The organism is Affinirhizobium straminoryzae, from assembly GCF_007004135.1.
In the GTDB taxonomy this organism is placed as follows: domain Bacteria; phylum Pseudomonadota; class Alphaproteobacteria; order Rhizobiales; family Rhizobiaceae; genus Neorhizobium; species Neorhizobium straminoryzae.
Genome location: NZ_VJMG01000047.1, coordinates 109803 through 167473, shown reverse-complemented (window position 1 = coordinate 167473; position 57671 = coordinate 109803). Strand labels below are relative to the sequence as shown.

Annotated in this window: 42 protein-coding genes and 1 riboswitch (2 of these 43 cut by a window edge); of the genes, 18 read left to right on the top strand and 24 right to left on the bottom strand. The window is 65.9% G+C overall.

The features are described from left to right. The 4 genes from FNA46_RS16700 to FNA46_RS16685 all read right to left on the bottom strand — a co-directional run. Window positions 1-142, bottom strand: partial view of an amidohydrolase family protein gene (locus FNA46_RS16700; protein WP_143126335.1) — the 5' end (the start) only. It extends 740 nt beyond the left edge of the window; only the first 142 of its 882 coding nucleotides appear in the window; the start codon lies at window positions 140-142; its stop codon lies beyond the left edge, outside the window. Continuing rightward, window positions 142-1278, bottom strand: coding sequence for a mandelate racemase/muconate lactonizing enzyme family protein (locus tag FNA46_RS16695; protein WP_143126334.1), 1137 nt, complete (start codon window positions 1276-1278; stop codon window positions 142-144). The genes FNA46_RS16700 and FNA46_RS16695 overlap by 1 nt, the downstream gene beginning before the upstream one ends. 13 nt (window positions 1279-1291) lie before the next feature. Next, a complete protein-coding gene (gene kdgD / locus FNA46_RS16690) occupies window positions 1292-2200 on the bottom strand; it encodes a 5-dehydro-4-deoxyglucarate dehydratase (RefSeq protein ID WP_143126333.1) in 909 nt (302 codons plus the stop codon). Between the two features lie 70 nt (window positions 2201-2270). Further along, complete coding sequence (locus FNA46_RS16685) at window positions 2271-3023, bottom strand: FadR/GntR family transcriptional regulator (RefSeq protein WP_143126332.1); 753 nt, start codon at window positions 3021-3023, stop codon at window positions 2271-2273. A 155-nt stretch (window positions 3024-3178) separates the two neighbouring features. Between FNA46_RS16685 and FNA46_RS16680 the strand changes: the two genes are divergently transcribed. Then, the gene (locus FNA46_RS16680) at window positions 3179-3976 is read left to right on the top strand and encodes an NAD-dependent epimerase/dehydratase family protein (RefSeq protein WP_143126331.1); all 798 of its coding nucleotides are present in this window, start codon (window positions 3179-3181) and stop codon (window positions 3974-3976) included. 96 nt (window positions 3977-4072) lie between these two features. On the opposite strand, the gene FNA46_RS16675 is transcribed toward FNA46_RS16680, so the two are convergent. Next, the gene (locus FNA46_RS16675; RefSeq protein WP_143126330.1) at window positions 4073-4738 is read right to left on the bottom strand and encodes a sulfite oxidase-like oxidoreductase; all 666 of its coding nucleotides are present in this window, start codon (window positions 4736-4738) and stop codon (window positions 4073-4075) included. A 194-nt stretch (window positions 4739-4932) separates the two neighbouring features. Here FNA46_RS16675 and modA point away from each other — a divergent pair, with 194 nt between their 5' ends. The 4 genes from modA (at window position 4933) to FNA46_RS16655 (ending at window position 8326) form a co-directional block, all read left to right on the top strand. Next, window positions 4933-5721 carry a molybdate ABC transporter substrate-binding protein gene (gene modA / locus FNA46_RS16670; RefSeq protein ID WP_143126329.1) on the top strand — a complete coding sequence of 263 codons (789 nt, stop codon included), beginning with the start codon at window positions 4933-4935 and terminating at the stop codon, window positions 5719-5721. Window positions 5722-5776: 55 nt separating this feature from the next. Continuing rightward, complete coding sequence (gene modB, locus FNA46_RS16665) at window positions 5777-6478, top strand: molybdate ABC transporter permease subunit (RefSeq protein ID WP_246103138.1); 702 nt, start codon at window positions 5777-5779, stop codon at window positions 6476-6478. Further along, complete coding sequence (modC, locus tag FNA46_RS16660; RefSeq protein WP_143126327.1) at window positions 6475-7554, top strand: molybdenum ABC transporter ATP-binding protein; 1080 nt, start codon at window positions 6475-6477, stop codon at window positions 7552-7554. The genes modB and modC overlap by 4 nt, the downstream gene beginning before the upstream one ends. A 289-nt stretch (window positions 7555-7843) precedes the next feature. Next, the gene (locus FNA46_RS16655; RefSeq protein WP_143126326.1) at window positions 7844-8326 is read left to right on the top strand and encodes a DUF1003 domain-containing protein; all 483 of its coding nucleotides are present in this window, start codon (window positions 7844-7846) and stop codon (window positions 8324-8326) included. A gap of 18 nt (window positions 8327-8344) precedes the next feature. On the opposite strand, the gene FNA46_RS16650 is transcribed toward FNA46_RS16655, so the two are convergent. After that, complete coding sequence (locus FNA46_RS16650) at window positions 8345-8746, bottom strand: winged helix-turn-helix domain-containing protein (RefSeq protein WP_143126325.1); 402 nt, start codon at window positions 8744-8746, stop codon at window positions 8345-8347. 154 nt (window positions 8747-8900) lie between these two features. On the opposite strand from FNA46_RS16650, the gene FNA46_RS16645 reads away from it, so the two are divergent. Then, window positions 8901-14357, top strand: a complete 5457-nt coding sequence (locus tag FNA46_RS16645) for an alpha-2-macroglobulin family protein (protein ID WP_143126324.1) — start codon at window positions 8901-8903, stop codon at window positions 14355-14357. A 6-nt stretch (window positions 14358-14363) separates the two neighbouring features. Next, a complete protein-coding gene (pbpC, locus tag FNA46_RS16640; RefSeq protein ID WP_143126323.1) occupies window positions 14364-16448 on the top strand; it encodes a penicillin-binding protein 1C in 2085 nt (694 codons plus the stop codon). Here the strand turns inward: pbpC and FNA46_RS16635 are convergent, their stop codons facing one another. Together FNA46_RS16635 and cobA are read right to left on the bottom strand one after the other, a co-directional pair. Continuing rightward, the gene (locus FNA46_RS16635; protein ID WP_143126322.1) at window positions 16449-17765 is read right to left on the bottom strand and encodes a cobyrinic acid a,c-diamide synthase CobB; all 1317 of its coding nucleotides are present in this window, start codon (window positions 17763-17765) and stop codon (window positions 16449-16451) included. Further along, window positions 17762-18553: a uroporphyrinogen-III C-methyltransferase gene (gene cobA / locus FNA46_RS16630; RefSeq protein WP_143126321.1), complete on the bottom strand. Its 792-nt coding sequence runs from the start codon at window positions 18551-18553 to the stop codon at window positions 17762-17764. The genes FNA46_RS16635 and cobA overlap by 4 nt, the downstream gene beginning before the upstream one ends. A gap of 53 nt (window positions 18554-18606) precedes the next feature. Here cobA and FNA46_RS16625 point away from each other — a divergent pair, with 53 nt between their 5' ends. Continuing rightward, window positions 18607-19752: a cobalt-precorrin-5B (C(1))-methyltransferase gene (locus FNA46_RS16625; RefSeq protein WP_143126320.1), complete on the top strand. Its 1146-nt coding sequence runs from the start codon at window positions 18607-18609 to the stop codon at window positions 19750-19752. On the opposite strand, the gene cobM is transcribed toward FNA46_RS16625, so the two are convergent. Genes cobM through cbiE form a run of 3 tightly spaced genes read right to left on the bottom strand, consistent with a single transcriptional unit; the run spans window position 19707 to window position 22148 of the window. After that, complete coding sequence (cobM, locus tag FNA46_RS16620) at window positions 19707-20480, bottom strand: precorrin-4 C(11)-methyltransferase (protein WP_143126319.1); 774 nt, start codon at window positions 20478-20480, stop codon at window positions 19707-19709. The genes FNA46_RS16625 and cobM overlap by 46 nt on opposite strands. Beyond that, complete coding sequence (locus FNA46_RS16615) at window positions 20477-20875, bottom strand: cobalamin biosynthesis protein (protein ID WP_143126318.1); 399 nt, start codon at window positions 20873-20875, stop codon at window positions 20477-20479. The genes cobM and FNA46_RS16615 overlap by 4 nt, the downstream gene beginning before the upstream one ends. A 10-nt stretch (window positions 20876-20885) precedes the next feature. Next, window positions 20886-22148, bottom strand: a complete 1263-nt coding sequence (cbiE, locus tag FNA46_RS16610) for a precorrin-6y C5,15-methyltransferase (decarboxylating) subunit CbiE (RefSeq protein ID WP_143126317.1) — start codon at window positions 22146-22148, stop codon at window positions 20886-20888. Between cbiE and FNA46_RS16605 the strand changes: the two genes are divergently transcribed. Next, complete coding sequence (locus FNA46_RS16605; protein ID WP_143126316.1) at window positions 22129-22905, top strand: cobalt-precorrin-6A reductase; 777 nt, start codon at window positions 22129-22131, stop codon at window positions 22903-22905. The two genes, cbiE and FNA46_RS16605, sit on opposite strands and share 20 nt — an antisense overlap. On the opposite strand, the gene FNA46_RS16600 is transcribed toward FNA46_RS16605, so the two are convergent. The 7 genes from FNA46_RS16600 to FNA46_RS16570 are packed head-to-tail and all read right to left on the bottom strand — an operon-like array spanning window position 22860 to window position 31243. After that, entirely contained in the window at window positions 22860-23633 is a 774-nt protein-coding gene (locus tag FNA46_RS16600; RefSeq protein WP_143126315.1) for a precorrin-3B C(17)-methyltransferase, read from the bottom strand. The genes FNA46_RS16605 and FNA46_RS16600 overlap by 46 nt on opposite strands. Further along, entirely contained in the window at window positions 23630-24382 is a 753-nt protein-coding gene (locus FNA46_RS16595) for a precorrin-2 C(20)-methyltransferase (RefSeq protein WP_143126314.1), read from the bottom strand. Before FNA46_RS16595 ends, FNA46_RS16600 begins: the two co-directional genes overlap by 4 nt. An 8-nt stretch (window positions 24383-24390) precedes the next feature. Continuing rightward, window positions 24391-25023, bottom strand: coding sequence for a precorrin-8X methylmutase (locus tag FNA46_RS16590; protein WP_143126380.1), 633 nt, complete (start codon window positions 25021-25023; stop codon window positions 24391-24393). 9 nt (window positions 25024-25032) lie between these two features. Next, window positions 25033-26355 carry a precorrin-3B synthase gene (gene cobG / locus FNA46_RS16585; RefSeq protein ID WP_143126313.1) on the bottom strand — a complete coding sequence of 441 codons (1323 nt, stop codon included), beginning with the start codon at window positions 26353-26355 and terminating at the stop codon, window positions 25033-25035. Continuing rightward, the gene (gene cobN / locus FNA46_RS16580; protein ID WP_143126312.1) at window positions 26352-29711 is read right to left on the bottom strand and encodes a cobaltochelatase subunit CobN; all 3360 of its coding nucleotides are present in this window, start codon (window positions 29709-29711) and stop codon (window positions 26352-26354) included. Before cobN ends, cobG begins: the two co-directional genes overlap by 4 nt. Then, the gene (gene cobW / locus FNA46_RS16575) at window positions 29711-30748 is read right to left on the bottom strand and encodes a cobalamin biosynthesis protein CobW (RefSeq protein ID WP_143126311.1); all 1038 of its coding nucleotides are present in this window, start codon (window positions 30746-30748) and stop codon (window positions 29711-29713) included. The genes cobN and cobW overlap by 1 nt, the downstream gene beginning before the upstream one ends. A 12-nt stretch (window positions 30749-30760) precedes the next feature. Beyond that, the gene (locus FNA46_RS16570; RefSeq protein WP_246103134.1) at window positions 30761-31243 is read right to left on the bottom strand and encodes a DUF1636 family protein; all 483 of its coding nucleotides are present in this window, start codon (window positions 31241-31243) and stop codon (window positions 30761-30763) included. 39 nt (window positions 31244-31282) lie between these two features. Then, window positions 31283-31508: riboswitch (cobalamin riboswitch) on the bottom strand. A 107-nt stretch (window positions 31509-31615) separates the two neighbouring features. Between FNA46_RS16570 and cobO the strand changes: the two genes are divergently transcribed. Both cobO and FNA46_RS16560 read left to right on the top strand, forming a co-directional pair. Then, window positions 31616-32230 (top strand): cob(I)yrinic acid a,c-diamide adenosyltransferase, encoded by a 615-nt coding sequence (gene cobO, locus FNA46_RS16565; protein WP_143126310.1) that lies wholly within the window; start codon window positions 31616-31618, stop codon window positions 32228-32230. Further along, window positions 32230-33702 (top strand): cobyric acid synthase, encoded by a 1473-nt coding sequence (locus FNA46_RS16560; protein WP_143126309.1) that lies wholly within the window; start codon window positions 32230-32232, stop codon window positions 33700-33702. The genes cobO and FNA46_RS16560 overlap by 1 nt, the downstream gene beginning before the upstream one ends. Here the strand turns inward: FNA46_RS16560 and cbiB are convergent. Further along, window positions 33686-34657, bottom strand: coding sequence for an adenosylcobinamide-phosphate synthase CbiB (cbiB, locus tag FNA46_RS16555; protein ID WP_143126308.1), 972 nt, complete (start codon window positions 34655-34657; stop codon window positions 33686-33688). The genes FNA46_RS16560 and cbiB overlap by 17 nt on opposite strands. A gap of 31 nt (window positions 34658-34688) precedes the next feature. Here cbiB and cobD point away from each other — a divergent pair, with 31 nt between their 5' ends. Both cobD and FNA46_RS16545 read left to right on the top strand, forming a co-directional pair. Continuing rightward, window positions 34689-35720, top strand: coding sequence for a threonine-phosphate decarboxylase CobD (cobD, locus tag FNA46_RS16550; protein WP_143126307.1), 1032 nt, complete (start codon window positions 34689-34691; stop codon window positions 35718-35720). A gap of 82 nt (window positions 35721-35802) precedes the next feature. Next, a complete protein-coding gene (locus FNA46_RS16545; RefSeq protein WP_143126306.1) occupies window positions 35803-37245 on the top strand; it encodes a M20 family metallopeptidase in 1443 nt (480 codons plus the stop codon). A gap of 45 nt (window positions 37246-37290) precedes the next feature. On the opposite strand, the gene FNA46_RS26555 is transcribed toward FNA46_RS16545, so the two are convergent. Further along, window positions 37291-38409 (bottom strand): methyl-accepting chemotaxis protein, encoded by a 1119-nt coding sequence (locus FNA46_RS26555; protein WP_143126305.1) that lies wholly within the window; start codon window positions 38407-38409, stop codon window positions 37291-37293. Between the two features lie 208 nt (window positions 38410-38617). Here FNA46_RS26555 and FNA46_RS16535 point away from each other — a divergent pair, with 208 nt between their 5' ends. The 3 genes from FNA46_RS16535 to FNA46_RS16525 all read left to right on the top strand — a co-directional run bounded on the left by FNA46_RS16535 (window position 38618) and on the right by FNA46_RS16525 (window position 42395). Beyond that, window positions 38618-39976 carry an aspartate aminotransferase family protein gene (locus FNA46_RS16535; protein ID WP_143126304.1) on the top strand — a complete coding sequence of 453 codons (1359 nt, stop codon included), beginning with the start codon at window positions 38618-38620 and terminating at the stop codon, window positions 39974-39976. Window positions 39977-40040: 64 nt separating this feature from the next. Continuing rightward, window positions 40041-41501: a cardiolipin synthase gene (gene cls, locus FNA46_RS16530; RefSeq protein WP_143126303.1), complete on the top strand. Its 1461-nt coding sequence runs from the start codon at window positions 40041-40043 to the stop codon at window positions 41499-41501. 75 nt (window positions 41502-41576) lie between these two features. Continuing rightward, window positions 41577-42395 (top strand): endonuclease/exonuclease/phosphatase family protein, encoded by an 819-nt coding sequence (locus tag FNA46_RS16525; RefSeq protein ID WP_143126302.1) that lies wholly within the window; start codon window positions 41577-41579, stop codon window positions 42393-42395. A 5-nt stretch (window positions 42396-42400) separates the two neighbouring features. Here FNA46_RS16525 and FNA46_RS16520 read toward each other — a convergent pair whose 3' ends face one another. Next, window positions 42401-43525 carry an NAD(P)/FAD-dependent oxidoreductase gene (locus FNA46_RS16520; protein WP_143126301.1) on the bottom strand — a complete coding sequence of 375 codons (1125 nt, stop codon included), beginning with the start codon at window positions 43523-43525 and terminating at the stop codon, window positions 42401-42403. Between the two features lie 58 nt (window positions 43526-43583). Continuing rightward, window positions 43584-44747 (bottom strand): M20 aminoacylase family protein, encoded by a 1164-nt coding sequence (locus FNA46_RS16515; RefSeq protein WP_143126378.1) that lies wholly within the window; start codon window positions 44745-44747, stop codon window positions 43584-43586. A 522-nt stretch (window positions 44748-45269) separates the two neighbouring features. On the opposite strand from FNA46_RS16515, the gene FNA46_RS16510 reads away from it, so the two are divergent. After that, entirely contained in the window at window positions 45270-53744 is an 8475-nt protein-coding gene (locus FNA46_RS16510) for a GH36-type glycosyl hydrolase domain-containing protein (protein ID WP_143126300.1), read from the top strand. Window positions 53745-53835: 91 nt separating this feature from the next. Here FNA46_RS16510 and FNA46_RS16505 read toward each other — a convergent pair whose 3' ends face one another. Next, the gene (locus FNA46_RS16505; RefSeq protein ID WP_143126299.1) at window positions 53836-54804 is read right to left on the bottom strand and encodes a CE1 family esterase; all 969 of its coding nucleotides are present in this window, start codon (window positions 54802-54804) and stop codon (window positions 53836-53838) included. A 164-nt stretch (window positions 54805-54968) separates the two neighbouring features. Beyond that, complete coding sequence (locus FNA46_RS16500) at window positions 54969-56741, bottom strand: glucan ABC transporter ATP-binding protein/ permease (protein ID WP_143126298.1); 1773 nt, start codon at window positions 56739-56741, stop codon at window positions 54969-54971. A gap of 284 nt (window positions 56742-57025) precedes the next feature. On the opposite strand from FNA46_RS16500, the gene FNA46_RS16495 reads away from it, so the two are divergent. Next, window positions 57026-57671, top strand: the 5' portion of a protein-coding gene (locus tag FNA46_RS16495) for a helix-turn-helix transcriptional regulator (RefSeq protein ID WP_143126297.1). 95 nt of this gene lie beyond the right edge of the window; only the first 646 of its 741 coding nucleotides appear in the window; its start codon is at window positions 57026-57028; the stop codon falls past the right edge of the window.

Here is a 57671-nt window from a genome sequence, read left to right as displayed (position 1 = left end):
GGATCGGCAGGTCGCCGGCCGGCAGGCCGGGCCCGCCGGGCAGGGCGGGAAAACCCGGCAGATACATGTGCATCTGCGTGTCCACGCTGCCCTTTGGCAGTGCGATCCTCGGCTTGTCCCCGGAAAGCCGACGCACCAGCATCAGGCGTCTCCCATCCGGAATTCGGCCAGCGCCTCGCGGTTGATCTCGATGCCGAGGCCGGGACCGTTCGGGATCGCCACCACGCCGTTGACGTGCTCGATCGGCGTCTTGACGATCGCCTGCCGGAAGGGATTGTGCGTCCGGTCGAATTCGAGGATCGGCTCGATCGGGTTGACGCGCACCGGGCTCGGAATCATCGCGGCCATGAACTGCAGCGCAGCGGCGATGTGCACCGCCGTGCCCCAGACATGCGGTACGACGCGCACGCCATGCAGGGCGGCAAGATCGGCGACCCGCTTGGCTTCGGTGAAACCGCCGACGCCGGCCAGATCCGGCTGCAGGATATCGACGCAGCGGCTCTCGATCGGCTCGCGCATGCCCCAGCGGGAATGCCAGGTTTCGCCGCCGGCGACCGGGATCGGCTGGCGGGCGCGCACCTCGCGATAGGCAGCAAGCTGTTCCGGTACCACCGGCTCCTCGAACCAGTCGAGATCAAGTTCTGCGGCCGCCTGGCCGAAGCGGACGGCCTCCACCACGTCGTAACCGTGATTGGCATCGACCATGATGCGCATCTCCGGTCCCACCGCCTCGCGGGCAGCGCGCACGACGCGCAGGTCTTCCGCCACACCGAAGCCGATCTTGATCTTGGTGGCGTGGAAACCTTCCTTCCAGTAGCGGGCAACGTCGGTGGCATTGTCTTCCACGCGATCGACGCCGTCGCGCTTGAAGCTGCCGGTGGCATAGGCCTTCACGCTGTCGCGGAAGCGGCCGCCGAGCAGGAGGGAGACGGGCACGCCGAAATGCTTGCCCTTGATGTCCCACAGCGCAATGTCGATGCCCGAAAGCGCCGTCACAGCCAGTCCGCGCTGGCCCTGGTCACGCAGCGCGTTATAGAGCCTGGCCCATATCTTCTCGTTTTCGAGCGGGTTCTCGCCGATCAGCCAGTTGGCATAGGCGGCGACGACGGCGGCATTGGGCCTGGCCGGGCCGAGGCATTCGCCCCAGCCGACCGTGCCATCGTCACACTCGATTTCCACCAGAACATGGGCGCGGCGATCGAAGCGCATGGACGCGCTTTCGAAGGCGACGTCGAGCCGGTGTTCCAGAAGATGGGTGCGGACTGCGGTGATCTTCATCGTCAGCCGTTCCTCAGCCGCGCTTCCAGGGGCCGATGAGGTCGAGCAGCATGCCCTCCTCCTCGCGCGTCAGGTCATCGAGCGGCGGGCGAACCTTGCCGGCATCGAAGCCTTGCAGGCGCACACCCGCCTTGATGGCGGCGACCGCATAACCCTTGCGCCGGTTGCGGATGGCCATGAAGGGATAGAAGAAATCCCGGAGGATCTTCTCGCAATGGGCACGCTCGCCGGCGCGCAGCGCCTTGTAGAATTCCACCGCAAGGCCCGGAACGAAGTTGAACACGGCCGAGGAATAGGTGGTGAAGCCGGCGCCGAGATAGGCTTCGGCAAACAGTTCGGCCGTCGGCATGCCGCCGAGATACATCAGGCGGTCGCCCATGGTGGCGGTGATCTGGCGCACGGTGCCGATGTCGCCGGTGCCGTCCTTGAATCCGATCAGGTTCGGGCACTCGTCACACAGGCGCTTCAGCGTGTCGACCGAGAGAACGGAATTGTCGCGGTTATAGACCATCACGCCGATGCCGACCGACTGGCAGATTTTCTTGACGTGCTGATAGAGGCCTTCCTGCGGTGCATCGATCAGGTAATGCGGCAGAAGCAGGATGCCGTCGGCACCGGCCTTTTCGACCGATTTCGCCAGTTCGACGCCCACATGGCTGCCGAAACCGCAGCCGGACACGATGGCCGTCTTGCCGGCCGCTTCCTTGGCGGCCTTGACGATGCCCGGAATTTCGTCGGGCGACAGCGAGAAGAACTCGCCGGTGCCGCCGGCCGCAAACAGAACGGGCGCTTCGAAACCCGACAGCCATTCGACATGGCGACGATAGCTTTCCGGCTGGAACTGGCCTTCACCATCGAAATGGGTCACGGGAAAGGACAGAAGGCCAGCGCCGAGCGCCGCCTTGATCTCTTCTGGCGTCATAGTCTCACTTCCTTTTCAGAGGCTTCCTCCGTTGCTTGTGGTATATATTCGCCATACAAGTGTCAACAACTTATCTTACAAATTGTCGCTGCTCGCGCAGCAGGGCGCGGTAGCGCGACTGGCTGCCGCGCAGATGCCGGCGCATCGCCTCGCGTGCGGCCTCTTCATTGCCGGCCGAGATCGCCACGATGATGGCGTTGTGCTCTTCCATGATGAGGTTGATGTAGGTTGCCTGGTCCGCCTCGCTGTCCTCGTTGCGCAGGGCGGCGCGGGGAATGACGCTTTTGCCGATCATCGACAGGAAATCGCGGAATCGGGAATTGTTGGTGGCCTCGGCAATGGCGAGATGCAGCGCAAAATCCGCCTCGCTGGTCGGCTGTCCCGCTTCCAGGCAGGCGCGCACCGCATAGTGACAGTCGAAGATCACCTCTTCCTGGGCGGGTGAGCGGCGCACGGCGGCAAGCCCCGCCGCCTCCACCTCGACGGCGGTGCGCAGTTCGAGGAATTCGATCACCGAGGAAACGCGGGCGTGGTCGATATTGTCGACGGAGAAAGGGGCCGGCGCCATCGGGGATGGAGGCTCGAGCACGAAGACGCCGGCGCCCTGGCGTGCCTCCACCAGCCTGTCGGCCCTCAGCGCTGCGATTGCCTCGCGCACCACGGTGCGGCTCACGCCGTGCGTTTCGCCCAGTTGCGCCTCGCTCGGCAGCTTGCTGCCGGGCGGAAACTGTCCGGCGCCGATGGCCTGGCGCAGGGTGTCGCTCAACCGTGCGGCCAGCGTGATCGCGGCACCCCCCGTTCTCTCCTTGGTGGCAATCGCCATGTCTGTCCCCTTCCTGGTCCGGTCCGATGAGGACGGTCTCGTCTCTCTGTCATGCCTAGGTGTACCGTGTTGACGCCCGCCTGCCAACATGTATGATAAATTTACCGTGGCGGGCAGACGAGTCCCGCTTCTCGCCTGCCCGCATGGAGGATCCCTTGAAAAGACTGCTGATTACCGGTGCCGCCGGCGCGCTGGGGCGTGCCATGCGCACGCGCCTTGCGTCGCATGCCGACATTCTTCGCCTCTCCGACATCAGCGACCTCGGCGAGGCGCAGCCCAACGAGGAACTGGTGCGCTGCGATCTCGGCGATGCCGAGGCCGTCCATCGCCTGGTCGAAGGCTGCGATGGCATCGTGCATCTGGGCGGCATCTCGGTCGAGGATAAGTTTTCCAAGATCATGAACGCCAACCTGCTTGGCCTCTACAATCTCTACGAGGCAGCGCGCGCCCATGGCCAGCCGCGCATCGTGTTTGCCAGTTCCAACCACACGGTCGGCTTCTACCGGCAGGACCAGCATATCGACGTGACGGCCCCGATGCGTCCCGACGGGCTCTACGGGGTCTCCAAATGCTTCGGCGAGGCGCTGGCACGCCTGTATTTCGAAAAGTTCGGACAGGAAACGGCGCTGGTGCGCATCGGCAGCTGCATGGAAAAGCCGACCAACCACCGCATGCTGTCCAGCTGGATGTCCTATCGCGATTTCACGCAGTTGATCGCCTGCGTCTTTCGCGCGCCGATGCTGGGCTGCCCGGTGATCTGGGGCATTTCGGACAATGATTCAAAGTGGTGGGACAATTCGCACGCCGCCTATCTCGGCTGGAAGCCGCAGGACAATGCGGAAGGTTTTCGCGCCGAACTCGATGCGAGCCTCGGCAGGCCTGACCCGAAGGCGGCGCTGCACGTCTATCAGGGCGGCAATTTCGTCAACGATCCGATTTTTCCGGAGAGCTGACCCGTCCGTCTTGGAGGGAAGGAGATCGCCTGATCCGTCTCCCCATTATCCATTGACCTCCGGCTTTGCCGGAGGCGTGCCTTCAGGGGGGGCGGTTCAGTCGTCGGAATAACGCTGCTCCTGCCACGGGTCGCCCCGCATATGGTACCCGTTCTTCTCCCAGAAGCCCGGGCGGTCCTGCCGGGTGAATTCGATGCGCGTCAGCCACTTGGCGCTTTTCCAGAAATAGAGATGCGGCACCACCAGACGCATCGGCCCGCCGTGTTCGCGGCTGATCGGCTGGCCTTCCCAGTGGGTGGCAAGGATCGCATCCTCGGCAGCGAAATCGGACAGCAGCAGGTTGGTGGTATAGCCGTCGAAGCTCGTCAGCATCACCGCATCGGCCTCGGCTGTCGGGTGCACGAGATCGAGAAGATCGCGCACCATCACCCCCTGCCAGCCATTGTCGTAGCGCGACCAGGTGGTCACGCAGTGGATATCGGAGATCACCGTCGTCTGCGGCAGGGCGAGAAAACTCTTCCAGTCCAAGGTGATCGCCTGTTCCACCGCGCCGCGGACATCGAGACGCCATTGCATCTCGGAAATCTGCGGCTGCTGGCCGAGATCGAGCACCGGCCAGTTCTTGACCAGGTGCTGCCCTGGCGGCAGGCGATCCGTGTCCGGCCTGCTGATGCGGCCGGTCAGAAACCGCCCCTCGGCTGCCCATTTCCGCTTGGTGGCGGTCAGCTTGCTGTCTTCAGGCTCTGTCGGTGTGTCCGTCATGGAAAACATCCCTTCCGGCGCAGGCCCTCTGGCCAAAGGACGTGCACTGCCGGTCCATTAGGTGTGCGTGTCCTGGCTTTCGTCAAGTGCATGTTTGCGCGGCTTGTAATGGATGTATCTCTCAAAACATAACGCTGGCCATTCCGTTCGAAGTCGATATATTCCAGCCGATACGTCGATTTCCGGGGAGAGCCATGTTCCTTCGTCGCCATTGCCTGATGCTGTTTGCCGCCCTGTCGGCCTCGATCCTGTCCTCCACCCTGGCGCCTGCCCAGGCCAAGGCGGAGGGCAGGATCACCGTTTTTGCCGCCGCCAGCATGAAGACGGCGCTGGATGCCGCCAATGCCGCCTTCACGAAGGAGAAGGGCGTCGAGGTCACGGTCTCCTACGCGGCGAGTTCGGCGCTCGCCAAGCAGATCGAATCCGGCGCGCCGGCCGATCTCTTCATCTCTGCCGATCAGGACTGGATGAACGAGGTGGCCGGCAAGAAGCTGATCAGGCCGGAAACCCGCACCGATTTGCTCGGCAACCGCATCGTGCTGGTCGCCGCCAAGGCTGCCGCGCATCCGGTGGAGATCAAGCCCGGCTTCGATCTCAAGGGTCTGCTGGGCGATGGGCGGCTGGCCATGGGCGCCGTCGAGAGCGTGCCGGCCGGCAAATATGGCAAGGCGGCGCTGCAAAAGCTCGGCGTGTGGGACAGCGTTTCGTCCCGCGTGGCCGGCGCTGAAAACGTGCGCGCGGCGCTTGCCCTCGTTTCGCGCGGTGAGGCGCCCTACGGCATCGTCTATGCCACCGATGCGGCGGCCGAGCCGGGTGTCGCGGTTGTCGGCACCTTTCCGGAAGACACGCATCCGCCGATCATCTATCCGGTGGCGCTCCTCACCGATTCGAAGAATGCCGCGGCGGCCGATTATCTCGCCTTCCTGAAATCGCCGGCTGCGGCGTCCTTTTTCCAGTCGCAAGGCTTTACGGTTCTGAAGTAGGCTGGACGACAGGTGGCGCGGCGTCCGCGCCGCGCCCGTCTGCATGGTGTGTCTCGTGTCGAGTTTCTGGTCCCTGAGTGCGGAGGAATGGACGGCGATTGCGCTTAGCCTGCGGGTGTCGATTGTCGCCACGCTGCTGAGCCTGCCTGTCGGCATCCTCGTCGGCTATCTTCTGGCGCGCGGGCGCTTCTGGGGCAAGTCGCTGCTCAACGGTCTCGTGCACCTGCCGCTGATCCTGCCGCCGGTCGTGACCGGCTATATCCTGCTGATCCTGTTCGGTCGGCGCGGCCCGGTCGGCGCGTTTCTCGATCAGGCGTTCGGTCTTGTTCTCTCCTTCCGCTGGACGGGTGCGGCGCTTGCCGCCGCCGTCATGGGTTTTCCGCTGATGGTGCGCTCGATCCGGCTCTCCATCGAAGCGGTGGATGTGAAACTGGAGGAGGCAGCCGGTACGCTCGGTGCCTCGCCCGTCTTCGTCTTCCTCACCGTCACCCTGCCGCTGATGCTACCGGGCGTGATTGCCGGCCTGATCCTCGCCTTTGCCAAGGCGATGGGTGAGTTTGGCGCGACCATCACCTTCGTCTCCAATATTCCGGGCGAGACGCAGACCCTTTCTGCCGCGATCTACACGTTCACCCAGGTGCCGGGCGGCGATGCGGGCGCTCTGCGGCTGACGCTGATTGCGGTAGCGCTATCCATGACGGCCCTGCTGGCCTCGGAACTGCTCGCCCGTCTGGTGGCGAAAAGGGTCGCGGCATGACGCTTTCGGTTGCCATCCGTCACCGCCAGGGCGAATTTTTGCTTGATGTCTCCTTCGCATCGGAGCGCGGCGTGACGGCGCTGTTCGGCCGTTCCGGATCCGGCAAGACATCGGTGCTGCGCATCGTCGGCGGCCTCGTGCGACCGGACGAGGGGCGTGTCACGCTTGATGGCGACATACTGGTCGATACGCTGCGCGGTCCCGGTCGCCGGATCGATGTTCCCGCCCATCGCCGCCGCTTCGGCTATGTGTTTCAGGAGCCACGGCTTTTTCCGCATCTGACCGTCCGCCAGAACCTGGCCTACGGTCGCTGGTTTTCCGGCCGCGCCACGTCGCGCGCCGACGCTGCCCGGATTGTCGAGATGCTGGGGATCGGCCATCTGCTCGACCGCCGGCCTGCCACGCTGTCGGGCGGGGAAAAGCAGCGCGTGTCGATCGGCCGGGCCCTGCTCTCCAGCCCGCGCATGCTGTTGATGGACGAGCCGCTCTCGGCGCTTGACGAGGCCCGCAAGGCAGAAATCCTGCCCTATCTGGAGCGGCTGCGCGATGAACTGGACCTGCCCATTCTCTATGTCAGCCATGCCGTGGCGGAGGTGGCCCGGCTTGCCGATCGCGTCGTGGTGATGGCCGATGGCAAGGTGGACGGGATCGGCAGCCCGAGCGAGATGCTGGGCGGTCTTGCCGAGGCGAGCGGGCGCGAGGCGGGCAGCGTGCTGACCGGAACCGTCTCCGACCTCGATCGTGACGCCGGCCTTGCGGTGATTTCACTCTCGTCGTCCCGGCTGATGATTCCGCAGGCGGGGCTGGTGGAAGGCCAGAGCGTGCGGCTTCACATTCCGGCGCGCGATGTGCTGGTGGCAACCGTGCGGCCGGAGGGCATCAGCGCGCTGAACATTCTGGAGGGACGGGTGGCGGCGCTCGAGCCGCGCGGCGCCGGCACGGTGGATGTGGCGATCCGTTGCGGCCTCGACATCATCCACGCCCGCATCACGGAATTTTCCATGCACCGGCTGGCGCTTGTTGAGGGCATGCGCGTCCATGCGATCGTCAAGACGGTGGCGCTTGATCGCGGTTGAAAAGGCCTGCCGAGCCCTGTGATCGCGATCGCGGAAATGTGATTTTGCGATATCTCTGGCTGTCCGCCGTGCGGCGATTTTCCATTTGACGTGCGCAGCGAGCGGGTCTACCTCAGGAAGGCGCGACGTTCCGTGCGCACTTTCCCGAAACCGACCCCCGAGGGGATCATGCCATCCAACGACCATAGTCGATTGACCGTGCCGTTTGCGGCCGCCGCGCTGAGCTGATCTTCTCTTCGGCTCCCTCGCGACGGGCCGCAGACGGCCGGTCGTTCGCAGGAGGTGAGCCATGAACGCAACCATCCGCTTTTTTGCCGATCAACTGCGCCGCACCACGGCCCGCAGGGATCCGAACGAAATCTTCGCCGAACGCCTGACCTTCGGCGACCGGCTGGCTGACCGCATTGCTGTGGTCGGTGGCTCCTGGAGCTTCATCATCGGTTTCACCGTCTTCCTGGTCGCCTGGGCGATCCTGAACACGGTGGTGCTGGCCGCCAATGCCTTCGACCCCTTTCCGTTTATCTTCCTGAACCTGATGCTGTCGATGCTGGCTGCCCTGCAGGCTCCGATCATCATGATGAGCCAGAACCGGCAGGCTGCAAAGGATCGGCTGGCAGCACGGCTGGACTATGAAACGAACCTGCGCTCTGAAGCGGAAATTGCCAACCTGCATGCCAAGGTGGATGCACTGACCAGCGACATTGCCATGCTGCTGCGGCTGCAGCTCTCCGGCAGTGACCTGCGCAGCGAAAGCGCCGAAGCGCTCAACTGAGAAGGGACGGGTGCCGGATTATTCCGGCATTTCCGATGGGGCCCGGGCTCCTGCTGCCGGCGTTCTGGGTCGCTGGTCTTCCAGCCAGGCCAGGTCCTCGCCCATCGCCTCCAGGGCCTTCGCCTCCATGGCCCGGAACCGCTGGATGAGTACCTCGCCGAAGGCGGTCAACTGCGCGCCGCCGCCCTGCCTGCCGCCCCGTTGTCGTTCCACTGCCGGTTCATCGAACATGCCGTTCAAGGCGTCCACCAGCAGCCAGGCGCGGCGATAGGACATGTCCATCGCCCGGCCTGCCGCGGAAATGGAGCCGGTGTCGCGGATGTGCTCCAGCAGTTCGATCTTGCCCCGCCCAAGCCTGTCCGCTGGCGGAAAATCCAGTCGCAGAACGAGCCGGATGGCTGGGCGATCGGTGTGCGGCATGATGCGCCCTCCGGGTTGTCTGGTGCTTTTCTGCCCATATCAAGAGCCGCCGGGTGAATCCATCGGAATCCGTCGAAGTATCACGGATGCATTGACAAGCAGGTTCTTACCCAACAAGTTGCCGCCATCCGATTGCCAGCTTCCGGGGGACATCATGTCGAGACGCGTATGGCTTGGACTTTCCCTTTTTCTTGCCGCCCTCACCCCTGCCGAAAGCCTGATGGCCCAGCAGGCGGAACGCCGCATCGAAAAGACCGCGGATGCCGATTATCCCGGCTTCGACCTTCGCACCGTGAAGAATCTGGCTCTCGACCAATGCGAGAAGGCCTGCGTGGAGGACAAGTCCTGCCGCGCCTTCACCTATAACGTGAAGGCGAAGTGGTGTTTCCTGAAATCCGATTATAGCCAGCAGAACAGCTTTGCCGGTGCCGTGGCAGGGCGCATCGTCACGGCCTCCGCCGAGCCGGATCTTGGCGCGCCGCCGCGCCTCTCCTTCCTGTCGGCGCAGGCGAAGAACCAGGCGGATGAACTCTATAACCGGCTCGAAATGCCAGCGGAACTGGCGGGCCAGGGGCTGGAAAGCCTGAAGGCGCTGGCCCAGCTCGATCTCGTCAACGGTGACGTGCCGGGCGCGATTGCGGCGCTGACCGGCGCGCTCTCCATCCAGCCCGAGGATGCGACCCTCTGGATCGAGATGGCCCGCACCGCCGGCACCGTGCGCGACAATGCCGAACTGGCCGGAACGGCGCTGCCCGCCGCCATCAATGCCTATGCCTTTTCCCGCACCGCGCCGGTGCGCGCGGAGGCGCTGGCGCGGCTTGGCGAGGCGTTCGAGGCCCAGGAGAATCACCGCCTTGCCATCGAGGCCCTGAAGGAAAGTCTCGATCTCGTCGCCTCGCGCAGCGTGCAGGCTCGCTACAACGACCTGAAGGAGCGCTGGGGTTTCCGCGTCGTTGATCATTCCGTGGATGCGGATGCGGCAAGCCCGCGCGCCTGCGTGCAGGTGTCCGAACCCCTGCAGAAGTTCGGAACGGATTATGCGAGTTTCGTGACGCTGAACGGCGTGGCGCCGAAGGCGGTCGAGGCGAAGGACCAGCAGATCTGCGTGGAAGGCCTGTTGCACGGACAGCGCTACAAGCTGTCGCTGCGGCGCGGTCTGCCCTCCGCCAATGCCGAAAGCCTGCCGGCGACGGTTGATCTCGACATCTACGTGAAGGACCGCGCCCCCTCTGTGCGGTTTACCGGCGACAGTTTTGTGCTGCCGTCCACCGCGCGGCGCGGCATTCCGCTGGTCTCGGTCAACACCACCAGCGCCATGCTGAAGCTCTACCGGATCGGCGATCGCAACATCGCGCCGCTGCTCGCCAATTCGCAGTTCCTGACCCAGATGAGCGGCTACGGCGCCGATCGTATCCGCGAGGAAAACGGCGAACTCGTCTGGCAGGGCACGATCGACATCGCCCAGGACGTCAACAAGGACGTGGTGACGAGCTTTCCGGTCGACGAGGCCCTGCCGAAGCGCAAGCCGGGCGTCTATGTGCTGACGGCAGCCGCCGGCACCGGCACGGTGGATGAGTGGTCGAACCAGGCGACCCAGTGGTTCGTCGTTTCCGATCTTGGCCTTTCCACCTTTGCCGGTACCGACGGGCTGAATGTCTTTGTCCGGTCTCTGGCGACCGCGGAGCCCGCCGCCGGCGTTCAATTGCAGCTGCTGGCCAAGAACAACGAGGTGCTGGGCACGGCGACGACTGATGCGGACGGCCGCGCCGTCTTCAGCGCCGGCCTGATCCGCGGCACCGCCGCCATGGTGCCGGCCGTGCTGATGGCCTCGCGCGGGGCGGATGATTTCGTCTTCCTCGACATGACCCGGGCGGGCTTCGACCTGTCCGATCGCGGGGTCACGGGTCGCCCGGCTCCCGGCGCGATCGATGTCTATGCCTGGACCGAACGCGGCATCTACCGCCCCGGTGAAACCGTGCATGCGGCGCTCCTGGCGCGCGACACGCAGGCGGCGGCGATCGAAAACCTGCCGCTCACGCTCGTTTTCCTGAGACCTGACGGCGTCGAGGACCGGCGCATGACGGGCAATGGCACGCTCGGCGGCTATGCCGTGGACCTGCCGCTGCTTGCGACATCCATGCGCGGCACCTGGACCCTGCAGGCCTTCACCGACCCCAAGGGCTCGCCGATTGCCGAAAAGCGCTTCCTGGTCGATGACTTCGTGCCGGATCGTGTCGAATTCGACCTGAAGACCGAGGCGCGCGAGATCGTGCTTGGCGAAGAGGTGCCGGTCACCGTCGATGGCCGTTATCTCTATGGTGCGCCGGCGGCCGGCCTTGGCCTGGAAGGCGAGATCGTCCTGAAGCACACCCGGGTGCGGGAGACCTATCCCGGCTATCTGTTCGGTCTGGCGGATGAGGAGGCGACCGAGGCGGAGCGGCTGCCGCTTGATGATCTCTCCTCGCTCGATGAAGCCGGAAAGACAAGCTTCGATGCAGGCCTGACGGAACTGGCCGCGACCACGCAGCTGACGGATGCCGAGATCGTCGTGCGCCTCAAGGAAGGTGGCGGCCGGGCGGTGGAGCGCAAGCTGACTCTGCCGGTGCGCGCCGATGGCGACCGCATCGGCATTAAGCCGGAATTTTCGGGCGACCTCGCCGAAGGGGCCGTCGCCAATTTCAACGTGATTCTGGTGGGGGCGGATGGCGCACGCAAGGCCGCCCGCGACCTTCACTGGTCGCTGGTGCGCATCGAGCGCGATTACCAGTGGTATCGCGAGGGCAGCGCCTGGCGTTACGAGGCGGTCAGCCGCACGCGGCGGGTGGCCGATGGCAAGGTGTCGGTCGAGGCCGCCAATGGCGGTCGCGTCTCGGTGCCGGTCGAGTGGGGACGCTACCGCCTGGAGGTGGAAACGGCGGCGGCCGATGGCCCGGCCAGCAGCGCCGAGTTCGATGCCGGCTGGTTCGTCACCGCAAGCTCCACCGAAACCCCGGATGCGCTGGAGGTCGCGCTGGACCGGCCGAGCTACAAGGTCGGCGAGACGGCGAAGCTGAAGATTTCCTCCCGTTATGCTGGGAAGCTGATGGTGACGAGCGGCGCGGAAAACCTGATATCCGTGCAGAATGTGTCGATCGGCGAGACCGGCGGTGAGGTCGATATCCCCGTGACCGAGGCCTTCGGAGCGGGCGCCTATGTCACGGCAACGCTCTATCGTCCCGGCAATGACCAGGAAAGCCGCATGCCGATGCGGGCGATCGGCATTACCTGGCTGAAGGTCGATCCGCAGACGCGCGATCTGGCTGTGACGCTGTCCGCGCCCGACCAGACCTTGCCGCGCCAGCCGCTCAATGTGTCGGTTGACGTGAAGGGTGCGGGTGTCGGCGAGGAGGCCTATGTCACTGTTGCGGCCGTCGATGTCGGTATTCTCAACCTTACCCGCTACGAGCCGCCGGCACCGGATGACTGGTATTTCGGCCAGCGTCGCCTGGGGCTCGAAATTCGCGACATCTATGGCAGGCTGATCGATGGCTCGCTCGGCGCCACCGGGCGTCTGCGCACTGGCGGCGATGGCGGCAGCATTGCGCTGCAGGCAAGCCCGCCCAAGGAAAAGCTCGTCGCCTTCTTCTCCGGCATCGTCCGGCTCGATACGGACGGAAAGGCGAAGGTTTCCTTCGATATTCCCCAGTTCAACGGCACGGCGCGCGTGATGGCGGTGGCCTGGAGCCGCAGCGGCGTCGGCCATGCCACGCGCGATGTGGTGATCCGCGATCCGGTCGTGCTGACCGCCAGCCTGCCGCGCTTCCTGGCGCCTGGCGATCAGGCACGCCTGCGTCTCGATATCGCCAATACCGATGCGCCCGCTGGCGATTATCAGCTGGCGGTGACGACCAACGGGCTTGTCGAAACCGATACCGCGCGTGCGACCCGCACCGTCCGTCTGGAGGCCGGCGGCAAGCAGACCCTGAACCTGCCCCTGAAGGCGGTGCGGACCGGTGATGCGACGGTGACACTGACGCTTTCCGGCAATGGCGTGTCCCCGATGGAGCAGGTGCTGAACCTGCCGGTGCGGCCGGCCGTGCTGCCGGTCACGCAGCGACGGGTGATCCCGCTGGCGCCGGGCCAGAGCCTGACGGTCGACGGCAATCTGCTGGCGGATTCCGTGCTGTCTGGCGCATCGGTCGCGCTCAGCGTCACCCGGGCGGCGGAGTTCGACGTGCCGGGGCTCCTGATGTCGCTCGACCGCTACCCCTATGGCTGTGCCGAACAGACGACCAGCCGGGCGCTGCCGCTGCTCTATCTCTCCGAGCTGTCCCGCCAGAACGGCCTGGCGGACGATGCCGCGGTAAAGAAGCGGATCGGGGAAGCAATCCGCCGCGTGCTCTCCTACCAGTCCTCCTCGGGCAGTTTCGGCCTGTGGAGCCCCGGCTATGGCGACAAGTGGCTCGATGCCTATGTCACCGATTTCCTGACGCGGGCGCGCGAGCAGGGCTATGACGTGCCGGAACAGGCGCTGGTGCAGGCGCTGAGCAATCTCCAGAATTCGCTGGCCTATGATGTCAACGTCAAGGACCAGGGCAGCGAGATCGCCTATGCGCTCTATGTGCTCGCCCGCAATCGCAAGGCCTCGATCAGCGACCTGCGCTATTATGCCGATACGATGCTGTCGGATTTTCCGACCCCGCTGTCGCGCGCGCATCTCGGGGCGGCTCTTGCTCTTTATGGCGATGCCCAGCGCTCGAAGACCGCCTTCAATGCTGCGCTGCAGATGACGCAGCAATCGGTGGCGAAACCTGTCAGCCTGTCGCGCTCCGATTACGGCTCGCTGCTGCGCGATGGCGCGGCGGTGCTGGCGCTGGCGGCCGAAAGCCGGCCGATGTCGGCCATCGTGCCGCAGCTTTCCGCGCTGGTCGCCGGCCAGTGGCGCGCCAAGGCCTATACCAGCACGCAGGAACAGGCGTGGATGCTGCTCGCCGCCCGCTCCCTGCAGCAGGGTGACGAAGCGCTGAAGGTGGATGTCAACGGTGCGTCTCAGACCGGCCGTTATGCCGAACGCATGGCCGGCGACGATCTGGTCAAGGCGCCGGTAACGCTGACCAATCGTTCGGCCGATCCGGTCTCGGCGGTCGTCACCACGGTTGCCGCGCCCGCCCAGCCCCTGCCGGCCGGCGGCGAGGGTTTTTCCATCGCCCGTGCCTATTACACGATGGAGGGCGAGGAGGTCAGCGTCAGCGATGTGCAGCAGAACCAGCGCTATGTCGTGGTTCTCACCGTCAAGGAGGGCAATGACTGGCCGTCCCGCATCCTGATCCAGGATCTGCTGCCGGCCGGGTTCGAGATCGACAACCCGAACCTCGTCAACAGCGCGGATCTCTCGAATTTCGACTGGCTGGGTGAGGTACAGGCGGCGCATACCGAGTTCCGCAACGATCGTTTCGTCGCGGCCTTCGACCGCAGCGCCGGCGATGATCGGGAAATCGCGCTCGCCTATGTCGTTCGGGCCGTGACCCCCGGTACCTACGATCATCCGGCTGCGACCGTGGAAGACATGTATCGCCCGCAGCTTTCGGCCCGCACCGCGACTGGCCGCATGCAGGTGACGGAGGCGAAGTAAGGCGTGATGCGACGGTGGCGTCTGGCAGCGGCGGGTGCGGCCGGGCTCGTGCTTCTGGCGACGGCCGGCCTTGTTGCGCTCGATGCTGCCGACCGTGCCTTTCCACCGCCGCTTGAGGCCGCCTCCGAGATCTCCCCGGAGGTGTTCGATGCGGAGGGGCGCCTGTTGCGCGCCTTTGCCACTCGCGATGGCCTCTGGCGGCTGAAGACCACGGCCGCCGATGTCGATCCGCAGTTCCTGCGCATGCTGGTCGCCTATGAGGACCGGCGTTTCTATGCGCATGGCGGTGTCGATCCTTACGCCGTCCTGCGCGCCGCTGGCCAATTGCTGACCAGTGGCCGGATCGTCTCGGGCGCCTCCACGCTCTCCATGCAGGTGGCGCGGCTGATCGAACCCCGCGACAGCCGCTCGCTGCTGGCAAAGCTGAAGCAGATGGCGCGCGCGGTGCAGATCGAGCGGCGGCTCGGCAAGGGGGAGATCCTCGATCTCTATCTGACGCTCGCGCCCTATGGAGGTAATCTGGAAGGGGTGAGGGCGGCAAGCCTTGCCTATTTCGGCAAGGAGCCGAAGCGGCTTTCCGTGGCGGAGGCGGCCCTTCTCGTCGCCCTGCCGCAATCGCCGGAGGCGCGCCGGCCGGATCGTTTTCCGGAGGTGGCACGGGCGGCACGCCAGCGGGTGCTGGGGCGCGAGACGGTGGCGACGGCGGTGGGCGAGGGGGAGGCGGAGCGCGCCGCCCTTGCCGGCGTGCCACGCGAGCGGAGACAGTTACCGGCGCTCGCTGCCCATCTGGCAGAAGCGGCCGTCAGGCTGAAACCCGACGAGCGCCGCCATGTCACGACGCTGCTGAAGCCGATCCAGCAGGGACTGGAAGCGGTGGCGGCCGCCGCGGTTTCCGGCCTGCCGCCGAAGACATCGCTTGCCATGGTGATGGCCGATGCGACGACGGGCGCGATCGTGGCCGAGGTCGGCGCCGCCGATTATTTCGATGTCGCCCGCTCCGGCTGGATCGACATGACCCGGGTGCCGCGTTCGCCCGGCTCGACGCTGAAACCCTTCATCTACGGGCTCGCCTTCGAGGACGGACTGGTGGCGCAGGAAACCATTATCGAGGATCGTCCGGCGGATTTTTCCGGCTACCGCCCGCGCAATTTCGACATGCGCTACCAGGGCGATGTCAGCGTGCGCGAGGCCTTGCAGCTGTCGTTGAACGTACCGGCGGTGCGGCTGCTGGAAGGCGTCGGGCCGGCCAAGCTGATGGTGCGCTTCCGCCGGGCCGAGGTGCGGCCGATGCTGCCGGCCGGCGAGGCGCCGGGCCTTGCCATCGGCCTTGGCGGCGTGGGGCTGACGCTGAAGGATCTGGTGCAGCTCTATGCAGGGCTCGCGAACCAGGGGTTTCCGGTTCTGCTCGGCGACGGGATCCGCGACCAGCCGCGGCGGCTGGCGGCCGAACCGCTGCTCGACCCGGTCGCGGTCTGGAACGTGACCGATGTCCTCTCCGACGTACTGCCGCCGCAGGGCGCGCGCAAGCTCGGCCTCGCCTACAAGACCGGCACCAGCTACGGCTACCGCGACGCCTGGTCGGTGGGCTATGACGGGCGCTATGTGCTGGGCGTCTGGGTTGGACGGCCGGACAATGGTGCCGTACCCGGTATCACCGGCTATGGCACGGCGGCCCCGCTGCTGTTCGAGGCCTTTGCCCGGTCGGGTGTGGCGATCAGCCCGCATCCGCCGCCGCCGTCCGGCGCGCAGCGGCTCGCGCTGTCCGATCTGCCGATCGGTCAGCGGCGGTATGCGGTAACGGCAAGCGGCCTCGTCCGCTCCTCCACCCGCGAGGCTGCCCCGCAGATCGTCTATCCGCCGGAAGGTGCGCGCGTCGATCTCGGCGCCCGTGCCGGCCAGGAGATTGCGCCGCTGGTGCTGAAGCTGCAGGGCGGGCGTGCACCGTTCCGCTGGCTCGCCAATGGCAAGCCGCTTTCGGATCTCTCCCGCAAGCGCATTTCGGAATGGCAGCCGGATGGCGCCGGCTATTCGACGCTGACGGTGATCGACGCCGTGGGGCGTGCCGCAACCGTGCGCGTCTTCATCGAATGATCAGCAGGTGACGCGCGCAATGGCGTGGAAGAAGGTGCCTGTCACCCGGCCGCGTCGTCCGCCCGACAGACCGATCGGCGTGCCGGTGCCATCGGCGATCTCGGCAAAGGCCGCGTCGCGGCCGGGATCGGTCACGCGGGCATAATGAAACTCGTGGCCGCGAATAAGCGCGCCCGCATTCCCCAACGGCGCGTCCGCCAGCAGCCGGGCCTGCCGGTAGCCGAGGTTCATCTTGCGTCTGGCAAAGCTCGTGGAATGCGAGAGAAGCCCTGTCATCGCGTGGGAAACGCCGTCTGCATCCTCAAGACCCTCGCCGAGCACCATGTAGCCGCCGCATTCGCCATGCACCGGCCGCGTTTCGGCAAAGCGCTGAAGCCCGGCCTTGAAATTCTGCGCCCCCGCCAGTGTACCGGCATGCAGCTCCGGATAGCCGCCGGGCAGCCAGCAGGCATCGCAGTCCGCCGAGGGCGCTTCGTCGGCAAGCGGCGAGAACGGGACGAGTTCGGCACCGGCAGCCCGCCAGTGGCGGCCGAGATGCGGATAAAGAAAGGTGAAGGCGGCATCGGAGGCGATGGCGATCCGCTGTCCGGGCGGCGGCAGATGGGCGATGGTCGCGCCCGCGGCGGGTGCGATCGGAACCGCGAGCGAGAGGATCGCATCGAGATCAAGCGCCTCTTCCATCACATCCGCCAGCCGGTCGATATGGCTCTGGATGGCCGGGTGCTCGCTTGCCTGCACGAGGCCGAGATGCCGTTCGGGCATCGACAGCGTCTCGTTGCGCATCACCGCGCCGACGACGGAAAGCCCGGCCTGTTCGATCGCCGTTTTCGAGAGGCGGACGTGTCGGTCGCTGCCGGCCCGGTTCAGCACGATCCCGGCGATCCGCACCGCTGCGTCGTAATGCCGGAAGCCGACGGCAACGGCAGCCGCTGTCTGGCTCTGGCCGGACACGTCGAGCACCAGCAGCACCGGAATGTGGAGGAGACGGGCAAGATCGGCGGCCGAACCGGTGCGGCCCTCGCCACCGGCAATGCCGTCGAACAGGCCCATGGCGCTTTCGATCAGCAGCAGGTCGGTGTCCTCGGCCGCTTCCGCCAGGAGGTGCTGCACCAGATCCGGCTCCATCGCCCAGCTGTCGAGGTTGAGGCCCTGCCGGCCGGTGGCGGCCTGGTGGAAGCCGGGATCGATATAGTCCGGCCCGGACTTGATGCCCCGCACACGAAGGCCGCGGCGCGACAGCGCCCGCAACAGACCGATGGTGACGCTGGTCTTGCCGGCGCCGGAACGGGGCGCGCCGATGATGAGGGCCCGCGTCATGACGCTGTCTCCAGGCCATTCAGGCGGGGTCGCATGGTGACGATGTCGCCGATCACGATCAGCGCCGGGGCGGCAAAACCTTGCTGTTCCGCCTCTGCGGCGAGGGTGGCAAGCGTTGCCGTCAGCAGCCGTTCCTCCGATGTCGTCGCGGCCATGATGATGGCCGCCGGCGTGTCGGGCGTTCGCCCGCCCTCGATCAGCAGACGGCTGATGGTAGCGAGGTTCTTCAGCCCCATGTAGACGACGATCGGTTCACCGGTTCGGGCGAGCGCCGTCCAGTCGAGGTCGCCTTCCTCGCCGGCCGCGTGGCCGGTGGCGAGCGTGATGGCCCGGCTGATGCCGCGCATGGTGGCGGGAATGCGCACCGATGCGAGCGCCGCCAGCGAGGCCGTCATGCCCGGCAGGATCCGAAACGGAATCTTAGCCGATGCCAGCGCCTCGGCCTCTTCGCCACCGCGGCCGAAGATGAAGGGATCGCCGCCCTTCAGCCGCAGCACGCGCCGGCCTGCGCGCGCCAGCCGGATCAGCGACAGGGTGATGTCCTCCTGCGCCGTGGAGGGCTTGCCGCCGCGCTTGCCGGCATAGAGAACCTCCGCCTGCGGTGCGAAGCCAAGCACCTCCTCGGAAACCAGCGCATCATGCACGACGACATCGGCCTTGCCGAGCGCATCCAGCACATCGAGCGTGAGATAGCGGGCATCGCCGGGACCGGCGCCCGCAAGCCACACATGGCCCGGCTCGAAGGCGGGCAGGCGGGCGGCAAGACGCTGAAGGGCGGGGTTCGTCATACGAAAACCTTTTGTCGGTGACGTGCGACCACGCCACCGCTATAGAAACGCTCATGGATGCGGAACGCAAAGACGAGACCGGCAAGACCCTGCGGCGCGGCTGGACCACGGGCACCTGTGCCGCGGCCGCCGCCAAGGCTGCCTGTCTGGCGCTGACGGGTCATGGCTTTCCGGATCTGGTGGAGGTGACGCTGCCCGGCGGCCAGCGCCCCGGCTTTTCGCTCGCGCTGGAAGAGCGCGGCGAGGGCTTTGCCCGCGCCGGTATCATCAAGGATGCGGGCGACGACCCGGATGTCACGCATGGCGCGCTGGTCGTCAGCACCCTGAGGGCCGGTCCGGCCGGCGCCGGCATCCGCTTCTTTGCCGGCAAGGGCGTCGGCATGGTCACGCGTCCGGGTCTCCCCATTCCGCCCGGTGAGCCGGCCATCAACCCGGTGCCGCGCCAGATGATCGCCGCTGCGATCCGCGAGGTGGCCGGCGAGGCCGCCGATATCGACGTCGAAATTTCCATTCCGGGCGGCGCGGCGCTTGCCGAAAAGACCCTCAATCCGCGCCTTGGCATTGTCGGCGGCCTGTCGGTGCTCGGCACCACCGGCATCGTCATTCCGTTTTCCTGCTCGGCCTGGATCCATTCCATCTGGCGCGGCATCGATGTGGCGCGGGCAGAGGGACTGACGCATGTGGCCGGTTCCACCGGCATGACCACGGAAAAGGCCGTTCAGGCGCATCACGCTCTGCCGGAGACGGCGCTGCTCGACATGGGCGATTTCGTCGGCGGCATGCTGAAATATCTGCGCAAGCATCCGGTGGCGAAGGTCACGGTCGCCGGTGGCGTTGCCAAGATGACCAAGCTCGCCCAGGGCATGCTCGACGTGCATTCCAAGCGCGGGCTTGCCGATCTCGACGCGCTGGCGGCCGTTGCGGAGGAGGCGGGTGCCAGTGCTCCACTTACATCCGCCATCCGCACCGCCAACACGGTGGCTCAGGCCTTCGCGCTTGCCGAAAGCGAGGGGCTTGATCTCGGCAACCGCATGGCTGCGCGCGCCTGGCAGACGGCGGCCGCCGCCCTTGGCAGCGAGGCGATCGCGCTCGAGATCCTGATCTTCGACCGGGCCGGAAAGCTCGTCGGCGAAGCGCCCTTCACCCCCTCCGATCATGCCTCGTCCTTGCCCCTGGGCGAGCGGAAGCGGCGCACGTAATCGGCGCTGTAGAGCGCGCTTTCGCGAAAATCCTCCGCCTTGAGGCCGGGGCCGACGAAGATCAGCGCCGTGCGTTCGATCGGCTGGGCCGCAACCTGTGCGACTATGTCGGTGAGCGTGCCGCGCAGGATCGTCTCGTCCGGCCAGCTGGCCTTCACGACGATGGCGACCGGGCAATCGGCGCCGTAATGCGGGGTCAGTTCCGCAACGATCGTCTCCAGCGCGTGGATGGCGAGGTGGATGGCCAGCGTCGCGCCGGTCGCCGCGAAATTGGCGAGCGTTTCCCGCTCCGGCATTTTCGAGGCGCGGCCGGAGACGCGGGTAAGGATCAGGCTTTGCGCGACTTCGGGAATGGTGAGTTCGCGCTTCAGGGCCGCTGCCGCCGCAGCAAAGGAGGGAACGCCGGGCGTCAATGTGTAGTCGATGCCCAGCCGGTCGAGCCGGCGCATCTGCTCGGCCACCGCGCTCCACACCGAGAGATCGCCGGAATGCAGGCGGGCAATGTCCTCGCCCGCCGTGTGGGCACGCAGATATTCCGCTTCGATCTCGTCCAGCGACAGCGATGCCGTATCGACGATCCGGGCGCCGGGCGGGCAGTAATCCAGCAGTTCGCGCGGCACGATGGAACCGGCATAGAGGCAGACCGGCGAGCGGGCGATGAGATCGCGGCCGCGCACGGTGATGAGATCGGCCGCGCCCGGGCCGGCGCCGATGAAATGAACCGTCATGCGGCGTCCTCGATGGTTTCCCCGACAATGGCGATGGCGCAGGTGACACCCTGCGACACATGGCGCGGCCCGACGAGGCGCGCGGATGGGCCGCCGGCGGCCAGCGCTGCCGCCTCGCAGAAGCTGGAAATCCCGGCATGGCCGACGCTGTGCGGCGAGATCGTCAGCGTGCGGTCAGACACCGCGTCCATCTCCGCCTCGGAGAGCACGGAAAGCTGCACGCCCAGCCGTTCGGCAGCTTCCAGCAGGCCCGCCTCGTTGGCCTTCAGCGTTCCGGTGGCAAGGCGCGCGGGGCGTTCGCCTGCGCGGCCGAAGGCTGCAAGTGCCTCGTCCAGCACGGCCATCACCGTCTCTGCACTGGTGCCGCGGCGGCATCCGATTCCGGCAATCATCATGGTCTGCTTCCTATTGATGTCGATAGATCCACTGGGTCACCGGCATGGCCGGCCGCCAGCCCGTCATGCGGCCGACCGGTTCGGCCCGATCGACCGAGAGGCGTGTCAGGCTGCCGCCGAGCCTTGCGTGACGGGCAAGAAGAACCTGCTCCATCTCCAGCGTCACCGCATTGGCGACCAGCCTGCCGCCGGGGCGAAGCGCCGAAAGGGCCGCTTCCATCACGCCCGTGCCGCTGCCGCCGCCGCCGATGAAGATGGCGTCCGGGCGCGGCAGATCTTTGAGCGCCTCCGGTGCCTTCCCTTCCACCAGCGTGAGGCCCGGCACGCCGCAGCGAGCTGCGTTGCGGCGGATGCGGGCGGCGCGTTCTGCATGATGCTCGACGGCAATCGCCTGTAGGGAGGGATGCGCCAGCATCCATTCGATGCCGATCGAGCCAGAGCCGGCGCCGATGTCCCACAACAGTTCGCCGCGACGGGGCGAGAGGGCCGAGAGCGTTGCGGCGCGGATCTCGCGCTTGGTGATCTGCCCGTCATGGTCGAAAAGTTCGTCCGGCAGCCCGAAGCCGAGCGGCAGTACGCGCGCCGCGGGCTCGGCGGTGATCTCGAGCGCGACGAGGTTGAGCGGATCTATCCCGGTCAGCGCAAAGTCGCGGGCCAGCGTGCCGCTCAGGCGCTCCCGGTCGCCGCCGAGCGCTTCCAGCACCGTCAACCGGCTTGCGCCGAACCCTTCGTCGCAAAGCAGGCGGGCAAGTGCGCCGGGACCTGCCGCATCGGAGGTGAGGGCCAGTACCTTTCGTCCGGGATGCAGCAGCGGCCGGACCAGATCGAGCGGCCGGCCATGCAGCGACATGGTCTCGATGTCCTGCAGCGCCCAGCCCAGCCGCGCGGCGGCAAGCGAGAAGGCAGAGGGTGACGGATAGGCGTAAAACTCCGCGGCCGGCACATGCCGCGCCAGTGTGACGCCGACGCCGAAGAAAAACGGATCACCGGATGCCAGCACGCAGACCTTCTGGCCCCGGAGCGCAAGCACTGCCTGCATCGCCGTGTCGAAGGGCTGCGGCCAGGCGCGTGCCTCGCCGGTGATTGCCGCGGCCGCAAGCTCCAGATGTCGCCGGCCGCCAAACACCACGGCAGCCCCGGCAATCGCGGCGCGGGCCCTCTCTCCGAGGCCTTCCAGTCCATCCTCGCCGATGCCGACGATGGACAACCAGGGGCGAGCCGCTAGAAGGGAGGAAGAGGATTCAGGAGCCAAGATGGTGCACCCCCTTCTCATTCTGGGCGGAACGACGGAAGCGCGGCAGATCGCCGAGGCTTTGAAGGGTCTCGGCCGTTTCCGGCTGGAGCTGTCGCTGGCGGGCCGCACCCGCACACCGGTCACGCAGCCCGTGCCGGTTCGCCAGGGCGGCTTCGGCGGCGCCGAGGGGCTGGCGGCCTATCTGCGGGAGCGGGGCATCGACCTGCTGATCGACGCGACGCATCCCTACGCGGCACGCATCTCCGCCAATGCTGCCCGCGCGGCCGATCTCGCCGGTGTGCCGCTGCTGGCGCTGAGGCGTCCGGGCTGGGCGCACGTCGCCGGTGACCGGTGGATTGAGGTCGACGACGTTCCGGCGGCCGTCGAGGCACTGGGAATGGCGCCACGCCGCGCCTTTCTGGCGCTCGGGCGTCAGGAGCTTCTGCCGTTCGAGGCTGCCCCCCGGCATGTCTATCTCGTGCGCAGCGTCGATCCGGTCGATCCGCCGCTTGCCCTGCCGCAGGTGACCTATCTGACCGCCCGAGGCCCCTTTGCGGAGGAGGACGAGCGGACGCTTCTCTCGGAAAACCGCATCGAGGTGATTGTCTCCAAGAATTCCGGCGGCACGGCCAGTTACGGCAAGATCGCAACCGCCCGCGCGCTCGGCATTCCGGTGGTCATGATCCGCCGTCCGGTGCTGCCGGCGGTCCGATCCTTTGAAACGGTCGAGGCGCTCGTTACTCATGTGTGTCAGCGCTTTCCCGCAGAGGCCGCGTCCCAGGAGCGGGGCGAATAGACGAGCGGGCGGTTGCCGTCGCGCGCAATCAGCCGCGTTTCCGCCGAGCCGACGATGATGCAGGTCGCCATGTCGGCCATGTCGGCGCGCGCCTCCGACAACGGCACGACCCGGATCGCCTCGTCGGGACGGCCGGCAGCGCGGCCGAAGATCACCGGAACCGTACCCGGCAGATGGGCGCGCAGGATTTCGAAGGCCTTGGGCAACTGGTGCGGGCGGGCCTTGCTGACCGGATTGTAGAAGGCCATCACGAAGCCGGCCCCGGCCGCCGCGATCAGCCGCGTTTCGATCACCGACCAGGGCTTCAGATTGTCGGACAGCGAGATGGCGCAGAAGTCGTGCCCCAGCGGCGCGCCGGCCTTTGCCGCAACGGCCAGCATGGCGGTGACGCCCGGAACCACGGCAAACTCAATGCCGCGCCAGGCATCCGGCCCCTGTTCGATGGCCTCGCAGACGGCGGCCGCCATGGCAAACACGCCGGGATCTCCGCCCGAGACGACGCAGACCGAACCACCCGCGGCAGCCAGGGTGAGCGCAGCGGCAGCGCGGGACATTTCCTCGCGATTGTCCGAGGCGTGGCGGCGCTGGTCGGGGCGCAGGTCAAGCCGGTCCACATAGGGGCCGTAGCCGAAGAAATCCGTCGCCTCCGCCACGGCCGCCAGCGCTTCCGGCGTCACCTGCTGCGGGCTTCCGGGGCCAAGGCCGACGACTGTGAGTTTGCCCGTCATGCGAGGCTTCCCTGTGGTCGCCCCTTCCAGCCGGGGACCAGCACCAGCGAGAAATAGGGGGCGGGCGAGCCGTCATGATCGCCAAGCGGCATGACCGCGCCGGTCGGCATGGTGCCCCGTTCCACATAGATCGCGCCGTCCAGCTTGCCGACGGCTTCCAGCGCCCTGCGGATCTTGGGCAGGTTGCGGCCGACCTTCATGATGACCGCGCCGTCGGTGCCGGCCAGCCGCGTGACCAGCACCTCTTCGGCCAGCGTGCCGGGAAGGACGCTCAGTATGTCGTCGCCCTGCACCAGAGGCAGGCCGGCCAGAGACCAGCAGCCCGACATGGCGGTGACGCCGGGGATGACTTCTGCCGGAAAATGCGGCGCAAGCCGCAGATGCAGGTGCATGTAGGAGCCGTAGAACAGCGGGTCGCCTTCGCTCAGTACCGCGACATTGCGTCCGGCCTGAAGATGCAGCGCGATCCGCGCGGCCGATTCGTCGAAGAAGCCATCGATGGCGCGTTTGTAGCTGTCGCTCTCCTTGTCCTCCTCCACCGTGACGGGATAGACGAGCGGCAGTTCGAGGATATCGGCCCGAACATGGGCCTCCACGATGGTGCGGCCGTTGCCACGCGCGCCGCGCTTGGCAAAGAAGGCCAGCACATCGGCGCCATTCAGCGCCTTGACGGCCTTCAGTGTCAGAAGATCGGGATCGCCGGGGCCGGTGCCGACGCCAAACACCTTGCCGGGGGGCTTGCCTGCCATGGTTTCGCTCACAGTCCTGCCCTCGCCAGCGCGTTGACGGCGGCCGCCGTCATGGCCGAGCCGCCCATGCGGCCCCGCACGATGGCATAGGGAATGCCGTGGCGGCTTTCCGCCAGCGCCTCCTTGCTTTCCGCCGCGCCGACGAAACCGACCGGCATGCCGATGATCGCAGCCGGTTTCGGCGCGCCGCGATCCAGCATTTCCAGCAGGTAGAACAGGGCGGTCGGGGCATTGCCGATCGCGACGACGGATCCTTCCAGCTGGTCGAGCCAGAGTTCGAGAGCGGCGGCGGAGCGGGTATTGCCCACCTGTTTCGCAAGGTCCGCCGTCTTCGGATCGCGCAGCGAGCAGATCACCTCGTTGCTGGCCGGCAACCGGGCGCGGGTCACGCCATGCGCCACCATCTGCGCGTCGCAGAAGATCGGCTTGCCGGCGGTCAGGGCCGCGCGCGCTGCTGCGACGAAACCCTCGGAAAATTCGAAATGGGCAGCAGCGTCCACCAGGCCGCAGGCATGGATCATGCGCACGGCGATCTCCGCCTCCTCCTCGCTGAAGCGGGAGAGATCCGCCTCGGCCCGGATGATGGCGAAGGATTTGGCGTAGATCGCATCGCCGTCGCGGATATAGTCGTAGGTCGTCATCATGATCCTTCAGGCGAGCGCCGCCTCGATCCGCCGGGGGCCGAGGCGCAGAAGACAGTCACGACTGGTTTCCCCGGGCCGGCGCTCCAGGCGCATCAGCTCGGACAGCGCAGAAAGCGCCGCAGCTTCCGTTCGGGGAGCAAGCCGTTTCAGCGGGGTATCGGTGGTTTTGCCCTCGAAGACAAGATGCGTCGCACCCTCGGTGCCCGCAAAGGCGAGCGTCGAGGGTGTCGGATGGGCGCAGCCCTTCTGGCAGCCGGAGAGATGCAGCCGCACCGAGCCGTCGAACAGCAGGGGGGCCTGTTCAGCGGCAAGCCGCCCGAGGCTGTGCGTTTCCAGCCGGGCCGAGCGGCAGGCCGGCGCGCCGGGGCAGGCGGCGATCTCCGCGAGCGGCTCGCCGGCGCGCACCAGAAGATGCGCCGCGCGTGCTGCCAGTTCCAGCGCCTCGCAAGCCGTGCGCGAACCGACCGCGATCAGCGCGTGATCCGGCGCGGGCTTCAGGGACAGGATTCCGGCACGCGCCGCCTGTGCCGTCAGTGCCGCCAGATCCTCGGCCCGCATCTGGCCGAAGGGCAGGGCAACCCGCAGGGCATGCAGGCCTGCCGTCAGGGCAAAGATGCCGAAAGGCGGCGCGGGGCTTTCCGCAACGGTGGACTCGCCGGAGCTGAGCAGGGCAAGCAGGGAGGCAGGAAGGTTTGCCGGCTCAAGATCGCGACCGCGGGCGCGGGGACCTTGCGTCGAAAGATGGACCAGCAGGCCTCCGACCAGTTCGGCGGCATCCCCATCCGCGACAAGCCCCAGTGTCGTGCCGGTCTTGGCCGTGCCGCCGAGCAGAACCCGCCACCGCAAGCCATCGGCTGTCGGGGCGGCGACCAGGCGGATATCGGCCAGCAGATGGTCGAGGCGGATGAGGCCCCCGGTTTCGATGACCACCGAGAGTTTTGGCGCCAGTTCGCCCTGAACGGCGCGAGCGGCTGCGATGATCGTCGCGCCGAGCGGACGCGGATCGACCGCCTCGGCGGGATCGAGCCCGGCGAGCGGCGTCCATTCCACCGCAAGCCCCTCGCGCAGCGGCAGGTCGAGCGCGCGCACATCGGCCTCCAGCGCCGCCGCGGAGGCTTCGGTCAGGCCGCGAATCTGCAGGTTGCCGCGCGCCGAAATGTCGAGAATGCCGTTGCCATGCCGAAGGGCAAGTGCCGCGAGCCCCGCAAGCGCGGCCGGGCCGATTGCCGCCTGCAGGGCAACGCGCGACAGATAGCCGTCGCCGGTCAGCATCGGCCGGGCAAGAGCCGGGCAGGCGCCGCGCGCCATGGACGGGAGAGGCTCTGTCATGCGCGTTCCCTCTGCCGCGCAACGAGGCGCAGCGCTTCCAGATCGCGGTCCACAGTGTTGCGGCGCGATTGCCAGAGACCGCGGCGTCGCGCCGACATCAGCCGTTCGGCAATCGCGCCGGCTGCCTCCGGGTTCTGGTCCAGCACGAAATCGCGCACGCGCTCATCTGCGACATAGGCGTCGTAAACGGCATCCATCAGCGTGTGCGGAACGGCCTCCGTGGTTTCGGCAAAGCCGACGAGGCGGTCGACGGTCTCGGCGAATTCGGCAGCACCACGCGGTCCGTGCCGCATCTGCCCGTCGATGAAGCGCGGATTGGCGGCGCGCGCCCGCACGACGCGAGTGACCGCTTCCGCCACCGAGCGCGCGCGCGGACGGTTCGGATCGGTGGTATCGAGCGCGATCAGGTCCGCCTTGCCGCCCAGGGCCGCGACGGCGGCTGCAAAGCCGCCGATGAAGGCAACATCGCCGGAACCATCGAGCAGGTCGCGGCCCGGATCATCGCCGGTATGCACCAGAAGATCGGCCTGCCGCACCTGTTCCGCGAAGGCATCCGCGGCATGAAAACCTTCGCCGTCCGCGCCGCCAAAGGCATGGCTGGTCATCGCGAGATAGGCGCGCCCCAGTTCCTCGCGGGCCTGCCAGTCGCCGGACGAGAGTGTCTCCTCGATGCCGGCGCCATAGGTGCCGGGTGCCGAGCCGAAGATGCGCGGCGGAACCTCTCCGGTCCCGCGGGCGGCCTCGGCCAGCGGATTGTCGCCGTCTGCCTCGTCGGTGCGCAGCGCGATGGCCCGCGCGGCGGCATCGATGAGGGCGATCAGGGTCGGGAACATGTCGCGGAACAGGCCGGAAATGCGGAAGGTGACATCGACGCGCGGCCTGCCGAGCTGGGCCGGCGGTAGAACCTCGATGCCGGTGATGCGGCCGGTGGCCGGATCCTGCAGCGGGCGCGCGCCCATCAGCGCCAGCCCCTGCGCCACCTCTTCGCCGCCGCTGCGCAGCGTCGCGCTGCCCCAGAGGTCGATCACGAGGCTTTTCGGCCAATCGCCGTGATCCTGCAGATAGCGGCGGATCACCTCTTCGGAAGCCGCGCGGCCGAGCTCGAAGGCGGTCGGTGTCGGCATGGTGCGCGGGTCGGAGGCGTAGAGATTGCGGCCGGTCGGCAGCACGTCGCGGCGTCCGCGTGCCGGCGCACCGGAGGGGCCGGGGCGCAGGTGGCGGCCGTCGAGCGCCGCAAGCAGGGCCGTGCGTTCCGCATCTGCGCTGTCGCGCCGCAGCGGGTCCGTTTCGTCCGCCTCGGCGCGGCCGAACACGTGCTGGCCGTCCTTGATGGCAAAATCCTTGAGATCACAGAGGAAGGCATCGATGCGCGACAGCGCCGTATCGGGATCGAGATCGCGGGATATCCCGGCCTCCTGCGCCAGCCCCGTCTCCTCGGCCGTTTCGACGATCAGCCGCGCCAGCCGGTCGCGCCGCTTGCGGTCGAGACCGTCAGCCTGAGCATATTCATCCACCAGCAGTTCCAGCCTCTGCTGCGTTTCCGAGAGTCCCGCTTCGGCAAGAACCGGCGGCATGTGGCCGATGGTCAGCGCCGCGATGCGCCGCTTGGCGACCGCCGCCTCGCCCGGATTGGAGACGATGAAGGGATAGATCACCGGCCGGCTTCCCGTGACGATCTCGGGAAAGCAGGCGCGAGACAGGGCAACGGTCTTGCCCGGCAGCCATTCCAGCGTGCCATGCGCGCCCACATGAATGATGGCCTGTGCCCCAGTGGCCTCCCGCATCCAGCCGCCAAAGGCAATCAGCGCATGGCGCGGCGGGCGGGCGGGATCGTGATAATCCGTGCGTCGATCGGCCTCCCGGCCGCGATCCGGGGCAAGCGCGACCGTGATCTTGCCGAACCGGACGGCGCGGAATCGGAAGGCCTCGCCGTCAAAACCTTCGTCGGCTAACGGATCGCCCCAGGTGGCGGCGACCGCTTCGCGTGCCTCGGCGGGCAGGGCCTCAAGCACGGAATGATAGGAGGTGAGCGGAAACCGTGCCTCGGCCCGCAGCACGAGATCCATCAGCGCTTTTGCCGTCTCCGGAATGTCGGCCACGTCATAGCCATCGGCGGCAAGGCTGCGCAGCATTGCGAGCACGCTTTCCGGCACATCGAGGCCGACGGCATAGCCGGTGCGCCCCGCTGCTCCCGGATAATCCGGCATCAGGATGGTGAGGCGGCGCCCGGCCTTCGGCGTGGCGTAGAGATCGAGATGGCGCAGGATCCGGTCGGCGACGGCTTCGACGCGATCCGGCTCCGGCCGGTTGGCGAAACCGGAAAAGCCGGCCTCGCCGGCATTTTCCCGCTCCGCCTTGAAGGACAGCACGCCCGCCAGAATGCGCCCGTCGAGTTCCGGCAACACCACATGCATCGCCAGATCCGAGGGGCCGAGACCACGCGGGCTTGCGGCCCAGGCGGCCCGCTTTGTCGTGGCGATCACCGTCTGGAACACCGGCACGCCGAGCCTGTCGAACAGCGTCCGGCCATCCGCGCCCGCATTGCTGGCAAATGCAGTGGCCGTGATCACGGCCGCCGGTTTCAGCCTCGCCAGCGTGTCGTGAAGCGTGTCCAGCGTCGCCGCGTCCTTGAGGCCGGGCACGAAGACGGGCAGCGGAAAGGCGCCGCGCGCGACAAGCGCTGTGCAGAGCGCATCGATCGGCGCCACATCGTCCGCGAGCAGCATGGAGCGGTAGAACAGAAGCGGCAGGATCGGCCGTCCCTCGGCGCCCGACAGCGCCCAGGCGTCGGACACCACTCCCCGTCCGGGACGATAGAAACCGAGCTTCGGCACGGCGGTGGCCGCCTCGGGCCGTGGCGCCTCGCCCCTTGCCAGGGCCTGCAGCGTTTCCGCCAGCCGGTCCAGATTGTCGGGTCCGCCCTCGCGGAAGAAGGAGAGCAGGCGATTGATCTCCCCTTGCGCCACCGTCGAGGCGGCCGAGAGACGCTCGTCCGTCTCGCTGCACTCGCCCGGCAGCAGGATCAGCGGCAGGCCGCGCTGCCGCGCCAGATGCGACAGTTCTTCCACGCCGTAGCGCCAGCGGTCGTAACCGCCGAGCACGCGCACCAGAAGGACCTTTGCATGCCGCGCCACCTTGTCGATCCACAGGTCGACGGACATCGGATGGCGAAGATCGGAGAGCTGGGCAAGCCGCAGCGAAAGGCCGCTCGCGCCGCGCCGCGCCCAGGCGGACGCGACACCGTTCAGGTCGCTGTCGGTAAAGGACAGCACCACCACATCGCCGGGCGTCTGGTTCAGATCGACCGGTTCGATCAGGTCGTCGAGCGACGCGGATGTGGTGGCGAGAATATGCATCAGGCGGCCAGCATCTTCCCGATCCGGTCGACATCGATGCCCTTTTCGCCGATCACCACGAGGCGCGAGCGGCGGTCCTCCGTCGCGGTCCAGGGACGGTCGAAATAGTGGTTGACGCGCGGCCCGACGGCCTGCACCAGAAGTCGCATCGGCTTGCCCGCCACTTCCACATACCCCTTGATGCGAAGCACCTTTTCCGCCTCCGTCACCGCCGCGATGCGCTGGCTGAGCGCTTCAGGGCTGGCAATCGCCGGCAGGTCCAGCACGAAACTGTCGAAATCGTCGTGCTCGTGGTCCAGTTCGTCGTCGTGATGGGTCTTGCGGTTCTCGATGTCGTCTTCCACGGCAAGGCCGAGGCCGATGAAGATTGCCGGATCGATCTGGCCGTTCTCGGAATGGACGATGCGCACGGCGCGCGGCAGGTGATCCTCCACATGCGCCCGCGCCTTTTCGAGATCGGCGGCCTGGAGAAGATCCGTCTTGGTCAGGATGACGAGATCGGCGCAGGCGATCTGGTCCTCGAAGACTTCCTCCACCGGGTCGTCATGATCGAGTGACTGGTCCTCGGCCCGCTGGGCGGCAAGCGCCTCCAGATCGTCGGCGACGCGGCCTTCGGCGAGCGCCAGCCCGTCCACCACGGCCACCACGCCATCGACGGTGACGCGGCTCCTGACGCTTGGCCACTGGAAGGCCTGCACCAGCGGCTTCGGCAGTGCCAGGCCGGAGGTCTCGATCAGGATGTGGTCGACCTTCGGTTCCATCGCGAGGATCTTGTCGATCGCCGGCACGAAGTCATCGGCCACCGTGCAGCAGATGCAGCCATTGGCGAGTTCGATGATGTTGTCTTCCGGGCAATTCTCGACGCCGCAGCTTTTCAGTATCTCGCCATCAATGCCGACATCGCCGAATTCGTTGACGATCACGGCAAGGCGCTTGCCCTTGATGGTTTCCAGCGCATGGCGCAGCAGCGTCGTCTTGCCGGCGCCGAGAAAACCGGTGACGACGGTGCAGGGCACGCGGGAGAGCGAGGGGGTCATCGGGGCAGTCCTTCAGCTTTCAGGGGAGATGGAACGGAGCGGCGGAATACGGGCAATCATCCCGCGCTTCAGCGTGTCCGGGCGGCCCTTCCAGGGCATCAGCCCGTCGGGGGATGTGGCAAGCAGGCGCGCGCCGGTCAACAGATCCGCTGCGGCCTCCGTCGTCAGGTCGCCGAAGACATAGGACCAGCCGTCCGCGCTCTGGATGCTGGCGCTCAGGCCGCGCTTGCAGTTGGCAAGGCAGGCAACGGCGCGGATCTCGATCACGTCTCTGCCTTCGGCCGCCAGTGTCTTGGTGCGTTCGGAGAGGAGGGCGCCGTCGCGCGGCGCGTCGGCCGCTTCCTGGCCGCTGCGGCAGGTATCGCAGACATGCACCGTCACGCGCCGCGTTTCCTGTGCGTCACTCTGCTGCTCGTCGTGTCGTGCCGTCAGATCCAAGATCCACCCCGGGTGTTCGTCATAGCGGGGTGCGCCCATGGCGGGGAAATGCCGCATGGTTCGGTAAGGTCCCTGCCGGAGCACCCCGCCCGGCTGGACTTGTCTTCCTCAACGGCAGGTCTCCTGGCTCGCGGGTCCTCGCCCGAACGCCGCCTTCCCGAAGCGTCTGCCTCAGTGGCCTGGTGCGTCGGGCGTCCCGCCCGTTCGGGCGGAAGCCGCTTACAGTTGCGGGGGCAGCCGTGGTTTTGGCGAGGATTGCCGCACCACGTTCCCTCTTAGCTTTCCCCGTTGCCGGGAAAAGACCGTTGCGGATTCACTATGCGCTTGCAGAACCGCGTGTCAATGGCGCATTGCCGCGCGCTTCCATTCGACTATAGTCCGCCGCTCGCGATGAAAATGCAGGACGAAACGCAAGGAGAGGTGTGGCCGATGAAGGAGATCGACGAGCGCGAGGCGGACCGTCATCGGCGCAAGATGGAGAACCGCAAGGCGGTTCAGGATGCCGAAGTGGCCTCAAAGACCCTCGAGAAGGGCCTTTTGATCGTCAATACCGGGCCGGGCAAGGGCAAGTCCACCGCCGCCTTCGGGCTGGCGCTGCGCATGCTGGGGCACGGACGAAAGGTCGCGGTGGTGCAGTTCATCAAGGGCGCCTGGGATACCGGCGAGCGCGTGGCCCTGGAGGCCTTCGGCGAGCGGGTGATCTGGCACACCATGGGTGAAGGCTTTACCTGGGACACGCAGGACCTGAAGCGCGACGTGGCCGCGGCCGGACGAGCCTGGGAGAAGGCGAGGGAGATGATGGCGCTGCCGGATGTCGGGCTCGTCATCCTCGACGAACTCAACATCGCCTTGCGCTACGACTATCTCGATCTTAACCGGGTGATCGCCGATCTTGCCGCCCGCCGCGAAGACCTGCACGTGATCCTTACCGGCCGCAATGCCAAACCCGCCCTCATCGAGGCCGCCGACATGGTGACCGAGATGACGCTGGTAAAGCATCACTTCAAGGCGGGCGTGAAGGCGCAGGCGGGAATCGAATTCTGATGGAGACGGGCAGGGTTGCCAAGGCGCTGATGTTCCAGGGCACCGGCTCGGATGTCGGCAAGTCGCTGGTGGTGGCGGGGCTGGCGCGGGCCTTTACCTTGCGCGGTCTGAAGGTGCTGCCCTTCAAGCCGCAGAACATGTCGAACAATGCCGCCGTCACCGAAGATGGCGGCGAGATCGGCCGGGCGCAGGCGCTGCAGGCCCGCGCGGCGCGCGCCGCCCTGTCCGTCCACATGAACCCGGTGCTGCTGAAGCCGCAAAGCGAGGTCGGTGCCCAGCTCGTCGTGCAGGGCCGGGTGGAGGGCAATGCGAAGGCTGCCGAATATCAGGAGATCAAGGCCCGCCTGATGCCGCGCGTTCTCGAGAGCTTTGACCGGCTTCGGGCGCAGGCGGATCTGGTGCTGGCGGAAGGTGCCGGCAGCGCCTCCGAGGTCAATCTTCGCCGCAACGACATCGCCAATATGGGCTTTGCCCGTGCCGCCGATGTGCCGGTGGTGCTGATCGGCGATATCGACCGCGGCGGTGTGATCGCCAGTCTCGCCGGCACAAAGCTGGTGCTGGAGCGTGAGGACGCGGCGATGATCCGCGGCTTCATCGTCAACCGCTTTCGCGGCGATCCGGCCCTGTTTGCCGAGGGCATGCGGATGATCGAGGGCTTTACCGGCTGGTCGCCGATCGGTCTCCTGCCGCATTTTGCAGAGGCTGTGCGGCTTCCGGCCGAGGATGCGCTGGCGCTGAATTCCGCCCCGGTCGCCAAGCCCGGCGCAAAAATCCGCATTGCCGTGCCGATCCTGCCGCATGTCTCCAACTTCGACGATCTCGATCCGCTGGATGCCGAGCCGGATGTGGAACTTGTCCGGGTGCGTCCGGGTGGCGTGCTGCCGGCTGATGCCGATCTCGTGCTGCTGCTCGGATCGAAGGCGACGATCGCCGATCTTCAGGCGCTGAAGGCGGCGGGCTTCGATATCGATATCGCCGCGCATGTCCGGCGAGGAAAGCCGGTGCTCGGCCTCTGCGGCGGTTACCAGATGCTGGGCAAAACCGTCGCGGATCCGGACGGGATCGAGGGCCCCGCCGGCGCCATCGAGACGGGCCTTGGCCTTCTCGATGTCGAGACGCGCCTGACCGGCGACAAGCGGCTGGAGGCGGTAACGGGCGAGACAGCCGACGGAAATTCCTTCGCCGGCTATGAAATGCATGTCGGCGAGACCTCCGGTCCGGATTGTGCCCGTGCCTTTGCCTGCGTGGCGGGGCGGCCGGAGGGGGCGACGGCGGCTTCCGGCCTTGTCAGCGGCACCTATGTGCATGGCCTGTTTGCCGATGACCGCCAGCGTTCCGCCTGGTTGACGCGGCTGGGCGGCGAGGCCTCGCGGCTTGATTACGAAGCGGGCGTCGAGGCGGTACTGGACCGTCTGGCCGCCCATATGGAGCGGCATCTCGATCTCGATCGCCTGTTCAGACTAGCACGATAAAGCCGACGGCGAGCAGGCCGAACAGGATGATCAGCAGCTGGTCGGCGGTGCGGGAAAGCGCAAGCGCGCGGCGGATGTCGATGGCTGTCGCTTCGCGGCGGCCCCCTTCGCCCATCACGTGATCGTCCACCAGCACGCCGCCATAGACGCGCGGACCGGCAAGACCGAGGCCGAGCGCGCCGGCCATCGCGGCCTCCGGCCAGCCGGCATTGGGGGATTTGTGCTTTCCCGCATCACGGCGCACGGCCTGCCAGGCCGCTCGCGGCGCAGCACCGGGCGTCATGGCGGCCGCCGCGATGAACAGAAGCGCGGTAAGGCGCGAGGCGGGCAGGTTGACGAGATCGTCGAAACGGGCCGCCGCCCAGCCATAGGCGCCGTAGCGCGCATTCCTGTGGCCGATCATGCTGTCGGCGGTGTTGGTCGCCTTGTAGAGCGCAGCACCTGGCAAGCCGAGCAGGCCGAGCCAGACGGCCGGGGCGGTGATGCCGTCGGAAAAGTTTTCCGCGAGGCTTTCGATGGCGGCGCGGCACACGCCCGCCTCGTCCAGCTGGTCGGGATCGCGCCCGACGATCATCGAAACGGCCTTGCGGCCGGCAACAAGCCCGCCGCTCTCCAGCGCGTCGGCGACCGCCCGCACATGGTCCTCCAGACTTTTCTGGGCGAGCAGGCTGGACGAGACGAGGGCGACGACGAGGATGCCGAGCGGCAGCCACAGAAGCGCGCTCTCGATCACGATCGCCGCCGTGCCCGTAACCGTCAGAAGGACGATGAAGGTTGCGACACCCAGAGCCTTGCGACGCGCGAAGGACTGGTCCAGCCGGTTGAAGCGGGTTTCCAGAGCCCCGATCAGCCGGCCGATCCAGATCACCGGATGGCCGATGCGATCGACCAGCCATTGCGGATAACCGAGAAGCCGTTCAATAACGAGAGCCAGGAAGGCGAGAGAGAGGGCCATGGGCGGGACTGACAAGCTGCAGGAGAGGCGGATGAATCTGTCCGGAGGCGCAATCGAGCATGGCGGCAACCTTCGCCGTGCGGAACAGCTGTTTCCGCAGGCGCCGGCGCCGTGGATCGATCTCTCCACCGGCATCAATCCGCACGCCTATCCTTTTTCGCCGCCGGCGGCCACCGCTTTCTCCCGCCTGCCGGAACCCGCCGATCTTGCGCGCCTGAAGGCATGCGCGGCAGATCTTTACGGTGCGCCCTCGCCGGCGCATCTGGCGGCTGCTCCCGGCACGCAGATCCTGTTGCCGCTGCTGATCGAGGCGGTCTTCGGCCGCACTGCGGCGGGCGGCAAGCGGGCTGCGATCCTCTCGCCGACCTATGCCGAGCATGCACATATGGCGCGCCTTGCCGGCTTTGCGGTTCACGAAACGGCGGATCTTTCCGCTCTCCAGGCGGCGGATCTCGCCATCGTCGTCAATCCGAACAATCCGGACGGGCGGATCGTCGCACGTGATGACCTGCTGGCGCTCGGCCGGCATCTTGCGGCAAAGGGCGGGCTGCTGGTCGTGGACGAGGCCTTTCTCGATGTGATCGATCCGCAGGCTTCGGTCGCAGGCGCGGTGGATGAGGGGATCGCCGTGCTGCGCTCCTTCGGCAAGTTCTATGGGCTGGCTGGCGTTCGCCTCGGCTTTGCCGTGGCAGCACCCCCTGTCGCTGAGCGGCTTTGCGCGCATCTCGGGCCCTGGGCGATCCCCGGCCCGACGCTCTCCATCGGCCTGGAGGCGCTGTCCGATCGCGCCTGGCAGGCGGGGATGCGCGTGCAGCTTTCGCAGGAGGCAGCGCGGCTCGATGCCCTGCTGGCCGGGGCCGAGGTTGCCGTTTGCGGCGGCACGCCGCTGTTTCGCTATCTGCGCCATCCTCGCGCTGGCGCCCTGTTCGAGCATCTGGGGCAGGCGGGCATTCTGGTGCGCCGCTTTGCCGAGCGGCCGGATTGTCTGCGGGTCGGGCTGCCACGGACGCAGGAGTGGAAACGGCTGGAAACCGCCCTCTGCTCAGAAAACTGGCATTGTTGAAGCCTGCAAGAAAGGTTTGCATTCTGTCGCTGCTGGGATAGGGTCCGGGCCATCCATGATTGTCGCATGCAGGTGAAATCCGATGTCCATGAGCAGCAACCTCCCCGAAATCTTCGATGCGGTCGACAGAAAGCGGGAGGTGTTCACCGAATTGGCGGACCGGGTCTGGGCGACCCCGGAAACCTGCTACATGGAAGAGGAATCGGCGGCCGCCCATCGGGAAATGCTGGAAGCGCAGGGCTTTCGCATCACCGAAAACGTCGCCGACATTCCGACCGCGCTGATCGGCGAGGCGGGCGAGGGCGGCCCGGTGATCGCCTTTCTCGGCGAATATGATGCGCTGGCGGGGCTCAGCCAGAAGGCGGGCCTTGCCCATCACGAGCCACTGACGGCCGGGGCCAACGGCCATGGTTGCGGCCACAATCTCCTGGGTTCCGCCTCGCTGCTGGCCGCCACCGCACTGAAGGACTGGCTGGAGGCGACCGGCACGCCCGGCCGCGTGCGCTACTACGGCTGCCCGGCGGAAGAGGGCGGTGCGGCCAAGGCCTTCATGGTGCGCTCCGGCGCCTTCGAGGATGTCGATATCGCCATCTGCTGGCATCCGAGCAATTTTGCCGGCGTGCAACGGGAAACGTCGCTTGCCAATTGCCGCATCGATTTCACCTTTACTGGCCGCGCCTCGCATGCGGCCGCGAGCCCCGAGCTTGGCCGCAGCGCGCTCGATGCCGTCGAACTGATGAATGTCGGCGTGAACTATCTGCGTGAGCACATGCACCAGGAATGCCGCATCCATTATGCGCTGCTCGATGCCGGCGGCATTTCCCCGAACGTTGTGCAGGCACATGCCAAGGTGCGCTATGTGGTGCGCGCGCCGGAACTTTCCGGCCTGTTCTCCCTGATCGAGCGGGTGAAGAAGGTGGCCGAGGGTGCCGCCCTGATGACCGAGACGAAGATGGAGCACAAGATCCTTTCCGGCGTCTCCAACCTCATCGTCAACACACCGCTGATGGAGGTGATGCAGGACATCTGGCAGAGCATGGGCGCACCCGATTTCGACGCGAAGGATGTCGCCTTTGCCGAGGCGATCCGCGCGACGCTGAGCCCGGAGGACATTGCCGCCAGCTGGGCGCAGGAGCGGCTGGAGGAGCGCGATATTCCGCTCGCCGATTTCATCCTGCCGGCCCATAATGAGGTGCGCCAGATGGGCGGTTCGACGGATGTGGCCGATGTCAGCTGGGTGGTGCCGACGGTGCAGGCCTATGGTCCGACGCTGGCCATCGGCACGCAGCTGCACACCTGGCAGGTGGTTGCGCAGGGCAAGAGCGGCATCGCCCACAAGGGCATGATTGCGACCGCCAAGGCCATGGCTGCTACCGGTCTTGCCGCCCTGCAGAGCGAACAGCTGCGGCAGGCCGCCTGGGCCGATCTCAAGCGCCGGCTGAAGGGCCAGGCCTATCGCAGCCCGATCCCGGAAGGCACGGAGCCGCCGGTCGAGGCCATGGGCAGGCGACGCCGGGCCCGGTAACGGGCTTCCCGGCCTGTCGAGGCTGACAGGCGACGACCAAAGAGATCAGCGGCTGGCGCGCAGGTCGAGCTGGCCGCGGATTGCCTCGTCGCTTTCGGTCTCCTGCACCACGACACCGTACCAGCCAAGCCCGTCATAATCCTCGTAGCCGAGGGTTCGCGCATAGGCGACGATGGCGCCCTGCTCGTTGTAATAGCTGCCCTTCTGGCGGCCGCCTTCCACCTTCAGCGCAAAATGGGTGAACAGCCGCTCCGGCCGGTTGCAGGCAATCACCCTCGCCTTTTCGTCGAGCAGCATCACCGTGGTGCGGCCGGCCTGCTGTTCCGGCAGGTTCGCTTCCTTCTCTACGATGGCATGACCCTGGTTCTGCCAGTCGAAATAGACGCCGAGCGTGCCGATGAGGCGCCCGTCGCCGCGTCCGCCTTCGCGGATGCCGGTGGCATAGACCAGCACGTGATGGCCCTCGTGCAGCGGGCTCTCCTTGACCTCGTCGACGATGTACTCATCGCCGGAGGCACAGCGGGCGGCGGCCTCAAACCACGGATCGCCGGCCAGCGAACGTCCGACGAGACGCCGCTGATGGGCGGGGTTGGAGGAGGCGATGATGCGGCCGGAGAGGTCGGTCATCACCAGATCGTGGTAGACCGTGTAGAAGCGGTTGATGACGCCAAGCCGGGTGGCGGCATAGTCGGCCTTGTCCGGCGAAGGGGCCTGCAGCGCCTCCCAGAGTGCCGGGTCGGTTGCCCACCAGCGCACGTCGGCCGTGCGTTCGAAAAGATTGCGCACGATCAGCTGCACGAGCGTCTGGGCAAGGTCGGTCAGGCGCACGCCTTCCATTTCGGTCACCAGCTGGTCGGCCATGGTGCGGCTGAGCCCGATGCGGCCGAGCACATTGCTTTCGAAACGTCCCGAAATGTCCGTCGCCACCTGCGCCAGCCGCTGCACCTCGTTGGCAACGACGGCAAAGCCCTTGCCCGTCTCGCCGGCGCGTGCGGCCTCGATCAGTGCGTTGATGGCCAGAAGCTTGATCTGCTTGACCACATGCGTGTTGTCGGCGCTGAACCGCTGCAGGTCTATGCTGATCCCGTCCGTCACCACGCGCATGGAGCGCGGCGTGGCAGGGATCTGCGGTTGGGTTGTGGCAAGGCTTCTGGCGCTTGTCATGACATGGTTCCCCGGATGGCGGCTTTGCTTCTGGTTATTTCGATAGTCTGTCGCAACCTTCTCAGGACAGGGTTAGATTTTTGTAAAAAAATTTTCTCAGGAGTTACATTTCGGGACAGGCCGAAGCAGTGCTTTCGTTTGCTCCGAGATCGTGATATTGCGATCGCAGATCGCGAAATTTCACCCTCAAGATATCGCAGGAAGCCCCATGACGATCCAGCCGAATTCCATCGAAGGCCGCGACAGGGCCTATCATCTGCATTCCTATACCAATGCGAAGGCGCTGGAGCGCGACGGGGCGCTGGCAATCGAGCGCGGCGAAGGCATCTATGTCTATGACGCCAGCGGAAAGCGCTATATCGAGGGTATGGCCGGTCTCTGGAGCGTTGCCGTCGGCTTCGGTGAGCAGCGGCTGGTCGAGGCCGCGCGCCGGCAGCTGGAAACGCTTCCCTATTACCACACCTTTAGCGCCCGCACGCACGGGCCGGCGGTCGATCTGGCAGAAAAGCTGATCCGGATGGCGCCGGTGCCGATGTCCAAGGCCTATTTCACCAATTCCGGTTCCGAGGCCAACGACACCGCGATCAAGATGATCTGGTACCGCTCGAACGCGCTCGGCAAGCCGGAAAAGAAGAAGATCATTTCCCGCATCAAGGGCTATCACGGCGTCACCCTGGCAAGCGCCAGCCTGACGGGCCTGCCGAACAATCACCGCTCCTTCGACCTGCCGCTGCCGGGGATCTTTCACACCAATTGCCCGCATTTCCGCGCCTTTGCGCAGGAAGGCGAGGATGAGGCCGCTTTCGTGGCCCGCTGCGCGGCCGATCTCGAAGCGCTGATCGAACGGGAAGGGGCCGAGACCATCGCCGCCTTCATCGGTGAGCCTGTGATGGGTGCCGGTGGCGTCATCGTGCCGCCGGCCGGTTACTGGCAGGCGATCCAGGCGGTGCTGAAGAAGCATGACATCCTGCTGATCGCCGACGAGGTGATCTGCGGCTTCGGTCGCACCGGCGAAATGTTCGGCACCACCACCATGGGGCTGGAGCCGGACATCATCACCGTCTCCAAGCAGTTGTCGTCTTCCTACCAGCCGATCTCGGCGCTGCTGATCAACGACCGCGTCTACCAGCCGATCGCCGAGGAATCCGGCCGCATCGGCACTTTCGGCCATGGCTATACCGGCTCCGGCCATCCGGTCGCGGCCGCTGTCGCGCTCGAAAACCTCGCGATCATCGAGGAGCGCAACCTGCTCGGCAATGTGCAGGCGCTGGCGCCGCTGTTCCAGTCGCGCTTCAAGGCGCTGGAGAGCCATCCGCTGGCGATCGAGGCGCGTGGCATAGGCCTGATCGGCGCGCTCGAGCTTGCCCCCCGCGAGGGTTTTGCCACCGGCCAGCTCGGTCCGAAGCTTGCGGCCGTGATGCAGGAAAACGGCCTGTTCTCGCGTGCCATCGGCGATTCGCTGGCGCTCTGCCCGCCGCTGATCATCACGGAACAGCAGGTGGGCGCGATGTTCGATATCTTCGAAGCCTCGCTCGACCAGTTCCAGGCGCAGCTGAAGGTCGCCTGATCTTCTTCTTCATCGCGGCGGGTGCCTGATTGCGCCCGCCGCGATGGGCCCTATATTCCAGCCGATGCTGGATCTTATTGCCCACTACTGGCCGCACATTGTCTTTGCACTTTCCGTTCTGATGGGAGTGCCCGCAGCCATTCACGTCACGATGACCAAGGAAGAGGTGCGCTCTGCCGTCGGCTGGGTCGGCGTCATCCTGCTGTCGCCGATCATCGGCGCGCTGCTCTATCTGATCGCCGGCATCAACCGCATGCGCCGCAGCGCGCTCGGCAACCAGCGCCAGCTGCTCGGCGATGCCTTTGTCGATCATATCGAGGTATTCGACGCGGAAGATGCAGCGGTTGCCGCCCAGTTCGGCCGGCGGTTCCAGGCGATGAAGACGCTGGGCGACAGGGTCAACCGCTATTTCCTCACCACCGGCAACACGATCGAGATTCTGGATGGCGGCGATGCGGCCTATGAGGCCATGCTGCAGGCGATTGCCGGGGCCAGGCGCAGCATCCTGCTCGAAACCTATATCTTCGACCGTGACCGCATCGGCCGCCGCTTTGCCACAGCGCTGGCGGAGGCGGTGAAGCGTGGCGTGGCGGTGCGGGTGCTGATCGATGCCGTCGGCGCCCGCTATTCGGTGCCGAGCGTGCTTGGCCTGCTGGCCGAAGGCGGCGTCACGGTGGATGTCTTCAACGGCAATGTCATCATGGGCCTGCGCCTGCCCTATGCGAACCTGCGCACTCACCGCAAGATCCTGGTGGTGGATGGCCATGTCGCCTTCACCGGCGGCATGAACATCCGGGAGGATTTCGCCCGCGATGATGCCGGTGTCGTCCATGCCATCGATACGCATTTCCGGCTGACGGGCCCGGTGGTCGCCGATCTCTTTTCGGTGGCGGCCGAGGACTGGCGCTTCGTGAGCGGCGAGCTGCTGTCCGGCGAGGCCTGGCAGATCGCAACGCCCGCCACCCGCCCCGGCAGCCCCATGCTCGCGCGTGCGGTGGCGTCTGGCCCGGATCGCAGCCTCGAAGCCAACCAGCAGATCCTGATGGGCGCCTTTTCCGTCGCCCGCACCTCGATCCGCATCGTCTCCCCCTATTTCCTGCCGGATCGCGAACTGATCGCGGCGCTGGCGACGGCCGCCCGGCGCGGGGTCTCTGTCGATATCATCGTGCCAGCTTCCAACAACCTGACACTGGTGGATCGCGCCATGACTGCGCAGTTCGATCAGGTGTTGAAGGGCGATTGCCGCATCTGGCGTGCCAATGGTCCGTTCAACCATTCCAAGCTTCTGGTGGTGGATGGACGCTGGGCCTATATCGGGTCCTCCAATCTCGATCCGCGCTCGCTGCGCCTCAATTTCGAGGTCGATGTCGAGGTTTACGATCTCGATTTCGCCCGCCTGCTGGAGGAACGCACCGATCGGATGCTGAAGACCGCCACACCGGTGACGCTGGAGGCGCTGAGGGCCCGGCCTTTCGCGCTGCGCCTGATCGACCGCATTCTCTGGCTCGGCTCACCCTATCTTTGATGCAGGCTCTGGAAGCCCTGCCGCGAGGCGCTATAGTCTGATCATGATGACTGCGATGACATTCTGGCCCACGGCATGACGCAACTGACGAATCCGACCCTGCGGGCCAACATTCTGCACTCGCTACGCAATCGCAGGCAACGCGGCTCGGTCCTCGGTGACGATGAGGAGGGCCGGGCGGATGCCTCGCTGCTGGTCGCCTCCTACAATGTTCACAAATGCGTCGGTGTCGACGGGCGCTTCGATCCCGGCCGCATCGCCCAGGTGATCCGCGAGATCGGCCCGGATCTTCTCGCCCTGCAGGAGGCCGATACCCGGTTCGGCGAACGGCGCGGCCTGCTGGACCTTGCCTGGGTGGAGCGCGAGACGGGCTTGCAGCCGGTGCCGCTGTCAGGCGTCGCCAAGGCGCATGGCTGGCATGGCAATGTGCTGTTCTTCCGGCAGGGCGCGGTGCGCGACGTGCATCAGGTGAAGCTGCCGGGGCTGGAGCCGCGCGGTGCGCTCATCACCGAACTCGACATGCAGGACGGGCGGATGCTGCGGGTCATCGCCGCCCATCTCGGCCTCCTCAACCGCTCGCGCCAGCAGCAGGCGCGCATGATCCTCGACATTCTCTCCGGGCGCGGCGACGCGCCGACGCTGCTGATGGGCGATCTCAACGAATGGCGGCTGGGCGACCGTTCCGCGCTGCATTCGCTCGCGCCGATGTTCCGCGGCATGCCGCCGGCCGTGCCGAGCTTCCCCTCGCGCCTGCCGGTGCTGGCGCTCGACCGCATCATCAGCAACCGGCCGGGCCTGCTTGGCGAGGTCAAGGTGCATGATACTGCCCTTGCCCGCGTCGCCTCCGACCATCTGCCGATCAAGGCGAGGCTGCGCTTTGCCGAGAGCGGATAGGCCTGTCAGGCGGCCTGTGTGCGCCGGTCCGGCAGAAGCCGGTCGCCGATTTCGCGGGCAATCGCCAGCGAGGCTGTCAGCCCCGGGCTTTCGATGCCGTAGAGATTGACCAGTCCCGGCACGCCATGCACCTCCGGCCCGTCGATACGGAAATCCGCTGCCGGATCGTCCGGTCCGCAGATTTTCGGGCGGATGCCGCTATAGCCGGGTACCAGCGCATCGTCCGGCAGATCCGGCCAGTAGCGGCGGATCGCCTCGGCAAAGCCGGCCACGCGCTCCGGCCGCACCTTGTAGTCGATGGTATCGATCCATTCGACATCCGGCCCGAAGCGGGCCTGTCCACCCAGATCGAGCGTCAGATGCACACCGAGCCCGTGGGTGTGCGGTGCCGGGTAGATGAGATGCTCAAACGGCGCCCGGCCGGCGAGCAGGAAGTAGTTGCCCCTGGCATAGCGGGTCTCCGGAATCGTCTCTACCGGCAGTCCGTCAATGGTCCGCGCCACCTGCGAGGCGGCGAGGCCGGCGGCATTGACGATCATCGTGGTGGAAAGCTCCAGCGGTTCGGCGCCGCCGGCCTGCACCACAAAACCGTCCTGGATGCGACGCGACGAGAGGAAGGGGGCATGAAAGGCAATCGCCGTACCGTTCTCCTCCGCAGCGCCCTGTAGCGCCAACATCAGACCGTGGCTGTCGATGATGCCGGTCGAGGGCGACAGGAGGGCGCCGACGCAGGCAAGCGCCGGCTCCCGTGCTTCCGCTTCGACGCGCGTCAGCAGCCGCAGATCCGTACAGCCATTCGCCTCGCCCTTCTGCTTGAGGTTCGCGAGCGCCTGCAGTTCGCCGGGATCGCTCGCCACGACCAGCTTGCCGGCGCGGCGATGCTCCACGCCGTGGCTCAGGCAGAAATCATAGAGCCTTTCGCGACCTTCGACGCAGAGCCGGGCCTTCAGGCTGCCCTTCGGATAGTAGAGCCCGGCATGGATGACCTCGCTGTTGCGCGAGGAGGTGCCGGTGCCGATGGCGCCCGCCTCCTCGAGGATCAGCACGGAGGCGCCAGCCAGCGAAAGTTCGCGCGCAGCCGCCAGCCCGACGACGCCGGCTCCGATGACGACGGCATCGACATCCGCCATGGCTTTCCTCCGCTTTGCCTTCCGTCCAGCCTGAACCCGTTCTGCGAAAAGAGCGGGTTCAGGCGGGCTTCAGCCATTCCTCGGCGATCTCGACCCACATCGACACCCCGATCGGCAGCGCGTCGTCGTTGAAGTCGAAGCGCGGATGATGCAGCGGCGGATCGTTGTCGGTCTTGCCGGTGCCAAGCAGGAAATAGGTGCCGGGGCGTTCCGCCAGCATGAAGGCAAAATCCTCGCTGCCCATCGAGGGACGGGCGAGATCGATCACATTGCCGTCGCCGACCACGCGGCCGGCCAGCCGGCGCACGAAATCCGTTTCGGCCTTGTGGTTGATCGTCGGCTCGTAACCGCGCTCGTAGGTGATCGTGACGCCCATGCCGTAGCTTGCCGCCTGACCTTCCGCCACCTCGCGGATGCGCCGTTCCAGCGTGTCGCGCACGGCCGGATCGAAGGAGCGCACCGTGATCGCCATCTCGGCCCGCTCGGGGATCACATTGCTCGCCTTGCCGGAATTGAAGGCGCCGACGGTGATCACCGCCTGGTCCATGGCATGCAGGTTGCGCGAAACGATGGTCTGCAGCGCCATGATGATGCTCGCGCCGCAGACGATCGGGTCGCGGGCATCCTGAGGCTCGGCGCCGTGGCCGCCACGACCGTTGACGACGATCAGGCATTCATCGGCCGCCGCCATCATCGGGCCTTCCTTGACGGCGATCTTGCCGAAGGGAATGGCAGGGTCGTTGTGCAGGCCGAACACCGCATCGCAGGGGAAACGCTGGAACAGGCCGTCATCCATCATCAGCTTGGCGCCGGCGAAATTTTCCTCGGCTGGCTGGAAGATCAGGTTCAGCGTGCCGTCGAAATTGCGCCGCTCGGCGAGTGCGCGCGCAGCGCCGAGCAGGATCGCGGTGTGTCCGTCATGGCCGCAGGCATGCATCAGGCCGGGCGTCTGGCTGGCGTGATCGAGGCCGGTTTCCTCCAAAATCGGCAGGGCGTCGATATCGGCGCGGATGCCGATCGCGCGATCGCTGCTGCCATTCTTCAGGGTGGCGACGAGGCCCGTCTGGCCAAGCCCGCGGGTGACCTCGTAGCCCATGGCGGTCAGCTGTTCGGCAATGAAATCCGAGGTCTTGAATTCGGAGAGCCCGAGTTCCGGGTTCTGGTGGAGGAAGCGCCGGGTGGCGACAAGGTCGGGAAGGTAGTTGGAAAACTGGATCGTCATCGGCAAACCCCGGTCGATGTCTGGCATTGAGCCGCCTCGAGGGCGGCAGCTGAAGCCATAGCAGGCGGGCTGGTGCGGGTTAAGTCACTTTACGTCACGGCCTGCCGCAGGGCCCGGCTTTTGCCGATTTTCCGCGTCGATCCCCCGGTTTGAACATGGCGCTTGAACCGGGCCTGTGATGATGTCATGGAACCAGTGAAGTTGAGGAGACTTACGCTCATTGCCGTTCATGGGGTCTTGCGTCGATGCGCCGGGCTCCGCCGTTCTGCGCGCTGTTCAACCGGCTGATTACGTTCAGGTTTCATTCAGACCTGGCGGGATAGAGGCGAGCGATGATAAAATTGGAGAAGCATGTGAACAGGTTTTCCTCGTCCGTTCGCGCATCCGGCGGCCATTGCGGGCCGCATCCGGTGTCATCCTCCATTCGTCTTCTTGCGCTTAAGGCTTTTTGCCGAACCTGATCGGGCCTTGCCCGTCGCCCTTTCGCCAAGACAGTGCCACTCATTCTTAGAAGCCGCCACGATGTCATTTCACCAGACGCCCTCTCAGACCCCGCGTGAAACGGAAGGCAAGCAGATCGACCACAACGAGGCGATCCGCGCAGTCTATCTGAATGCCGAGGAGTTGCGCAGTTGCGGCGAGGCCCTTGCCCGCGACGGCGCCCAGACGCTTCCCGGCCTGATGCCTTTCGATTTCCGCGAGCGGCACAAGGAAAACGAGAAGGAAATCCTTCGCGTCTACCGCACCACCGCCAAGGATGTGGAGGCCGGCGCCACCATCACGCCCGCGGCGGAATGGCTGCTCGACAACCACTACATAGTGGAAGAAGCGATCCAGGAAGTCCGGCGCGATTTCCCGAAGAAGTTCTATCGCCAGCTGCCGACCATCCGTATCGGTGGCATGGAGATGCCCCGCGTGCTGGCGCTCGCCTGGCTCTACGTCGCCCATACCCACAGCACGCTGAACCGCGACAACCTGACGGCGATGACCGAAGGGTTCCAGGTTCACCAGTCGCTGGAAATCGGCGAACTCTGGGCGCTGCCGTCCTTCCTGCGCTTCGTGCTGATCGAAAACCTGCGGCGCATTTCGATCCGCGTTGAAAAATCCCGCCGCATGCGCCAGCAGGCCAATGACGCAGCCGACGAGATCATCAAGCTGAACGACGAGGCGGCGTCCGCCGAGATCCTGAAGAAGATCGAGGCGCTGACGGAAGACAATACCTTCTCGACGCAGTTCCTCTATCGCCTCCGCAATGCCTCGCAGTCGCCCGCCTTTGCGATCGCCTGGCTGGAAGCGCGCCTTGAGGCGGCCGGCACCGACACCGAAGAAGTGATGATGGCGGAGCAGAACCGCCTCTCCTCCGGCAATCTCACGATGGGCAACATCATCAAGAGCCTGCGCGAGATCGATGATACCGAATGGAGCGTCTGGTTCGAGGAAGTCTGCCTTGTCGACCAGGTGCTGCGCGAGCAGAGCGACTACAACGAACTCGATTTCGGGTCGCGCAACTCCTACCGCAACCGCATCGAGAAGATCGCCCGCTATTGCGGCAAGACGGAAATCGAGGTGGCGCGTGCGGCCATCGCGCTTGCTTCGGAGGCGGCATCGGCCCCCGAGCCCGATCCGCACAAGGCCAATGTCGGCGCCTTCCTGACCGGCATGTATCGCGCCGAGCTGGAAAAACGTGTCGGTTATACGCCGAACATTGCCCAGCGCCTGCTGCGCACCGCCCAGAAGATGAACTGGTTTGCGGTGGCAATCCCGGTTCTGTTCTTCACCTTCCTGGCGCTGGCCATCGTTGGCGGCTTCCTCGCCCATGCCGGCATGAGCACGCCGGTCATCCTGCTGTTCCTGCTGATGTTCTCGCTGCCTGCCTCGGAAGGTGCGACCGGCCTCTTCAATACGCTCGTCACCTATGTGGTGAAGCCCGCGCGCCTGGTCGGCTACGAGTTCAAGGAAGGCATTCCGGAAGACGCCCGCACCCTGGTGGTGGTGCCCTGCCTGATCACCAACCGCGACACCGTCGATGAACTGGTGCGCAATCTGGAAGTCCATTATCTCGCCAACCCGCATGGCGAGATCTATTTCGCGCTGCTGAGCGACTGGCGTGACAGCTCGGTCGAGCAGACGGATGCCGATCTCGAAGTGCTCGAATATGCCCGTCGCGAGGTGGCGCTGCTGAGCGCCCGCTATGCGTTCGACGGCAAGACGCGCTTTTACCTCCTGCATCGCCGCCGCCTCTTCAACCCGTCCGAAGGTGTCTGGATGGGCTGGGAGCGCAAGCGCGGCAAGCTGCACGAATTGAACCTTTTGCTGCGCGGCGACAAGGACACGACCTACATGCCGGGCGCCAACACGGTGCCGGACAACGTGCAGTATGTCATGACGCTGGACGCCGACACGCGCCTGATGCGCGATGCGGTGACGAAGCTGGTCGGCAAGATGCACCACCCGATCAACCGCCCGGTGCACGACCCGAACTCCGGCCGTGTGATCCATGGTTACGGGCTGTTGCAGCCGCGCGTCACGCCGTCGCTCACCACCGGCAAGGATGCGTCGGTGTTCCAGCGCGTGTATTCGATCAGCCGCGGCATTGACCCTTACGTCTTCACCGTTTCCGACGTGTATCAGGACCTGACCGGCGAAGGCTCCTTCACCGGCAAGGGCCTCTACCATGTCGACGCCTTCGAGACGGCGCTGCGCGGCCGCATCGAGGAAAACGCGATCCTCAGCCACGACCTGCTCGAAGGCTCGTTCGCACGCTGCGCGCTCGTGACCGATGTCGAGCTGGTGGAAGACTTCCCCACCCGCTACGAGGTGGAAGTCTCGCGCCAGCATCGCTGGGCGCGTGGCGACTGGCAGCTCTTGCCCTACATCCTCGATCCGATGCGCGGCGTCACCGCGCTCGGCCGCTGGAAGATGGTCGACAACCTGCGTCGTTCGCTGACCCCGATCGCCTGGTTCCTGTCTTCCGTGCTCGGCTGGTACTTCATGGACCCGCTCGGTGCGCTGATCTGGCAGATCCTGCTGATCTTCTCGCTGTTCGTGGCGCCGACCCTGTCGCTGATCACCGGCCTCCTGCCGCGCTCCACCGACATCGTGCCGCGCGCGCATTTCTATTCGGTCTGGTCGGATATCCGCTCGGCCAATGCCCAGGTGGCACTGCGTATTGTCTTCATCGCCGACTCCGCCTTCATGATGATCGATGCGATCGTGCGCTCGCTCTACCGCCTGTTCGTCAGCCGCAAGCTGATGCTGGAATGGCGCACCGCCGCCAGCATCCAGTCGTCTGCGCAGGGCAGCCCGCAGGATTATTACCGCTCCATGTGGCATGCGCCGGTCGCGGCCGTGTTCGGCCTGATGCTCGCCGCGCTGCCGGATGACAATGCCTTCCTCGTCGGCCTGCCCTTCGTGCTGCTCTGGGTGCTCTCGCCGCTCGTCGCATGGTATGTCAGCCAGTCCGCCGAGACGGAAGACACGCTCTTTGTTCCGGAGGCCGTGTCCGTCGAGCTGCGCAAGATCTCGCGCCGCACCTGGCGTTACTACGAGGCGTTCGTTACCGAGGACCAGAACTTCCTGCCGCCCGACAACTTCCAGGAGAAGCCGGAGCCGATCGTCGCCAAGCGGACCTCCCCGACCAATATCGGTGTCTACCTGCTGTCGACCGTCTCGGCCCGGCATTTCGGCTGGATCAGCTTCCAGGAAACGCTGGACCGGCTGGAGAACACGATCGCGACCGTCGAGAAGATGGACAAGTATCGCGGCCACCTGTTCAACTGGTACCACACCGATACGCTCCAGACGCTTGGCCCCCGCTATGTCTCGACTGTCGACAGCGGCAACCTCGCCGGCCACCTGATCGCCGTATCCTCCGCCTGCCGCGAATGGGCGGAAGCGCCCTCGGCGCATCTGCAGGCGAGCCTCGACGGTATCGGCGATGTCGCCGGCATCCTCTCCGAGACGCTGAAAGACCTGCCGGATGACCGCAAGACGGTTCGCCCGCTGCGTCGTCGCCTGGAAGAGCGCATCGTCGGCTTCGGCAATGCGCTGGCTGCCGTCAAGCGCGAGCACGAATTCGCCTCGATCCGCATCATCAACCTTGCGGTTCTGGCGCGCGACATCCTGAAGCTGTCGACCAATCTCGACCATGAGGTCAGCTCCGCGCAGAGCACGGAAGTGACGCGCTGGTCGGAAATGCTGGTGGCAGCCTGCGAGGCGCATATCGCTGACAGCACATTCGACATGACCAACATCGAGCCGCTGCGCCAGCGCCTGATCCAGCTGCGCGACCGGGCCCGCAATCTGGCCTTTTCGATGGATTTCACCTTCCTTTACCGGAAGGATCGCCGCCTGCTGTCGATCGGCTACCGTGTCGAAAGCAACGACCTCGACGAGGCCTGCTACGACCTTCTGGCCTCTGAATGCCGCCTGACCAGTCTGTTTGCCATCGCCAAGGGTGATCTGCCGACGGAACATTGGTATCGCCTCGGCCGTCAGGTCGTGCCGATCGGTGCGCGTGGCGCACTGATCTCCTGGTCCGGCTCGATGTTCGAATATCTGATGCCGCCGCTCGTCATGCAGGAGCGTCAGGGCGGTATTCTGAACCAGACGAACAATCTGATCGTCGAGGAGCAGATGAACCATGGTCGCCGTCTGAACATCCCCTGGGGGATTTCGGAGGCCGCCTTCAATGCCCGCGACCACAACTATAACTATCAGTACACGAACTTCGGCGTGCCGACGCTTGGCCTGAAGCGCGGTCTTGGCCAGAATGCCGTCATCGCGCCCTATGCCTCGATCCTCGCCAGCCAGTACAAGCCGCTGGAAGCGCTGGAAAACCTGCAGAAGCTGCGGGCCGTCGGGGCGCTCGGCAAGTACGGCTTCCATGATGCGGTCGATTTCACCCCGACCCGCGTTCCGGAAGGCAAGCGCTGCGCCGTCGTGTTCAACTACTATGCCCACCATCATGGCATGTCGATTGCGGCCATCGCCAACGTCGTCAACAACGGCAAGCTGCGCGAACTCTTCCATGCCGATCCGGTGGTGGAAGCGGCCGAACTGCTGCTGCAGGAAAAGGCGCCGCGCGAAGTGCCGGTGATGGGCTCCAAGTACGAGCCGGAAACCCCCGGCAAGGGCCAGGCCGACCTGCTTCGGCCGGAAATCCGCACCATCCAGGATCCGGCCGGTCGCGACCGCGAAATGGTCTTCCTCTCGAACGGCCATTACTCGACCATGCTGACGGCAACCGGCACCGGCTATTCCCGCTGGAACGGCCTTGCGGTCACCCGCTGGAAGCCCGATCCGGTCGAGGATCGCTGGGGCAACTTCCTCTTCCTGCGCGATACAGCGACCGGCCAGTGGTGGTCGACGACCGCCGAGCCGCGCCGCATCGAGGGCGAGAAGGTCAAGACCGTCTTCAGCGACGAGAAGGCCGAGTTCCACAAGACGGTCGGCACGCTCGTGTCTACGGTCGAATGCATCGTCGCCACCGAGCATGATGCCGAAGGCCGCCGCCTGACGCTGCTCAACACGGGCACCGAGGACCGCTTCATCGAAGTCACCTCCTATCTGGAGCCGGTGATTGCCAACGAGGATGACGACAATGCGCATCCGGTCTTCTCGCGGATGTTCGTCCGCACCGAGATCGGCCGCCGTGGCGACGTGATCCGCGCCTGGCGCAACAAGCGCAACCCGAACGAACCGGCCATGCAGATCGCGCATCTGGCGGCCGACAATGCGGGCGCTTCGCGTCCGACCGAGTTCGAGACCGACCGTCGCCGCTTCCTCGGCCGTGGCCGCACGCTCGCCGAAGCCGCCGCCTTCGATGCGGATGCGACGCTCTCCGGCACGGATGGCTTCACGCTCGACCCGATCCTGTCGCTGCGCCGCGTCGTGCGGGTGCCGGCCGGCAAGAAGGTCAGCGTGATCTTCTGGACCATTGCGGCGCCGAGCCGCGAGGAACTGGACGTGGCGATCGAACGCTATCGTCACCCGGACTCGTTTGCGACCGAACTGACGCAGGCCTGGACTCGCGTGCAGGTGCAGATGCGCCATATCGGCGTCAACTCGCAGCAGGCCGCCGCCTTCCAGCACCTCGGCCGCTACCTTGTCTATCCGGACATGCATCTGCGCGCCGATGCCCAGACGGTGGAATCCGGTCTTGCTTCGCAGCGCCAGCTCTGGGGTCTGTCGATCTCCGGCGACCTGCCGATCTTCACGCTGCGCGTCAACGATGAAATGGACATGGAAGTCGTCAAGGAAGCCCTGTCGGCGCAGGAATATCTGCGCTCGCGCGGCGTGATGATCGATCTGGCCATCGTCAACGAAAAGCCTGCCTCCTATGCGCAGGACATGCAGCACGCGATCGACCAGATCAGTGAAAGCATCCGCCGCCTCGGCCAGACCGAAGGCCGCCAGCAGGTATTTGCGCTGCGCCGCGACCTGATGGACGACACAACCTGGGCTGCCCTGATTGCCGCCTCGCGCGTCGTCCTGCATGCCCGCAACGGCAAGATCGAGGATCAGGTGGCACGCGCCGTCGCCCTCTTCTCCGCGCCGCGCGGCGTCGAGACCGAGATGGACCGTCGCGCGCTGCTGTCGGCAGCCGATTTCGGCCGGCCGGTCGAAGCGGATGCGGGCGACCTGCAGTTCTGGAACGGCTATGGCGGCTTCGCCGACGACGGCAAGGAATATGTCGTGCGGCTGGCCGGCGGCGGCGCCACGCCGCATCCGTGGATCAACGTCATCTCCAACGAGATCTTCGGCTTCCACATTTCGGCGGAAGGCGCAGGCTTCACCTGGAGCCAGAACTCGCGCGATTACCAGCTGACGCCTTGGGCGAACGATCCGGTCGTCAACCGTCCGGGCGAGGCCTTCTACGTGACGGATCTCGAGACGGGCGTGGTCGCCACTCCGTTTGCCGCGCTGTCCCGTCGTCCCTCGGTGCGGTTCGAAACGCGCCATGGCCTCGGCTACTCGACCTTCATGTCCGAGGATGAGGGTGTGACGCTGACGCTGACGCAGACGGTGGATCGTATCCGTCCGGTCAAGTTCTCCCGCCTGGTCGTGAAGAACACCGGCACGGAGACGAAGCGCCTGCGCGTCTACGGCTATGCGGAATGGATTCTCGGCAATAACCCGCAGCGCACCCAGCCTTTCATCCTGAGCGCTCGGGACGAGGCGACGGGCACGCTGTTTGCCACCAACCCCTATAGCATCGACTACCGCCGCACGGCCTTCTTCGGCCTGGATGGCGAGGCCTCCGGCTTCACCACCAGCCGCCGCGATTTCATCGGTCGTTTCGGCACGATCGCTGCACCGACCGCGGTAACGGGTCGCTCGGCGCTCAACGGTTCGCTGGAGCCGGATGGCGCGCCCTGCGCGGCGCTCGCTCACGACATCGAGATCGCCGCCGGCGAGGAGAAGGTGGTCACCTTCTTCATGGGTGACTGCGCCAGCCGCGAGGAGGCCGCAGCGCTTGCCGCCGAGGTGAAGGCCCAGTCCTTCCACGGCGTGCTGAAGGCCACCAACGGCTTCTGGCAGGAATTTACCGGCCGCCTGAAGATCTCGACGCCCGACAAGGCGATGGATCTGATGGTCAACACCTGGCTGCCCTATCAGGCGCTCGGCTGCCGGATCCTGTCGCGCACGGCCTTCTACCAGTCGTCCGGTGCCTATGGTTTCCGCGACCAGTTGCAGGATACGCTGGCCTTCCTGATGCACGAGCCGGATCTTGCCCGTCGTCAGATCGTCAATGCCGCCAGCCGCCAGTTCAAGGAAGGCGACGTGCAGCATTGGTGGCTGCCGGGCACCGGCGCGGGTGTCCGCACCTCGATCTCCGACGACGTGGTGTGGCTTGCCTATGCGACGCATCAGTATATCCAGGCGACCGGCGATGCCGCGATCCTCGAGGAAACCACGCCCTTCCTGCAGGGTGCGGTGCTGACCGCCGGCCAGCATGATGCCTTCTTCAAGCCTGACGTGACCGACGAGCAGGCCTCGCTCTACGAGCATGCCGCCCGTGCGCTCGACCTCGCCATCAAGCGCACCGGGTCGAACGGCCTGCCGCTGATCCTCGGCGGCGACTGGAATGACGGCATGAACCGTGTCGGCGTTGGGGGTCGCGGCACCAGTGTCTGGCTGGGCTGGTTCCTGGCGGCAGCGCTGCGCCGCTTCCTGCCCTATGCCGAAGAGCGGGCCGATCAGGCACGCGTTGAACGTTGGACCGCGCATCTGGCTTCGCTGAAGCATGCGCTGGAAACGGCCGGCTGGGACGGCACCTATTATCGTCGCGGCTATTTCGACGATGGTGGCCCGCTCGGTGCCAATGGCAATCTGGAATGCGCGATCGACTCGCTCGGCCAGTCGTGGAGCGTGCTCTCCGGCGAAGGTGACCCGGCTCGCCAGCAGCAGGCGATGAATGCGGTCATGGAGAAGCTGGTCGATGAACAGGATGGCCTGATTCGCCTCTTCACGCCGGCCTTTGCCACCACCCCGAAGGACCCCGGCTATATCAAGGCCTATCCTCCGGGCGTGCGCGAAAACGGCGGCCAGTATACGCATGCGGCCATCTGGGTCGTGCTGGCGCTGGCAGCCCTGAAGCGCGGGGACGATGCCTGGAAGGCCTTCAAGCTATTGAACCCGGTCAACCATGCGCTCGATCGCGCGGCTGCAGACCATTACCGCGTCGAACCCTATGTCGTGGCCGCGGACGTCTACGGCGTCGGGGACCTCACTGGCCGCGGTGGCTGGACCTGGTATACCGGTTCTGCCGGCTGGCTCTACCGTGCTGCCGTCGAAGGCATTCTTGGCATCCGCCGTGAAGGTGACCGTCTCTTCATCCGTCCGGTCCTGCCGACGGAGTGGAACGGCTTCTCGGCCGAGCTGACGCTGGATGACAAGACCTATGCGATCGCCGTCGAGATGGCGAATGGCGAGGCGCGTGTCACCGTCAACGGTGCGACCGTGGCGGCCGAGGACGGCTTCCGCCTCGGCTGACCGGTGGAGCGATCCATCAAACGGAAAGGCCCCGGATCCATCGATCCGGGGCCTTTTCCGTGGAGGGTTTCCTGCGGGGAAGGCGTTGCCGTCAGGGGGCAGCGGTTTCGAAGAAGCGCCAGATCGCGTCGGTGGCGTTTACCGCATAGGAGATCTTGCCGAGCTGCTTTTGGTAGCGCAGCAGCGCGGTGGAGGAGGGCCAGGTGTGCCCGCCATCGCTGATCACGGTGGAGACGATGCGGGCCTTGCCGGCGCAGTTCTCATACCGGACGGTGCGCACCGTCCCGTTTTCAGTAACGGTCGGCTCCCCCTTGCAGCCGTCGAGTTCCGTCCAGCGCTGCAGCGCGGCTTGCGCTCCATACTGCCAGTAGGGCAGGCCGCCGCCGTCGAAGGGGTTGATCTTGTCCTGCCGCCCCGCGAAGGCAATCAGCGAAAGGGGGCGGGCCGGCTTGCACGTCTCGCTGTCCGGCGCCCATGTGCCCGCCGTCTCCTTCGGATAGCCGGCGCGAAGCCCGACCACGAAGCCCGCCGCGGCAAAGTCCGTGGTTCCGTTGCAGATATATTGCGAAAGCACGCGTCCGCCGCCGGAATAGCCCGTGCCGAAAATTTTCGTATCGTCGACGCAGAACGTGTCCTCGACCGCCCTGATCGCATCGTGGATGAAGGCCATGTCGTCCGGCCCGCCGGGGGCGGTCACGCCCGGCGCGTTCCAGGAAAAGGTGTCCGGCTTCTGTCCCGGCATCAGGCCTTGCGGCGCCACCGCGATGAAGCCTTTGGCTTCAGCGACGCGCTCCCATTCGCTGCGGTCCAGCTGCTCGTTGGCGCTGCTGGTGCTGCCGTGGAAATCGAAGACCACCGGAACCTTGCGGCTGCCGTCATAGCCGGACGGGATGAAATAGGCGATCTGCCTGACCTTGTCGCCCGAACGGATCTCCATCATGGCGCGGCCCGGATCCTGCGGCGTGCTGCAGCCGGCGGCCGAGGCCGTTCCGGCAATGCCCAAAAGACTCGTCATGGCGACAAGGCCCGACGCCGCCATTTTTCTCATGGTGTGATGCATCTGCTCCTCCCAGCGTCGCCTCCGGCCGCTCCTCAAGAGCGGCAGGCCAGCTCCATAAACTAACCGACTATACGGTAGGTATAGTCGGTCATTGATAGAGCCGAGCGTGCGCGGGGTAAAGGGCTGGCTGCGTGTGCCGGTGTCCAGGAGGACGGCGGGACCGGTCAGGCCTTCTGGCCGACGGGTGCCAGCGTCAGTACGGGGCGGGTGTCATCGGTCAGGATGCCGCTCGTCTTGAGCAGCGAGGCAAAGCGGCCACCGAGTGCGGACAGTTCGTCATAGGTGCCCTTTTCGATGACGCGGCCATGATCGAGGAACAGCACGACATCCGCGTCGCGGATGGTCGACAGACGATGGGCGATGATGAAGGTCGTGCGGTCCTTGCGCAGACGGTCGATCGCTTCCTTGACCCGGGCCTCCGTCTCCACGTCCAGCGCGCTGGTCGCCTCGTCCAGCACCAGGATCGGGGCGTTCTTCAGGATGGCGCGTGCGATGGCGATGCGCTGTCGCTCGCCTCCGGACAGGCGGTTGCCACGTTCGCCGACTTCGGTTTCGAAGCCGGCCAGACGGCTTTCGATGAATTCGGTCGCGGCTGCCGCCTCGGCGGCGGCGACAACCTCCCGCTCGCTGGCATCCTCACGGCCGAGCCGGATGTTTTCGGTGATCGAGCGGTTCAAAAGGCCGGCATCCTGGAAGACGGTGGCAATCGAATGGCGTAGCGACTTGCGGGTGACGGTCGCGATATCGGTGCCGTCGATCAGGATCTGGCCCTGCTGCGGATCGTAGACGCGCTGAAGGAGGTTGACGAGCGTGGTCTTGCCGGCGCCGGTCGGTCCGACGATCGCCACCGTCTGCCCTGCGCGCGCGGTAAAGGATACATCCCGCACCCCTTGCGTGGTATTGGCGAAATCGAAGGAGACGTTGCGGAACTCCACTTCGCCGCGGACATGGGCAAGCTCGGCAGCGCCGACCGGCTCCTCCCGCTCCTTGACGGAATCTTCCAGACGGAAAAAGTCCTCGAGCTTGGAACGAGCCTCGAAGATCTGCGTGGCAAACTGGCGCAGCAGGTCGAGACGGCCAATCAGCAGGTTGGCAAAGCCGATGAAGGCAATGACGTCGCCGACCTTGATCTCGCCATTGCGCACCAGCACCACGCCGATGATCAGGATGATCAGCATGGACACGGTGGAGGCGATGCGGTTGAGCGCACTGGCGATCGCCCACCAGTCCAGTACCGGGTACTGGGCGGCGAGCAGTCGCTCTGTGAAGCCCTTCAGGGCCCGCGTTTCGGCCTCGATGCGGTTGTAACTGTGCAGCACGGTCACATTGCTGATGGAATCGCTGACATGCGAGAAGACCGTGTGGTAGTGCCCCTCGACCGAGGCCTGGCCTTCCTTGGTGCGGTTCATCACCGTGCGGCCGATGATCCAGTAGAGCACGCCGAGCACGATCAGCACCGAACTCAGGCGCCAGTCCATGGCGAGCGCCGTCGGCAGCATCAGGCCGAGCGCCACGATGGTGGAGAGATGCGTGCGCATGAACTCCAGCCAAAGGCCAAACAGGGTTTCGCTGGCGCGCAGCAGCGTGTGCAGCGCATTCGAGGTGCCGCGCTGGTGATGCCAGGCGAGCGGCATGGAAATGATGCGCCCGAAGGCTTCGGTCAACAGTGTGGCACGGCGGCCATGCGCCAGGCGGTCCGCCTCGCGCGCCACCAGCACATAGGCGAGCGTGTTGAAGACACCGAAACCGCCCCATAGCAGCAGGATCGGCGTCACGTCGCCGCCGCCCGAAATCGCATCGATGATGCGGCCGAACAGGATCGGTTCCGCAATGGTGATGACTGCCAAGACGATGTTTGCGACGACCACGAGCGACACGCGAATCCGGCTGGATCCGAGATATTTCAGAGCGCGGGCATAGACTTGGAACAGACTCAACGGTGTGACCTCGGTGTGACGTCGATATGTATAATGGCCCCGCACCGGTAGCACGTCGCACCTGTATGCAATGTGAACGGGGTCCCGCCCAGCCTGTGGAGCAATATTGCGCAAAAACGGGATCATGCAAGAACAGGCTTGCAATCTGTGCGAGAATGGCGCCCACTGTGAGCGATGTCGAACTTTTCTCGGTCACGGACACGGCAGATAAAGGTTTGATTATACACGTGAAAATAATAAAGTTCTAACATTAGGGGCCGCGATTTATGCGGCAGGGGGTCTGAGTGAAAATTCACTCAATTCTGCAGCTCTTGATATTAATCAACGAAACGAAGACGCCGGCAGAACTGACGCGGGAACTGGAAGCGCTTCTTTCCATCTATGATTTTGACTTCTACGGTATCTGGCTGAACCAGAAGCCGAATTCCGATCAGGCCAATCTCATGCTCGCCGGTCACTGGCCGGAAGGCTGGCGCAAGACCTATGCGACCAAGAAATACGGGTTGATCGATCCGATGCGGCGCATGCTGATGGTGGCGCAGAGGCCGTTCCGCTGGCGCGATGCGGTCGAGACCTTCCGCGAGGATCCCTATCATAAGCGGACCGCAAGAATGCTGCAGGATGCGGCGCGCTACCGCATTCTCGATGGCTACACATTCCCGATCCACGGCCGGACCGGCTTGCTCGGTCAGGTTGCCATCGGTGGCCGGCCGGTTGATCTTTCTCCGGCTGAACTGTCCCTTTTTGATACCGCGGCGCGACGACTGTTCTGGCGCCTGCTGGAACTGCAGGGCGCCGCAGTCGAACTGGAGCGTAGCGCCGGCCATGATACGGAGCTCACCAAACGGCAGATGGAGGTTCTTTCGTTGCTGGCCGATGGCATGACGTCCAACGAGATCGCCCGCGAGCTGCAGATCTCCAGTCATACCG

Excerpts from the sequence above, each read along its gene's own strand:
- FNA46_RS16695 (WP_143126334.1), bottom strand. The coding sequence starts at position 1,278 with ATGAAGATCACCGCAGTCCGCACCCATCTTCTGGAACACCGGCTCGAC.
- kdgD (WP_143126333.1), bottom strand. The coding sequence starts at position 2,200 with ATGACGCCAGAAGAGATCAAGGCGGCGCTCGGCGCTGGCCTTCTGTCC.
- FNA46_RS16685 (WP_143126332.1), bottom strand. The coding sequence starts at position 3,023 with ATGGCGATTGCCACCAAGGAGAGAACGGGGGGTGCCGCGATCACGCTG.
- FNA46_RS16675 (WP_143126330.1), bottom strand. The coding sequence starts at position 4,738 with ATGACGGACACACCGACAGAGCCTGAAGACAGCAAGCTGACCGCCACC.
- modA (WP_143126329.1), top strand. The coding sequence starts at position 4,933 with ATGTTCCTTCGTCGCCATTGCCTGATGCTGTTTGCCGCCCTGTCGGCC.
- modC (WP_143126327.1), top strand. The coding sequence starts at position 6,475 with ATGACGCTTTCGGTTGCCATCCGTCACCGCCAGGGCGAATTTTTGCTT.
- FNA46_RS16655 (WP_143126326.1), top strand. The coding sequence starts at position 7,844 with ATGAACGCAACCATCCGCTTTTTTGCCGATCAACTGCGCCGCACCACG.
- FNA46_RS16650 (WP_143126325.1), bottom strand. The coding sequence starts at position 8,746 with ATGCCGCACACCGATCGCCCAGCCATCCGGCTCGTTCTGCGACTGGAT.
- FNA46_RS16645 (WP_143126324.1), top strand. The coding sequence starts at position 8,901 with ATGTCGAGACGCGTATGGCTTGGACTTTCCCTTTTTCTTGCCGCCCTC.
- pbpC (WP_143126323.1), top strand. The coding sequence starts at position 14,364 with ATGCGACGGTGGCGTCTGGCAGCGGCGGGTGCGGCCGGGCTCGTGCTT.
- FNA46_RS16635 (WP_143126322.1), bottom strand. The coding sequence starts at position 17,765 with ATGACGCGGGCCCTCATCATCGGCGCGCCCCGTTCCGGCGCCGGCAAG.
- cobA (WP_143126321.1), bottom strand. The coding sequence starts at position 18,553 with ATGACGAACCCCGCCCTTCAGCGTCTTGCCGCCCGCCTGCCCGCCTTC.
- FNA46_RS16625 (WP_143126320.1), top strand. The coding sequence starts at position 18,607 with ATGGATGCGGAACGCAAAGACGAGACCGGCAAGACCCTGCGGCGCGGC.
- cobM (WP_143126319.1), bottom strand. The coding sequence starts at position 20,480 with ATGACGGTTCATTTCATCGGCGCCGGCCCGGGCGCGGCCGATCTCATC.
- FNA46_RS16615 (WP_143126318.1), bottom strand. The coding sequence starts at position 20,875 with ATGATGATTGCCGGAATCGGATGCCGCCGCGGCACCAGTGCAGAGACG.
- FNA46_RS16605 (WP_143126316.1), top strand. The coding sequence starts at position 22,129 with ATGGTGCACCCCCTTCTCATTCTGGGCGGAACGACGGAAGCGCGGCAG.
- cbiE (WP_143126317.1), bottom strand. The coding sequence starts at position 22,148 with ATGAGAAGGGGGTGCACCATCTTGGCTCCTGAATCCTCTTCCTCCCTT.
- FNA46_RS16600 (WP_143126315.1), bottom strand. The coding sequence starts at position 23,633 with ATGACGGGCAAACTCACAGTCGTCGGCCTTGGCCCCGGAAGCCCGCAG.
- FNA46_RS16595 (WP_143126314.1), bottom strand. The coding sequence starts at position 24,382 with ATGGCAGGCAAGCCCCCCGGCAAGGTGTTTGGCGTCGGCACCGGCCCC.
- FNA46_RS16590 (WP_143126380.1), bottom strand. The coding sequence starts at position 25,023 with ATGACGACCTACGACTATATCCGCGACGGCGATGCGATCTACGCCAAA.
- cobG (WP_143126313.1), bottom strand. The coding sequence starts at position 26,355 with ATGACAGAGCCTCTCCCGTCCATGGCGCGCGGCGCCTGCCCGGCTCTT.
- cobN (WP_143126312.1), bottom strand. The coding sequence starts at position 29,711 with ATGCATATTCTCGCCACCACATCCGCGTCGCTCGACGACCTGATCGAA.
- cobW (WP_143126311.1), bottom strand. The coding sequence starts at position 30,748 with ATGACCCCCTCGCTCTCCCGCGTGCCCTGCACCGTCGTCACCGGTTTT.
- FNA46_RS16570 (WP_246103134.1), bottom strand. The coding sequence starts at position 31,243 with ATGCGGCATTTCCCCGCCATGGGCGCACCCCGCTATGACGAACACCCG.
- cobO (WP_143126310.1), top strand. The coding sequence starts at position 31,616 with ATGAAGGAGATCGACGAGCGCGAGGCGGACCGTCATCGGCGCAAGATG.
- FNA46_RS16560 (WP_143126309.1), top strand. The coding sequence starts at position 32,230 with ATGGAGACGGGCAGGGTTGCCAAGGCGCTGATGTTCCAGGGCACCGGC.
- cbiB (WP_143126308.1), bottom strand. The coding sequence starts at position 34,657 with ATGGCCCTCTCTCTCGCCTTCCTGGCTCTCGTTATTGAACGGCTTCTC.
- cobD (WP_143126307.1), top strand. The coding sequence starts at position 34,689 with ATGAATCTGTCCGGAGGCGCAATCGAGCATGGCGGCAACCTTCGCCGT.
- FNA46_RS16545 (WP_143126306.1), top strand. The coding sequence starts at position 35,803 with ATGTCCATGAGCAGCAACCTCCCCGAAATCTTCGATGCGGTCGACAGA.
- FNA46_RS26555 (WP_143126305.1), bottom strand. The coding sequence starts at position 38,409 with ATGACAAGCGCCAGAAGCCTTGCCACAACCCAACCGCAGATCCCTGCC.
- FNA46_RS16535 (WP_143126304.1), top strand. The coding sequence starts at position 38,618 with ATGACGATCCAGCCGAATTCCATCGAAGGCCGCGACAGGGCCTATCAT.
- cls (WP_143126303.1), top strand. The coding sequence starts at position 40,041 with ATGCTGGATCTTATTGCCCACTACTGGCCGCACATTGTCTTTGCACTT.
- FNA46_RS16525 (WP_143126302.1), top strand. The coding sequence starts at position 41,577 with ATGACGCAACTGACGAATCCGACCCTGCGGGCCAACATTCTGCACTCG.
- FNA46_RS16520 (WP_143126301.1), bottom strand. The coding sequence starts at position 43,525 with ATGGCGGATGTCGATGCCGTCGTCATCGGAGCCGGCGTCGTCGGGCTG.
- FNA46_RS16515 (WP_143126378.1), bottom strand. The coding sequence starts at position 44,747 with ATGACGATCCAGTTTTCCAACTACCTTCCCGACCTTGTCGCCACCCGG.
- FNA46_RS16510 (WP_143126300.1), top strand. The coding sequence starts at position 45,270 with ATGTCATTTCACCAGACGCCCTCTCAGACCCCGCGTGAAACGGAAGGC.
- FNA46_RS16505 (WP_143126299.1), bottom strand. The coding sequence starts at position 54,804 with ATGCATCACACCATGAGAAAAATGGCGGCGTCGGGCCTTGTCGCCATG.